The organism is Vibrio sp. 397 (genome assembly GCF_033339395.1).
GTDB classification, from domain to species: Bacteria; Pseudomonadota; Gammaproteobacteria; order Enterobacterales; family Vibrionaceae; genus Vibrio; species Vibrio alginolyticus.
Genome location: NZ_JAWOUN010000014.1, coordinates 1 through 57,671 on the forward strand (window position 1 = coordinate 1; position 57,671 = coordinate 57,671).

The window sequence follows — 57,671 nt, forward strand, 5'->3', positions numbered from 1 at the left end:
CAGGGGTGTGGAAAGAGTCAACTGCGGTCCAAAGCTGTTGGACTTGGGTGAAAAGGGCGTTTATTCTTCCTATACGTTGTCGGCAGCGGGCCAAAAAGGAATACGTCCATGCCCATCGAGGTGAAACCGGCTGTGAGCGCGGGTTCAAGCATATAGCCCGACAGGCGCGTATCCTTGCCGATCACGACACGATGGCGGTGGTCACCGCGACGAAAGACACGGCCAGCCGCCATGCCGACGCGCAAGGCGGTTTCCGCCGTCATCGCGCCTTCGTTGGCTTTGCCACGAATACCGTCTGTGCCGAAATATTTGCGCACCATAAGGTCGATTATCCTGTCGTCGGGTCGCCCTCAAAGGGGACATGCCTGCTGAACCGCGAATATAGAGAAATATCCCGAATGTGCAGTTAACGAATTCTTGCGGTTTCTTTCAGCGCCGCCAATACCGCCAGCCCGTCGCGCAAGGGGCGCGGCTCGTGTGTGCGGATGAAGTCAGCTCCACCTGCGGCGGCGGCAAGCTCTGCAGCGAGTGTCGCGGCCCCGACATCCCCCGGACCACGGCCTGTGAGCGCGCGCAGAAAGGATTTGCGCGAAACAGACAGAAGCACCGGCAAATCGAAGCGCAGCCGCAATTCATCGAACCGCGCCAGCACCGAGAGCGAGGTTTCGGGAGCAGCCCCCAGAAAAAACCCCATGCCGGGATCAAGGACAAGGCGGTTGCGTTTGATACCGGCACCCGTCAGCGCCGCGATGCGCGCGTCAAAGAACGCCGCAATGTGATCCATGATGTCGCCAGCGGGTGCCTCGCGCCGATCTGCCTGCCCGTCTTGCACCGAATGCATAACGACGAGTTTGGCAGATGATTTCGCCAATTGCGGATAGAACGCAGCGTCTGGAAAACCGCGAATATCATTGAGATAGGCCACACCACGCGACAAGGCATAGGCTTGCGTCGCGGGTTGATAACTGTCGAGCGAGACGGGAATGCCATCTGCCTTGAGCGCGTCCAGCACCGGCGCGATACGCGCGATTTCTGTGTCGGACGAAACAGGCGCGGCGTCGGGATTGCTGGATGCCGGACCGAGGTCGATCACATCTGCCCCCTCGGCCATCAGCTTACGCGCCTGCGCAATGGCTGCGTCTGGCGCCAGATACCGGCCTCCATCGGAGAAACTGTCCGAGGTTATGTTGACGATGCCGAAAATGATGAGCGATTTATTCATGGGGGCTTCTATAATAATAATAATCGAGCATGAGTCTCATACGGATGCTCGGGTCGAAAGGGAATCCCCAGGCGAGTAACCTGTTTGCGGTGATCCATTAGCTGCAGGAGCAGAATAGCATACATCTGGAAGCAAAGCCAGGAAAGCGGCCTATGGAGCTGTGCGGCAGCGCTCAGTAGGCAATTTTTCAAAATATTGTTAAGCCTTTTCTGAGCATGGTATTTTTCATGGTATTACCAATTAGCAGGAAAATAAGCCATTGAATATAAAAGATAAAAATGTCTTGTTTACAATAGAGTGGGAATAATTTTCCTCTAGACAGTTGAGTTTATAAGAACCAGCCTTCGGGCTGGTTTTTTTGTACTTCAAGTTTGTGAAGAGGTGGCTCAATTTTTTCGTGAGAGATATATACATGCGGTTAAATTAAATATATATTCACTTTAATTGTTTGATTATCATAAATGGTATTGCTATGGAACAGGCTGACGTTACCTCTCTCATTCCCATCCTTATTACTCTTTTCCTCGCGCTGACCACAAGAAATGTCGTTGTTGGTTTATTCGCGGGTGTGGTGAGTGGTGTCGCTATGCTCGAAGGGACATTTGTCGAAAAAGGGCCACTAGACTCGTTTAGTGCATTGATGAAAAGCTATCTACTGCCGCAATTAACTGACAGCTACAATGCGGGCGTCATTTTGCTCTTGGTCTTTATTGGTGGCTTTGTTGCCTTGATGGAGAAATCTGGCGGTGGTGTGGCGTTTGCTAAAAAGGTCACTCAATGGGTGGCGAGTAAGTGCCAAGCTCAACTGTCCGCATGGTTCGGTGGTGTGGTTATTTTCTTCTCTGACCTTGGTACACCGTTGATTGTTGGTCCTGTTTTTCGCCCTTTATTTGATAAGTTAAAAGTATCACGCCAAAAATTAGCTTTTATTATCGACTCTACTTCCTCTCCCGTCGCAATCTTGATCCCTTTTATCGGATGGGGCGTTTACATCATGGGATTGATTCAAAAAGAGTTTACTGCCCTGAATGTCAGTATGAGTGATTGGGATGCTTTCATTGGCGCGATCCCGTATCAGTTTTACGCCTTTCTTGCGATCGCGATTGTGCCGATTGTCTCTTTCTTCAAATTAGATTTCGGACCGATGGCGAAGGCTGAGCAGTTAGCAGAACAGGGCTCCGACTTTGGGAAAGTACAGGAGTCTATGAATGTGTTTATGCATAAAAATGCAAAATCCAGTTTTGTATGGGCGCCTTTGCTCGTTATGCTGGTGGTTCTATGTACCATCCTCGTGCCACACGGTTTTCCATTTCAAAAAGTGGCAGGATCAACGTTTAGGGCTGCACTTTCTTCTGCATATTTCTTCGCGGCCTTCACTTTAATTGCGCTGATGGCGTTTTATGGCGTAAGAAAGCTTTCGGATGGTATTCAGGTTTATCTGAAAGGGATGTCAAACATGATGTCAGTGGCGGTGATTCTGGTATTGGCTTGGACGCTTAGCTCGGTTGGGAAAGAATTAGGTGCAGCTGCATACATCGCTGAACAAGCTCAAGCCGGTTTCCCTTACTGGTTATTGCCAGCAGTCGCCTTTTTGCTTGCTGGTGTTATCTCATTCGCTACGGGATCATCTTGGGGGACGTTTGCCATCATGATGCCATTAGTGATCCCAACTGCCGTCGCGATTGATGCGCCACTGTTGGTTTGTATTGGTGCGGTATTATCTGGTGGCTTGTTTGGTGATCACTGTTCTCCCATCTCTGAAACTACGATTTTGTCGTCGACAGGAGCGGGGTGTGAACAGTATGAGCACTTCCGTACACAATTGCCTTACGCATTACTCAATGGAATGATCGCATTGGGGTGTTTTCTTTTAGCTGGAATCAACGCCTCACCAGTGATTGTGCTTGCCGCAATTATTTCTCAGTGTGTGGTTTATTTTGTGCTGTCTAAACAAAAGTCAACCGCGAAGCTAGAGGTGGTTTCGGCAGAACAATAAAGAGAGAAACATCACAAAGCGGAGGCTCACAGGGTCTCCGCTTTTCTTTTGAGTCAAGGTAACATTTTTCTTGTGACAAAATGTGTGTGAGGACCTATTTATTCATTTTGTCTCGCAGAATCAACGTACTTGGCTCGGTGTTTCGTATATATGATCCACTATATGTCTAGTTATTCCTCGTATATTGTATTGTTGAAATCCGGAGACTAGACATGTTTGCACTCAAACATCTTCCTCTTGCATTGAGTTGTGTCTTAGCAGCACAAGTGAATGCGAGTATGAATATTCAGCCCGATCCGCAAAATCCGAATGGTTATGTTATTGCTCGTGGTGACGTTCAAGCCGTAGAGCAAAGCAAAACTTCTGATCCTATGTATGCCATTTGGTCACAAGCATTAGAGACACGCCCGAACTCAGTGGTTGAAGCGATTGTTCCAGGGGCGACAACCAACCCAGAAAACGTGAAGCGTGTAGAGCGTGTATTCCCCGAAAGTGAGTGGGACTTCCTGACTCAAATGGCGGCACCTGAATACACTTACACGCGTTTCCTACGTGCAATTGGTAAGTTCCCTGCATTCTGTGGAGAGTACACAGACGGTCGTGATTCGGATGCAATTTGTAAAAAATCGATCGTGACAGCGTTTGCTCACTTTGCACAAGAAACCGGTGGCCATATTTCGATTGATAACGTATCGGATAATCCGCTAGGGTTGGAAGAGTGGCAGCAAGCTTTGGTTCATGTGCGAGAAATGGGATGGTCTGAAGGGCAAGAAGGTTACACAACAGGTTGTGGTCAAAATGACTGGCAAAACAAACGCTGGCCATGTGAGTCTGGACAAGGTTACTTTGGACGTGGTGCAAAGCAGCTTTCTTACCATTTTAACTATGGCGCGTTCTCTGAAGTGATGTTTGATGGCGATGCATCTGTATTGCTGAAAAATCCAGGCTTGGTTGCGGATTCGTGGCTGAACTTAGCATCGGCTATCTGGTTCTTCCTAACCCCACAAGCACCGAAACCTGCAATGCTACATGTGATTGACCGTACTTGGGTGCCTTCACAGCGTGAGCTTGATGCTGGCATTGGTTACGGCTTTGGTACCACCATCAACGTGATCAATGGTGGTATTGAGTGTGGAGAGCAAAACAAAGATAAAGGTCAACCTGTTAACCGTATTCGCTATTGGGAAGGACTTGCCGCTCATTATCAAATTCCAATTGAAGCCGATGAGACCAATACCTGTTGGCAGCAGACGCCTTACGGCAGCTTAAATCTGAATGGTGCGACAGACGTGTTGTACACCAACTGGGATGGGAACTGGAAATACTACTCAGATCGTCCGGGAGGCCACTCTTTTGAATGTGAACTTGTTGGTTTCCAAACGGCTTACTCTGCGCTAGTTGCGGGTGACTATGAGAAATGTGTAACTAACTTCTACCAATCTCATGCGGGTTGGCCAGAAGTTCGTGTAGTTGACAAGTTAGACCCAGTGGATCCGGTCGATCCGCCTGTAGGTGGTGTGGCAGCTTGGGATTCTGGCAAAGTATATAACACGGGTGATCAAGTTTCTTACCAAGGTGCTGTTTACGAAGCGAAATGGTGGTCACAAGGTAATGAGCCAACGAAAGGAGACCCGTGGAAGCTGGTTTCAGGCACTCCTACGGAGCCGCCTACAACGGAACCTGAACCACCGGTGACTGAGCCAGAGCCGCCCGTCACAGAACCTGAGCCGCCAGTAACCGAGCCAGAACCACCAGTGACAGGCAATTTTATTCAGTGGGAGCCGGGTGTAACGCAAGTCGCTAACGGCGATAAAGTGACGTACCAAAACAAATGTTTTGTTGCGAAAAATGGCCCAGGAGTGTGGGAAAGCCCAACGCAAAGCAACTGGTTCTGGGACGAGATTTCTTGTCAGTGATCGAGTAAAAAACAACCTAACCATCTATAAAGACTCTGCTTTTTTGCAGGGTCTTTTTTTATATATGTAGTGGTTTATTTATGGAATCTAAGTTTTCAATAACAGCTTTTCTCTTTTGTTCTGGAGCCCATTAAAATTCGCGCGCATTTTTTATCAACATTTTTGAAAAAAGGTATTTGTACATGTCGACAAAACTGGCTAACCCAGCACCGCTAGGTCTAATGGGTTTCGGTATGACCACTATTCTGCTCAATATTCATAATGCAGGATTTTTCCCAATTGACTCTATGATTCTAGCGATGGGCATCTTTTACGGTGGCCTTAGCCAAGTAATCGTTGGCATCATGTGTTTTAAACGCGGTGATACGTTCGGCACAACTGCGTTTACTTCTTACGGTCTATTTTGGCTAACATTGGTTGGTCTAATCGTAATGCCTCACATGGGGCTTCCTGCAAGCCCTGCAAGCTTTATGGGTTGGTACCTAGCGCTTTGGGGCATCTTCACTGGTTTCATGTTCATTGGTTCTCTATGTTACCCAACAGCGAAGCAAGTGGTATTTGGTTCTCTAACTATCCTGTTCTTCTTGCTTGCTGCTCGTGATTTCACTGGTAGCGAAGTGATCGGTGCTATCGCTGGCTTCGAGGGTATCTTCTGTGGCGCAAGTGCAATTTACTTCGCAATGGCACAAGTACTGAACAACGAATTTGGTCGTGAAGTGTTACCTGTAGGTAAAGCAAAAATCGCTCGTAAAGTTGAAGCGGTTATCGCCTAAGCTGCTACTCATAATGAAGAAAGGGGATTAACCATTGGTTAATCCCCCTTTTTTATGTCCTCAATCGGACCACTGCTTTTTCTTATTTATGTGATAACGCTATGTTGATGGTTGCTCAACAGTTTCTGCGCTATTGCTGTCTGCCGTTGGTGCTTTACCCGTTTTACGTCGGTACTTATCTTCCCAGTAATCTGCGCCTTTAATGCCCAGTGCAACAGGGTTAAATGTAAAATCGGTCACACCACGTTTTTGTTGCTCTTCGTAGTCGTTCAGTGCTTTGAGTGCAGGCTTCGACATAAAGAAGATGATCAAAATACCGATGATGTTTAGCCACGCCATCAGTCCTACGCCTACATCACCCATCGCCCATGCTAAGTTGGCGGTTTTCACGGTTCCGTAGAACACGGATGAAATAATGATGACTTTCAGAATAAACATCAGTCCATTTACTTTGAACGTACGACGAATGTAAGCAATGTTCGTTTCTGCAATGTAGTAGTAAGCCAGAATGGTCGTAAACGCGAAGAAGAATAGAGCGATTGCGATGAATGGTTTACCCACGCCAGGTAGTGCGCTTTCGATCGCCATCTGTGTAAACACAGGACCATTTGCACCAATATCCGCTGGTAGGTTTTGAACCAGGAATGTACCTTCAATCGCACCATTTACGTTGTACGCGCCAGTGATAAGAATCATGAACGCGGTTGCTGAACACACAAGTAGTGTATCGATGTAAATAGAGAAAGATTGAACAAGACCTTGCTGAGCTGGGTGATCAACACTCGCTGCTGCTGCTGCGTGAGGACCAGTACCTTGACCTGCTTCGTTGGAGTAGACACCACGTTTTACACCCCAGCCGATTGCCGCACCAACGCCTGCCATTGGTGTGAACGCGTCACCAATGATCATGCCGAAAATGCGTGGAACCTCACCAATGTTTAGAAGGATGATGACAAACGCAGTAATGATGTAAGCTAACGCCATAAATGGCACAACGACTTGGGTAAAGTTCGCGATACGCTTTACGCCACCAAAAATGATGAAAGCCAAAATGACACAAACAACCGTACCAGTGAAAATTTTAGCAAAACTGAAGGTACCAATAGCGGTTTCAATCATGTCACCTGAGCCAAATGCGGCTTCTACTGCGTTACCGATACTGTTCGATTGAACGCCAGGAAGTAGAACACCACAAGCAAAGATGGTCGCGATAGCAAAGATCCAAGCGTACCATTTTTGTCCCATTGCTTTCTCAATATAGTAAGCAGGGCCACCACGGAACTCGCCTTCGTCTTCTTCTTTATAAATTTGTGCAAGTGTTGATTCTGCGTATGCGGTTGCAGCGCCAAAGAAGGCTACGACCCACATCCAGAATACGGCGCCTGGGCCACCGAAACCGATAGCAGCAGCAACACCAGCAATGTTACCTGTACCTACACGGCCAGACAGTGAAACGGCAAGTGCCTGAAATGATGATATCCCTTTTGTTGAACTCTTCCCTGAAAGTAATAAGCGCCACATCTCAAAGAAGTGACGAATTTGTACAAAACGCGTCATGATTGAATAGAACAAACCTGCGCCAAGGCACAAATAGATCAGTACCGGGCTCCAAATAATTCCATTCAGAAAATCAACTAATGACTGCATGAGTATTTTCCCTGTTAGTTGTGTTTGTGGTTGTTTTTCACACAATACATTACCCTTTATGTAATGCAATTGTTAACTTTTTTAGCTACAAATCCTTTGTAGCGTGATGATGAACACAGAATGGAGAGTAGTTGTTAAAATTTGGTTCTTGTTGCTTATTTGCTCCTTTTAGGTAGAAGATTTGCCTGATGATTAATTATGCAGCACATTGTCATTTAAATGTGCTGCGATTTTGATGAGTTAAAAATGCCAGTGGTTATGCATTTTGTGGAGTAAGTGTCTGCCTGTTTTTTGTTCAGTCATGTCCTCAGGCGTAACGACAAAGGTTAAGCTCCGCATTATCCATCACTTTTGTTTTTTCACCTTTCATTACGCTTGCTAGCAATTGACCTGAACCACAAGCCATCGTCCAACCCAGAGTTCCGTGTCCGGTGTTAGTAAAAAGGTTATCGTATTTAGTCGCGCCGATAATTGGTGTGCCATCAGGCGTCATTGGCCTAAAGCCGCTCCAAAACTCAGCTTGGCTGAAGTCACCACAACGAGGAAAAAGATCACGGATAACCATTTCGATAGTGTTTTTGCGCTTTTGTGGAAGGGAAGTATCAAACCCTGCTAATTCTGCGGTGCCAGCTACGCGAATTCTGTCATCAAATCGAGTCATAGCGACTTTATAGGTTTCATCCATCACAGTAGATCGAGGAGAGAAGTGTTCATCTTCCATCGGGATGGTGAGTGAATAGCCTTTGACAGGGTAGACCGGAATATCAATATCGAGTTGCTTGAGTAGCGCTGTAGAGTAGCTGCCAGAGGCCACTACATATTGGTCTGCTTTAAATTGTCCTCGGTTCGTTTGGACACCTATGATCTTTTTGCCTACTGTAACCCAATTGCTTACTTCAGTATCGAACTCAAATCGGACACCGTGTGCCTTAGCAAGCTCCGTTAGTTGTTGGCAAAATTGATGGCAATCGCCCGTTTCGTCATCAGGTAGATGCAAGCCACCAACCAGTTTGTCTTTCACAAGTGCAAGCCCTGGCTCTTGTTCAATACATTGTTCGACGTCCATTAGCTTAAATCGGGTTCCGCTTTGTTCAAGGAGCTGCATGTCCTTTTCAATAGCTTGCAGCTGTTGATGTGTTCGGAATACTTGCAAGGTCCCAAACTGACGTCCTTGATACTCAATGGCGTGTTCTTGGCGTAACTGTTCTAAGCAAATACGGCTGTGGTTAGCGATCGAAAGCATGCGAGCCTTGTTAACTTGATAGCGAGGTAGGGTGCAGTTCGCGACCATTTTACTCGCCCAGCGGATCATGTCGGCATTCAGAGTGGGTTTGATTTTAAGTGGAGCATGCTCTTCCATTAACCACTTAATGGCTTTAACAGGAACACCAGGCGCAGCCCAAGGCGAAGAATAGCCATACGAGATCTGCCCGGCATTGGCGAAGCTCGTTTCCATGGCACTGCTTGGTTGGCGGTCAATGACGGTAACTTGATAGCCTGCTTGAGATAAATACCAAGCAGAGGTTAAGCCGATAACGCCGCTGCCTAATACGATGACTTCCATTGATGCACTCCACACATTTATCAGAGTGCTCAGTTTCTTTTCTTTACCTTTTATTAACAATCGATATAAATTACACACAGTGTTTAGAAAAACTATAGGCTCAAGGATGAAAAGTAATCTGATAAGTGGTTTGTGCCTATTTAGCCAAGTCGCGGAGTACAGTAGCTTTACTGGTGCCGCAAGACATTTACACCTCACCACTGGTGCCATAAGCCAACAAATTATTCATTTGGAAGCGTTATTAGGTTTTACTTTATTTGAACGCCACTCTCGCGGTATTCGTTTAACCGTAAAAGGCACTCAGTTACACCAAGCGACGCAGTTTCACTTTTCGGAACTGAGCAAATTGCTTGATGAGCTCAAAGTAGAAAAGCAAACCAATGAAATTCGTTTGAAGTTGACGCCTTCTTTTGCTTTCAAATGGTTAGTCCCAAAGCTCGAAAGCTTCCATCATGATAATCCGGATATCCAAGTACAAATCTTTGCGGAAGGTGCGCTGGTAAATAGTGAGATAAAAGACTATGACGTCGCAATTGACTATGGTCTTCATCCTTATAGAAATGCTAACGCGGAGCTGATTTTGGATGAGCATCTGCTACCGGTGATGAGTCCAAAATACCTTGAGGATCATGGCTGGCTAAAAACGTTGTTTGGTGAGCAAAAAAACTCAATGCCAGTGAAGCAATGGCAAGAGGCGACGCTACTACACGATGCGATGCCATGGGAAAAAGCGACGCGTGACTATGAGTGGCTATATTGGGCGTCAGCGATGGGGTTGGATTTTAAAACCGATGTCGGACACTTTTTTAATCGAACGGATATGGCGATGTCTGCAGCCGAAGCTGGCGTTGGGATTGCGATGGCTCGAATGGCATTGATTGAGGATGAATTGACGACAGAGCGTTTGGTTTCTCCATTCAAACCGATTCCTGCCAATGCAGGGTATTACTTGATCATGAACACACGTACGAATGCGACAGAAACGTTTCGTCACTGGTTACTTGGACAGTTGAATTAGCGTTTTATCTCTGTGATTCATCCCTACGTTATTTGTTGAAAAATTGGGCAATATAAGTTTTAAGCAAGGTAAGTGCTTTGCTTGCCGCTATTTGAGTGATGAAAGACAGGGAAGAACATGAAAGACGAAACGCTATCCATCCATTTTGGTTACGAAACTGACCCGACCACCAAATCTGTCGCGACACCGATTTATCAAACGGTCGCGTACGAGTTTGATAACGCGCAGCATGGTGCTGATCTGTTTAACTTGGAAGTGCCGGGGAATATCTACACTCGCATCATGAATCCGACTAATGACGTGCTGGAAAAACGCATGGCAGCGTTAGAAGGCGGCATTGCCGGGTTGGTCGTGAGTGCGGGGAGTGCAGCGATTAACTATGCGATTCTGACGTTAGCGCAAGCGGGCGATAACATCGTTTCTACGCCGCAACTTTATGGCGGTACTTACACCTTGTTTGCGCACATGCTGCCAAATCAAGGTATTCAAGTGAAGTTTGCCAAAGATGACAAGCCAGAAAGTTTGGCCGAGTTAATTGATGAAAATACCAAAGCGGTGTACTGCGAGAGCATTGGGAACCCTGCGGGTAATATCATCGATTTAGAACGTGTGGCGGAGCTTGCTCATGCACAAGGCGTACCTGTGATTGTGGATAACACTGTTGCGACGCCAGTGCTTTGCAAACCCATCGAATTTGGTGCGGATATCGTAGTTCACTCTCTCACTAAATACGTTGGTGGGCATGGCACCACATTGGGTGGCGTGATTGTGGATTCCGGTAAATTCCCTTGGGCACAGCACAAAGACCGCTTTCCTGTTTTCAACCAACCAGAACCTTCTTACCACGGCGTGGTGTATACCGAAGCGTTTGGTGAGGCGGCATTTATCGGGCGTGCGCGTACCGTACCACTGCGTAATACCGGAGCAGCATTATCACCGATGAATGCATTTATGCTTATGCAAGGGTTAGAAACGTTACCGCTGCGTATGGAGCGCCATACCGAGAACACACTCAAAGTGGCTGAATTCTTGGAACAGAATGACAAAGTCAGTTGGGTAAGTTATGCCGGATTGCCAAGTTCTGAACACTTCCATCTCGCCGAAAAATACATGAAAGGTAAGCCTTCTGCGATTTTGTCGTTTGGTTTAAAAGATGGTTATGACGCTGGTGTGCGTTTTTATGATGCTTTGAAAATCTTTAAGCGTTTGGTGAACATTGGCGATGCAAAATCATTGGCTTGCCATCCTGCATCGACGACTCATCGTCAATTGAGCGAAGCAGAACAAAAACAAGCTGGTGTGTCTCCAGAGATGATTCGTTTATCGGTGGGTATTGAACATATTGACGATATTCTAGCCGATTTAGAACAGGCACTAAACTCGTAAAACGATTCTGTTTTTAGCTTTGGGTTACCCATAGGCCAGCCTTTAAAAAAGCTGGCCTATTTTTATTTTATTGTTTAAATATCAAGGGTTTTGGTGTTTTTGGTTTGTGGCATTCCAAAAGCTCATAGAGGGTGAGATTTATTCTCTTGTCACGTTTGGGTTTGTTCCTGATGATGTGTGCAAGTATTACACATTGGAAGGGACTCAAATGTCTTACGTATTTCACCGTCATTGCCATGCCACGCTACCAATCATCGATAGAGGTGAAGGTGTTTATCTATTCGATAAGCATGGAAAGCAGTATCTCGATGCTTGTGGTGGTGCTGCGGTATCAAACCTTGGCCACAGTCATCACGCCGTTAAAAAAGCCATGTTGGAACAGATCGAGCGAGTGCCATTTGCTCATACTGGATTTTTTACTAGTGACAACAGTGAGCGCCTAGCAGAATTGATTTGTCAGTACATGCCTGAACAGTTCAACCATGTGTATTTAGTCAGTGGAGGATCAGAAGCGGTGGAGTCGGCACTAAAAATGGCGCGGCAGTATTTCGTGGAATCAGGTAAGCCAGAGAAAAAGCAATTCATCGCGCGTCAGCAAAGTTATCACGGTAATACCTTGGGGGCTTTGGCTGTCGGAGGTAATGAATGGCGACGTGAACCGTTCAAACCCATCTTACACCCGAGCCATCATATCGCCCCTTGCTATGCTTATCGTTATCAGCAGAGTCATGAGTCGGAATTGGATTACTCATTGCGAGCGGCGAATGAGCTAGAGGCAAAAATTCTTGAGTTGGGGGCTGATAATGTCATGGCTTTTGTCGCCGAGCCCATTGTGGGAGCCACCGCTGGAGCTGTGCCTGCCACACAAGGTTATTTCAAGCGTATTCGCGAAATATGCGACCAATACGATGTGTTATTGATCTTGGATGAAGTCATGTGTGGCGTTGGACGCAGTGGTAGTTTTTTTGCGTTTGAGCAAGAAGAGGCAGACCCCGATCTGGTGTGTATGGCTAAAGGGCTTGGTGCGGGTTATCAACCTATTGGCGCGGTGGTTGCGAATGATCGAGTCTACCAAGCTATTGCCGGTGGAAGCGGTTTTTTCCAACATGGCCATACCTTTATGGCGCACCCTGTGGCGTGCGCTGCTGCCGTGGCAACCATTCAAACCATCTTCCAAGATGATTTATTAACGGCGGTGAATCAGCAAAGTGCTTTGCTGCGTAATGAGCTTACTTCTGAATTGGCCCATTTACCGTACATTGGCGACATTCGTGGTAAAGGCTTATTTTTTGGCATTGAGCTGGTGGCGGATAAAGAAAGCAAGGCGCCTCTGAGTAAAGCCACATTGGCAGACAAACGCATCAAACAGCAAGCAATGGAAAATGGCTTAATGTGCTACCCAATGGGAGGAACGATTGATGGCGTTAATGGGCACCATATCTTGCTTGCACCGCCATTCATTATTCAGCCTCACCATATTGATGAGCTAGTTGGCAAACTCTCATTAACGCTAAAAGAGGTAGCGAAGGAATGGAATTAGAAAATCGATGTATACGAGAGCCTATCGCTATTATCGTGGCCCCAAACGGTGCAAGAAAAACTAAGCACGATCACGCCAGCTTACCCATGACAAAAGACGAACTGGTTGCAGAGGCTATCGCTTGTCAAACGGCAGGGGCTGCCATGATCCATTTACATGCTAGAGACGCCAACGGACGTCATTCATTAGACATCGACGACAACATGGCAATTTACTATGCCGTGAAAGAAGCGGTGGGACAAAACATGATGGTACAGCTCACCACAGAGGCGGTGGGCTTGTATTCTCCGCCACAACAGATGGCGTTAGTTAAAGCTGTGAAACCAGAAGCGGCTTCTTTCGCATTGAGGGAGTTCATCCCTGATCGAGCAAGTGAGAAAGAAGGGCATGCCTTTTTCCATTGGGTGGCAGAAAACAACATCGTGAGCCAAATTATTCTCTACGATGCAACCGACATTGAACGTTATTTCCAACTGCGTGATGCGGGCGTGTTACCTAAAACGTATCAGCATGCATTAGTGGTGTTAGGGCGTTATCACCAAGCTCAACAGTCTTCGCCATGGGATTTACGAGGTTTGAATTTGGCGCATTTTGTCGAGGAAGAAATTCGATGTGCCATTTGTGCTTTTGGCGCGCGAGAGCAAGACTGTTTAGCGAGTGCGATGTTACTTGGATTCGATGTGAGAGTGGGGTTTGAGAATAACCACGTCGATGTGGCAGGCGAATTAGCAATCAGTAACGCGGCTCAGGTGGAAGCTCTACGCGATGTGGCGCATCGCTTTGCGATTCCTTTACACAGTGCGCAAAGTTTGCGTTCAGCTTTGAAGTAAATCTGCTCGCGGAAAAGAAAAAAAGAAGAAAGGAAAGTAAAAAGGCTCCATCGGAGCCTTTTCGGTATTTGTCGTTAGTTCTCAGTTTGCGCTACAGGTTGACGAGCGGGATGTTTGATAAACACCGCGACAACAGCCGCTATCGCTAATGCAAAACAGTAGTAAGAATTGGCAACTACTTCAAGTGGCGATAGGTTGAATACGGAACCTAGCAGCAGTACTTGAGCACCGTAAGGCAACACGCCTTGCACCACGCATGAGAAAATGTCTAACAAGCTTGCTGAGCGGCGAGGAGAGACATTATTCTCTTCCGCCAGTTGGCGAGCAACGCTGCCCGATACAATGATGGCTACGGTGTTGTTTGCCGTACAGCCATTGACCATTGATACCAAACCTGCAATACCTAGCTCGCTTGCACGACTGTTCGCATGTTTAGAGTGACTAGAGCCAAACGCGTGGATAAGGCTACTAACGAAATTTGTTAGAAAAGCAAGACCACCTTGGCGACGCATCAGTTCACTCAAACCACCAATCAGCATGGATAACAAGAAGATCTCTTGCATGTTACCAAAGCCTTTGTATACGTCTTGGGCTAGATTAGTTAGTCCGTAATTGTCAATCGATGCCAAGCTCACGCCGCCAGCCAAAAGAATGCCAATCGACAGAACCACAAACACATTCACACCAGATACCGCTAGGATCAAAATAGTGATGTACGGCAAGACTTTTAGCCACTCAATATCGCCAGTTTCAGGCACTTGAGTCGCGGTACTGTTGAAAGCGAACACTGCAATCGCGATCAACGCCGCAGGTAAAGCAATACGAATGTTCTCTTTAAACTTGTCTTTCATCTCACAACCTTGAGAGCGTGTCGCCGCGATGGTGGTGTCAGAGATGATAGAAAGGTTATCACCAAACATAGCGCCGCTCAGCACAACGCCTGCGGTTAACGGTAAGCTCATTCCTGCTGATTCAGCAATCCCCAACGCTACGGGGGCAACGGCTGCGATGGTACCCATCGAAGTCCCCATTGCTGTTGCGATAAAAGCAGAAATCAGAAAAATGCCCGGTAAAATCATGCTGGTTGGAATAGCGGATAAACCAAGGTTCACTGTTGCATCAACACCACCAGAGGCTTTTGCTACCGCAGCAAAGGCACCTGCAAGCAGATAGATCATACACATTGCGATGATGTCTGGGTGGCCAACACCACGCATGAAGTGTTCGATTGAGCGGTTAAGTTTCTCTTTACTTAAAAGAAACGCAATGATGATGGCTGGTAATACCGCGATGGGTGCAGGCAGCTGGTAGAAGGCAAATTCCACGCCTTGCAAAGATAAGTAAGTGCCTACGCCAATAAATAGCGCAAGGAATACAATTAATGGGATCAGTGCGACCGCAGACGGTGCAACTGTTTTAGTAGTTTGTTGGGAACCGGACATGTAAACGACAATGTTAATGATAAGAGAGAAGAGCAGACTAATATCACATTTCTACATTGTCAACGTCTAGACGTCTAAATGGCTGTTTAAATTTTACACGTAAAGAAAAAGATAAAAGCTCGTGTTGCGTATCTCACTGATACCACGAGCTTTAGTTATGCGCTAATGAAGAGACTGTCGTTATTGCATTGATTTGGCTTTTTTGCGTTTAACAATACCTAAAACCATCCACGTAAATAAGACAGCAGCAAATGCCCATACCAGATATTTGTATTCGGTGTACAGGTTGCTCAACACGCTTAAATGTTCAAATGCAAAGTGAGTTAACAAGCTGAATACCAATACCCAAACCGTCGCCGCGAGGGCGTTACCGAGCAAAAACTCTCTACGTGGCATTTTCGCGATACCGCATGCAAGAGGCATAAATTGCTTCATTCCTTCAATAAAGCGGCTGACGACCAAGCACGTAGGGCCGTATTTCTGGATAGTCAATTGAAGCGTTTGCATCTTCGGGCCGGAAATGTAGCCTTTTTTATCCAACCAGCCTTCAAAGTAATAGCCGATTAGGTAACCACAGGTATTACCCAAAAAGCAGCTCAGCCACGATACCATCATTACCATACTTAGGTTCATGACTTGTTCTGACGAGAGCAAAGATGCCGCGATCATCAGTGATTGACCAGGCATCGGGATACCTATCCCTTCTAGAAATATACTGACAATCAGCGCAACGTAGCCGTATTGCTCAAGCAAAGGCTTCATTGACACGAGAAGTTCGTTAATATGTTCCAAAAGCTTTCCCCTAATAAAAGCGGAACGAAGTTGGAGTGATACTCCGAATGTCCTATTGGGTCAATTCTTGTTTCTCACCGTTGAGAAAAACTGACATGCCTCTGATAATTGCGCAGAATCAACCTGCAGCTGGCTTTACTCGCCGCCACGCTCTTTGGTAGCGGCGAATTAGGGAGATCCTTATGACTCTTTGGCTTTGGTGAATGCGCCATACAAATCAAGGCGGCGATGACGTAAGTTGGTGACAGAGCCTTCGGTATTAAGCTGTTTCAACTTAGTCAAATCAACATCAGCGAAGATTATCATTTCGGTGTTGGCGCTTGCTTCTGTCAAGGTCGCATCGTGTGGGAAATAGATATCCGACGGTGAGAATACGGCAGATTGTGCGTACTGGATATCGACATTATCAACACGAGGTAAGTTGCCGACACTGCCCCCAATTGCAACGTAGCATTCGTTTTCGATGGCTCGTGATTGGGAACAGATTCGTACTCGTTGGTAGCCATTTTTTGTGTCTGTCCAGAAAGGAACGAACACAATTTGTGCGCCTTGCTCGGCGAGCATTCTTCCCAACTCTGGGAACTCGCTGTCATAACAAATCAGTATGCCGACTTTGCCTGCATCGGTTTCGAACACCTGAACATTGTCACCACCGTCGATCACCCAGTCTTTTTGCTCATGGGGCGTGATGTGAATCTTATATTGAGCGTTTATTTCACCATCTCGTTGCAGTAAGTAGGCCACATTATACAACTTGCCATCTTCGATGACGGGCATACTGCCAGCAATAATGTTGATGTTGTAGGTGACTGCCATTTGCGAGAAGCGGTTTTTGATCTCTTCTGTAAAGCTAGCCAAAAAGCGAATTGCTTCGACGGAATTTTGGTCGTTTTGCAATCCCATCAGCGGCGCGTTAAAGAATTCAGGGAATAGGGCGAAATCGGCTTTGTAGTTCGCAAGAGAAGAAATGAAGAACTCAGCCTGATCGAGCAAGTCCTCTAAGTCATTCATGGCGCGCATTTGCCACTGCACAACACCAATACGAATCAGCGTTTTTTCTACATCATGGACGGATTGAATATCCTCTTCGTAGAAAAAGTTATCCCACTCCAGTAGAGTTGCGTAGCCTTTAGAAGCACTATCCTCTGGCAAGTAACCACGCATAATACGCTTTACATCGAAGTCATTTGCAAGCTGAAAAGACAAAATAGGATCGTGAAGCTCACGGCGTTTTATCTTGTCGATGTATTCAGCCACGCTCAATTCGTCAGCATATTTGTGGTAATTCGGGATGCGGCCACCGGCTAAAATTGCTTTGAAGTTCTTACTCCGGCAAAGCTCTTTACGCGCATCATACAAACGTCGACCTAAACGTAGCCCTCGATAGTCCGGGTGGACAAATACATCGAGACCATACATTGCATCACCGGTTACTTGATTCTGTATGACGTTGTTTTCGGTAATGATGTCGGTATATAGATGAGGAAGAGAAAAGCGGTTGTAGTCCACTTTAATGGTCAATGCTGCACCGACTATTTTGCCGTTATCTTCAATACAGATTTGGCCATCAGGAAACTGATGAATGAGATCCATAATAGTCAGCCGTGGCCATGAGCCGCCAACATCAGGAAACACTAAGTCCATTAGTTCTGCAAGCTCAGGGTAATCCGTTGGCTCAATGGTACGTAATGAGAGTTTGGGCGAATTGCTGTCCATATCTTTCAATCCATTTATCCTTTTGAAACAGTGTTAATGAGAATGCCACAATTTGGAGCAGACAGATACTGAAGTCTTTGAGTTGTTTTGGTTTACCAAAAGCATTTCAAGAAAACAATATTAGCTTAGTTTGCTCTTCAACCATTCGTAAAACGCCGCCACTTTCTTAGCCGATAGGCGATAATTCGGGATCATCACGTAATAACCATAACCACTCTGTAAAGTTAGGTTGAGAATATGTTGGATATCCCCTCTTAAAATAGAATTCTGCGCCATAAAATCAGGAAGTAAGGCGAGTCCTTTTCCCATTTTGACGGCTTCGTAAGCTAGGTAAAAATGTTCAAAGCCTACAGAGTGATAGGTAACGGTTGATTCTACTGCATGTGCCGCCTTAAATTGCTCCCACAACTGAGGACGAGTGATTTGAGGTATCAGCGGATAGTCGCTAACAGCGTGCACATTCTTGAGTGCAGGAGCGTTAGTACAACCGACCAATAGTAGTATTTCTTCGCATAGTAAGTGGCTGTATTCATAATGCGTGGATAATGGAAGGCAGCGAATATGTAAGTCACTTTCGTTGCTCGAATCTTTGACGTTCCCATCCCCAGTACAGACTCTTACTCGGATGTTAGGATGTTGCTGGTGGAAGTCATCAATATTAGGTATCAACCAAAGACTGGCAAAAGAAGGGGTTACGTCCACGGTGAGTAATTCTTGCTTTGAATCTGACTGGATTAAGTTGGCAGTTGCATGCTGAATAAGCTCCAAAGCTTCTGTGACTTGCGGCAGATAACGCTTGCCTTCTTCGGTTAACTCAATACCACTCGCCCCTCTTTGTATTAAAGGTAAACCCACCAATTGCTCCAGCGATGCGATTTGTTTGCTTACTGCGCTTTGCGTAATACATAGGGCATCCGCTGCTTTAGAGAAACTGAGGTAATTAGAGACCGCGACAAACGTCCTTAATGCTCGAATAGAAGGGTATTCACTGCCTTTTAACATACTTCAGTTCCATTAAACTCTGCTTAGGCAAAGAGTAGAATATTCACGGCTTGAAGCAAAGTAAGATGCAACGTATGTGTGATTAGCTTCCTTTCTTATAAAAACTAGCTAAGCATTTTTTTTGACTGATTAATCTACAAGAGTATTTTAGATGTTTATTTAATTTCTTTGAAAAATCTACAAATTAACAAGAATCTTTTTCACATCAGCGATTAACCTCAATTTAGTATTGTTTATATAAAGTAAACAGACAGCTCTTTTTTTCTATTTTTGTTCGGCGATCTTTAGAGTATTGTCAGTATTCTATAAAATTAAATATATTTTTCATTAATTTAAAGTTGGCATTGCATTTGCTCTTTACTATTCGAACCTTCAATGGAACTTATATTAGGAGAACGAAATGAAAAGCAATGTTGTTACTTTGATTAGCCTTTTTTCTTTAGCAACGTTTAGTACTTTATCACATGCTGCGGACTCCAACGATCATGGTGTATATGTTGGCGCCAACTACGGTTACTTAAAAGTTGATGGACAAGATGACTTTGATGATGACAGCGATGTTATTCAAGGTTTAGTTGGTTACCGTTTTAATCCTTACTTAGCGTTGGAAGGTGGTTACATTGATTTCGGTAGCTATGGTAATAACCTAGCAAATGCCGAAACGGACGGCTATACAGCGGCTCTAAAAGTTACCGCTCCCATTGCTGATCGTGTCGACCTTTACGCAAAAGGCGGTCAAATGTGGTACTCGACGGATTACAACGTTGCGGGCTTCCAAGGCAACAAAGATGATGAAGGTGTATTCGCTGGTGCCGGTGTTGGTTTTAAAGTTACTGATAACTTCTTAGTTAACGCAGAATATATGTGGTACGACGTAGAACTCAATGCGGAGAATGTCGCGAACGGTGCAAACACGGAAACAGACTTTAACCAAGCATCACTAGGTGTGGAATATAGATTTTAATATTGTTAACAACTCTAAGCCCTAATAAAAAGCGAAGCCTAAATAGCTTCGCTTTTTCTGAACTCAATCTAGTTGAGGATAATAGAGCGGTTTTTAGAATAATTGTTAGTGTCTTTTACTGTCACGCTACTATATTTAGAGCATTTCTAACATGACTGTCTAACCTTCTTACTAGTCTCGAAAAACAAAGTTTTATCACTCTATAAGTAATACTCGATAGGTCGATCGCTGCGCTACCTGACATTACATTCATGTGACCTAAAATACCGCGGACGTGTTCTGTATACTCGTTTTTTAGTTTTGAAATGTACGCCATAGCTTTAGCTAGTTGATCCCAAGCAGTAAGGCCTACGGTCGCATCTGTTGTATTATATGACCCAGACCTGAAATTCTTAGTAAAGTCAAAGTTGAAGAGACTATTTTACTTACCCAACCATCAGTCATCCGAGCATTATATCTATTGTTGAAGTCAAGAAATACGTTGCGTTCTAGGTAAGCTTGAGATTTGGGTTGTAGTGCCGACCACTCATTACTTGTAGCGGTATTGACATAACCCGGAACAGATTTTTTTCCTAGTCCATGAGCGCAGAAGTAGATGCCAGAACTTCCATCTAGCCGATACTCAATACCACCGTGAGTAAATGGCCAAAGAGGAGACATAGGAACTGGAGTTGCATCATGAGTGCATTATTTAATTTCCATACAAGTCAGAGTCTATATAACCAAATAAGTTACATTGACTGTTCACGTAGTAGTCATCGTTTTCTTCATCATCAATTGAAAAAGCAAAGTACTTAAGAGGGTTCTCAGTGTCACAAGAAAGGTTAGCCATGTTATTTTTTACGTAATCCTCTATTTTATAACCATCAAAGCTTCCTTCCCAAATAATAGTACTTTCATCATTACTGAGTTCTGCGACTAAAACAATAGTTACATAGTGCTCAATAAGAGGAGTGCTTATGATGTTTTTATTTTCATAGACTGGAGAAAATTCAAAGCGACCAGTACTGTCTGTGAATGTTGATAAGTCTATTGATTTCCCTGAGGTGCTTAAACCAATACTAAGGCTAACCTTCAGGCTACTAAGTGGTTTTCCTTTCTTTGTTAACACACCATTGATTTTCGGTGTGTATTGATTAACGTGTTCGTCATTCAATTTACTTTCTTCAAAATTCATTACAATGCTCACTAATATGACGGTAATAATTCCAGCAACTTAATTTTTCACAACAATACTTTCATTTTGAAATTTAAAAATCTATATATGTTGTGTTTCTATTCAATATCTAAGGTTAATTTTGTAATTAGAGTTACATTATTTTTTGTAACTACTATTTGTAGTCATTACATCGATAGAGTTGTAATGAAACAAGCGAGTAGGGACTAACAATGAATGCATCAATCAATTCATCGAGGGAGATGAGTATAGGCTTTAGACTTAGATCTAGTTATCTCTTAGAAAGGATAGGTAAGCAGAAAACTTTTAAGTTGCAGGGCTTTTAGTACCATGCTCTCTGCCTTTTTGATTAGTACTTATGAACTTCTTGTTTACTGATTAATACTCAACGAGTTTGTAAACCTACATGGGCCAAAGGTATGCGGTAATCTATGTAGTAAGATTTCAGAAAGCATGAATGTTTGAAAAAAGAGACTATTTTAGTTGATACAAAAAAGGCCACCCGAAGGTGGCCTTTTCCAAACGTTTGGTGGAGCTGGCGGGAGTTGAACCCGCGTCCGAAAACCGTTCATCATTGGTACTACATGCTTAGTCGATCTTTAATTTCGCCACCCACCTGCGAACCGACACGCTAATGAATGACTAGCCTGAATTAAAATTCGCCGTTCATCTCTCAGGCGGGAGAATCCGGGCTAGCGCGTTTGGGTTTGATCCCTCGTTGATCCCCGTCTTACGTGCGGAAGCTAGGGCGAGAGAGCTCTTAGCAGGTTATTAAGCTGCTAGTGCGTAGTTTTCGTCGTTTGCGACTATTTTTTTGCGGTTTGTTAACGAGGCCTACCGCACCTCGGCATGCACCTCAGACTTCTGAATTCCCGTCGAATCCTAAATCAGCCCCAGGTAATATTCGCATAGTAACAGAAAAGCATTGGCTGTCCAGTACTATGCGTTTAAGTGGTCAAGATTAACGCAGCGCGCTCTTCATTACGCGTGCTTTTTCTCTTGCCCAGTCTTTTTCTTTTAGATCCGTACGTTTATCGTGCAGCTTTTTACCTTTTGCTACGCCAATTTTTAGTTTCACCCAAGAGCGAGACCAGTACAGTGAGAGGGCCGTTAATGTCATACCTTCACGGTTTACACGTCCGAATAGATTATCCAGCTCACGACGACTCATTAGTAGTTTACGCACACGTGTAGGATTCGCCACAACGTGTGTCGATGCCTGATTTAAAGGAGTGATTGTCATGCCACTCACAAAGGCTTCACCGTCACGCATAAATACGTAACTTTCAGAAATATTGGCTTTACCTTGGCGAAGGGCTTTCACTTCCCAACCTTGGAGCTCCAAGCCAGCTTCGATTTCATCATCGATGAAATACTCGTGGCGAGCTTTTTTATTCAGCGCGATAGTATTGCTACCCGCTTTTTGTTTCGTTTTTTTCTTTGCCATAATAGCGTCATTATACGGGTTGGATATCGGATAGGAAATCCTTTTATTTGCGCAATCGTGGAATAAAAGTAAAATTGGCGAGTAGCTTTAAATCTGTACATGTATCGATAGGAGTATGTATGAAGCAAGTCAGCCGTTCTGCGCTTGTGTCTTTTAGCGCCGAACAGATGTTCAATCTGGTTAATGATGTTGCTAAATACCCTGAATTTCTGCCTGGTTGCTCGGGCTCTAGAATCATTGAGTCTTCGGGGAATGGTATGGTGGCTTCTGTCGATGTGGCGAAGGCTGGAATCAGCAAAACGTTTACGACTTCAAATGAGTTGATCCCCGGTCAGGCAATTATGATGAACTTGGTGGATGGCCCGTTTAAGACGTTGCGTGGTGGTTGGATTTTTACCGCGCTAGATGAGCAAGCTTGCAAGGTTGAACTAAAGCTTGAGTTTGAATTCTCAAGTAAAATGATTGAGATGGCCTTCGGTAAGATTTTTAACGAGCTTACTAGTAATATGGTAAATGCATTTACTAAACGCGCAAAACAGGTCTACGAGTGTTATGAGTATTGAGTCAGATATGATTCACGTTGAGGTTGTCTATGCTCTTCCTCATGAACAGCGTGTATTTAACTTAGTGGTAAATAATCACGCAACGGTAGAAGAGATCATTCGACAATCCGGTGTATTGGAGTTGTACCCTGAAATTGATTTGTCCAAGAACAAAGTGGGTGTGTTTAGTCGTAACGTGAAGTTGGATGCGACCGTTCGAGATCGAGACCGAATAGAGATTTATCGTCCGTTACTCGCCGATCCGAAAGAGATTCGCCGTAAAAGGGCGGAGCAGGCTAAAGCCGAGGGAAGTGCAGACCCAGTCACCGGTGGCAAGCCTAGTACTGTACGTAAAAATAAGCAGGATTAATATAAACCCAATAGCTCATGTGAGTTACTCAAAGTTTGACTAACGTGATTTCTATATAATAAAAAACCTCCCAAACGGGAGGTTTTTTTGCAAAAGTCAGTTTACTGAATTTGCTCGTAAAATGCGTCACTTTTTGGAAAGTCACCACTGATGTCTGCGAGTGTGCCTTGGTCATTAAAGTTTACAATCAGATCTTTCTGTACTGGTTCGCCATGGCCAGGAGTATGATGATAGATGTAATACCAAGTGTTTGGATAGCCGTTTTCAATAAGCATTGGCGACCCTAATACGAAGCGAACCTGTGCTTTAGTCATCCCAAACTTTAATTTATCAACCGCACTTTGTTCTACATAGTTGCCTTGGTTGATATCAATACGATAAACCAGTCTTTCCAATACCGAACATCCTGTCAGCAATGTCATTGCTAATGGTACGGCAACTAACCACTTCTTTAATTGCATAATAATTTCTTAGTAACCTTTAAAATACTGCGCTGATAATAAACAAGCTCGACGCAGATGTAAAAAGCTATGCGTCGTATGGTAGACAATCTGACAACGAATTTTGAGTTGAGTTGCATTTATTCACCGATATTAGGCGGTAAATGTCACCACATGACGTATTAGTTAGGTGATGAAGAGCAAATTTCAATCGGAAGTAGGGTGATGGACGCTTTCAGCGGTGAGCAAAGCCTAGTGACTCGTTAGTCGGTTTTGGCGAATTCGCGTAATGCATCACCTGAAAAACGATAATACTCTTTTTCATGAATTAGTGTTGCACCAATTGAGCGGTAAAACTGACCTGCGGTAGGGTTACTACTTTCAGCTGTCCAGTCCAACCTTTGGCATCTACACTTGATCGCCAAAGATGCCAGATACTTCATTAACTTGAGACCAACCCCTTTTCCTCGAACCTTCGAAGATACGAACAGATCTTTTAAGTACATCTGCCCTGAGAGTTTTGGGGCAGGGAACATGATGGTATAAGATGCAAAGCCTACGACGTCATCATTATCGTAAACCGCAATGATATGAACGCCAGAATGTTCAGAGAAAACTTGGTTCTTTAGATAATGGACCAGATCGTGTTTTGATGAAGCTTTTTCTTTGAAGTAGTAATGTTCTAACTCAATAAAAATAGGGATGAGATCTAAGCAGTTGGTTTTGTGTATTGCTCTGATATCCATTTCTCATCCCTTGTCGATTTATTAAGCGGCGATAAGCAGTTCTTTTGCGTTTGCCAACGTTGAGTCGGTTATTTGACTACCCCCAAGTAAGCGAGCTAATTCTGCCACACGTTGTTGTTCATCTAATGCGTGCATTTGGGTTTCGGTTTGGCCTGCTTTGGTTTGCTTAGCTACAAACATTTGTTGATGGCCGCATCCGGCAACTTGAGGGAGGTGAGTGACACACAATACCTGAGTAGATTCGCCAAGCTTGCGTAGCATTTTGCCCACTACGGCAGCTGTTGGGCCACTAATACCTACGTCCACTTCATCGAAGATTAAACTTGGTGTATCTACTTTCTGAGCGGTGATCACTTGGATCGCTAGAGAGATGCGTGATAGCTCACCGCCTGACGCAACTTTTGCTATAGGTTGTAATGGTTGTCCCGGGTTGGTCGATACTAAGAAGCACACGCTGTCCATGCCAAGCGGCGATGGGTGCGTGTTGTCATTGCTAACTTCGATACTGAATACTGCTTTCTCCATGCTCAATTCGTGCATGCTTTGTGTGATCAGTTTGTTCAGTTCTTTTGCGTAACGGCTGCGTGATTTGTGCAGTTTTTCTGCTTGTGTTAGAAAGCTTTGGTACTTGTGTTCTACTTCTTGAGCAAGCTCATCTAAACGTTCATCGGAGCAATCTAACGCTTCTACTTGGGCCAGAAGATCTTGATGATGCTGGTAGAGTTCTTCTGGCATTACGTGGTGTTTACGAGCTACAGACATCACTTTAGAAAAACGTTCTTCTACATAAGCCATACGAGCTGGATCAACATCGATGCCGTCTAAGTAGCTGCGTAATTCATTCTTCGTTTCTTCAAGTTGAATCATCGCTTCTGACAGCATGTTAGGTAGCTCAGATAGCTTTTCATCTAATTCGGCTAATTGAATTAGGGAGTGATTGGCCGATTGCAAAATACCAAGCGCATTGACTTCTTCACCTTCGTAAATAAGTTCGATGGCTTGCTGACAGGTAGTGGCGAGTTCACCACTGTTGGATAGTCGTTTGTGCTCTTGCTCGAGCTCTGCAAATTCTTCTTCACCTAGCGATAACTCATTTAGTTCTTTGATTTGGTATTCAAGCAATTGTTTTTGCGCCTGGTTTTGCTGGCTATTTTCTTTTAGTTGCTTGAGGTTATTGTCTGCCTGACGCCAATGCTGGTAAGCACTTCGTGTGCTTTTTAGTAGGTTTAAATGCCCAGCATATTGGTCGAGCATGGCCATTTGGTGCTCACTTTTCATCAATTGATGATGAGCGTGCTGCCCATGGATATTGATAAGTAGCTGCCCTAGAGATTTGAGTTGTGATAGTGGAACAGGGCTGCCATTAATGAAGGCTCTTGAGCGGCCTTCTTTTGTGATAATACGACGCAAAATACACTCACTGCCATCTAGCAGATCGTTATCTTCTAACCAACGTGTTGCATGTAAGTTGTTGTCCAATAAAAAAGCGGCGCTAACTTCGGTTTTCTCTTCACCTTGTCGCACCATGCCGGCATCGGCTCGTCCGCCTAAGCAGAGCCCTAAAGCATCGATAGCAATGGATTTACCCGCGCCTGTTTCACCTGTAATGGTGGTCATGCCCTTAGAAAGCTCGAGTTGTAAAGACTTAACAATCGCAAAATTATTAACACTTAGATGAGCCAGCATTTTATTTACCTGTATAACCGAACAATACTGTATAAGAGAACAGTATATACTGTTTCTTTATACAGTAAAGTCAGGTGAGGAAAATTTTCTTTGTAGGCTGTTTTTTTGTGATGAAGTGGGAAAAATGAGCCGATGTGATTACAACGACTCATTAAAATTGAACAGGTTACGGACGAGTTGGGTTAATCGTTAGTGGTTCTAGTGTGACGACTGCATTCACACCTGCACCTGGGTGATCTACGTATGAAGTATCTTGCATTAGAGTGTAGTAAACGTCGACGAAGTCATCATCATTCGTGAGTACACCATCGGGGATAGTGTCGATGATCTTGTTCGTGATTTGCGGAATAATCGCGTAAGCCTGAACTTCTGGATCTGGAATCGCTTTCAATACTTCTTCGGCAACTTGAACAAGGAGTTTTGCCAATTGTTTATAGTCTGTGCCGTCATCTTGCTCCATGAGCACAATGTCTGCCGCACCCCAGCGGTAACGAGACCAGTGAATAATGATCTGATTTGGATAGTAATCTTGGTTATCGTAGTCTAAGTATGGAAGCTCCACCAAATCGAGAGTAGGTTCATCACGACTTGGATTGACGCCCGTTACGATAGCGTAGATTTCTGCCTTGCCAGAGATCCAAGGTTCTTTGTCATCGGCTAGACGGATCTTTTTCAACTGCGTGGTTTGAATTGGAGCCGCTTCGCCCACTGCGCTACTTGACAATAACGGTGTATTTTGGCGTTGTTCATCAGCAATATATGGTTGAACTAAAGCTGGTTGACCGAGTTTTTTCATCTCAGCTTGCATAGCTTGCAAGCCTGCTTTTAGCTCTGCAGAGCTATTGTTATCAACGACAAGTACAGGTGCCTCAGGGAGCTGGTAAACATCGAGTTGATGGATGTTGCCATAAACATCAAATGCTTCGATGTATTGCCAATTCTCATCATCACCACTTGGTTCAAACGCAAATAATGGCTCGACCTCGCCACTTTGCCATGCTGTTATCATGGCTTCATTTGCCAAGCGAACTTCTAACAACTGATCTGAGTATTCAGAAATACCTTTCCAGCTACGAATTTGAGTGTCAGCTTGTACAAGCTGGCGGCTGAACTCTGAGTTAGGGTTTTGCTTAACAAATGCTGATACAGACACGTTAGTCTGTTGCGGAGTAATATCTCTTCTCAACATGGGTTCAATGGCAGCATAGTTCTCACTCAATTGTTGAGCTAGGGCACGCTTCGTCTTAGTGATATCTTCCGCTTTTGCGTTGGATACACTGTTGACTTGCGTTTCCTCTGATTGGCAGCCAATAAGTGCTAATGTACTGAGAACAGACAGAATGATGGTTTTCTTCATAATATGTCCTTTATTGATTGTATGAAATAGAGTTAATACTCTATTCATGGTGAGAATATCACCGGACATAGATCATTGAATTTGCTTTTCTATCTTTTGTGTAAAGTTTGCCCACAGGATCAAAATTTATAAGCTTCTCTTTAATGATGACAAATATCGTGTCGCCTCACTACTTTGTGTCTATTTCTTGTCTAAGAAAGCCAAAAGCCAGTAGCAATTGAGCTGCTGGCTTTTTTATTGAAGTTATTACCCTGAGTAACAAGTGTTAGAACAATTTACTAGACCAGCCAAGCTTATTCCGTAAGACGTGATAGTAGCTGTAGTCTTTTGGATGGATGAGCTTTAGTACATTTGGACTTTGATAGATGTGAATTTCGTCGCCAGGGGTAACTGGAAGTGAGACTTGTCCATCACAGCTAACTTCTTGTGTTCCACGGTTTTCTGGTGATACCACCAATTTAATTCGACGTTTTCCATCAACCACCAAAGGTCGACTCGACAATGTATGAGGGAACATTGGCACGAGTGAAATGGCATTCAAGCTAGGAGAAAGAATTGGGCCGCCGCCAGAAAGTGAATATGCCGTCGAGCCAGTCGGAGTGGAGACAATCAAACCGTCGGCCCGTAAAGAGAAGGCGAAGCTTTCATCAATATACACTTCAAATTCAATCATATGAGCAATTTGCCCTGGGTGAAGTACGGCTTCGTTTAGCGCAGCGTTATGGCTCTTTATTTGTCCGTGGCGGTGTACTTCCGCCTCTAAAAGAAAGCGCTCCTCTTCAATGTACTCACCGTCGAGTACCGCTTGCAGAGACGCTTGGAAGTCGTCGGGGTTCAAGTCAGTTAAGAAGCCCAAATTTCCGCGGTTCACGCCTATAACTGGTACATCAAATCGGGATAAAATTCTTGCTGCACCTAGCATGTTGCCATCGCCACCAACCACAATGGCTAGATCGGCATTTTTTCCTAGTTCAACTAAGCTAGCAAACTGACTCTGTGGGATATCATCCAGTATTGCGGCAAGGCGATCGTCAATGAATACTTTATAGCCCTCAGAGGTCAACCATTGGTACAACTCTTTATGAGTTTGAATTGCTTGTTGATCTCTTGGTTTTCCGATAATCGCGATCACGTTACATGGATTTTTCATAGCATTTCCGCATTAAAGAGGCTTGAATCAGGAATCTTCATCCCCATAATAATGGCAAGTCACCTAAATATGCGAATTTTTATGTGGTTAAAGCCCGCAAAAACGCGCATGGCTTTAAGGGCATTATGTTGAATTCTGGAGATATCATGAGCAACGAAGAAAACAAAGTTACAGAAGAAGAGCTTGATCAAATCATCGAAGAGGCTGAAAAAGTAGAAGCTGAAGCACAAGAAGTTGAAGCTGAGCTTGAAGAGCTTGGTGATGAGACAGACGCTAAGATTGCTCAACTAGAAGCGGCACTATTGTCTAGCGAGGCAAAAGTAAAAGAGCAACAAGATGCGGTGTTGCGTTCTAAAGCTGAAGTAGAAAACATGCGTCGTCGCACTGAGCAAGAGATCGATAAAGCACGTAAGTTTGCGTTGAACAAGTTTGCAGAAGAGCTGCTTCCTGTTATTGATAACCTAGAGCGTGCAATTCAAGCGGCAGATACAGAGAATGAAACTGTGAAGCCGTTCCTAGAAGGCGTTGAACTAACCCATAAAACGTTTGTAGACGTTGTCGCGAAATTTGGCTTGAAAGCAATCAACCCTGAAGGTGAAGCATTCAATCCAGAGTTCCATCAAGCGATGTCGATTCAGGAGAGCCCTGATCATGAATCAAACACTGTTATGTTTGTTATGCAAAAAGGTTACGAACTAAACGGTCGTGTGATTCGTCCGGCAATGGTAATGGTTGCTAAGTAACTTTAACTCCCTGTTTTTTAAATATAAAAGCGCCCATCATTTTTGATGGGCGCTTTTTTGTTTTAAACATAAATGACTGCATCGAACTTCGTTGTATATCGATAAATGAAAATTTGATCCCCTTCATATTTTTTCCTATTGGTTAATTATTTTCCTATAGGAGATTTTCTCTCATCTCGCTGCGTGTTTATTAACGGAAAGGGCTATAAGTGATTGTAATCATTCGCTGTGTGAATATTTGTTCTGCATAGGAATGTAAATATAGTCATTTTTTCTAAAAAAATGTCGTTAACAAAAATGTAAATTATCACTTTATTTTGTAACTTCGGTGTGTATGATTTGCGACTAATGCTTTAAAAGTAAGCATATATAACTACAAAAATGTAAATAGTAAACACAACATATCGGAGATTTATAATGGATAAATCGCTTTCTAGTAAGATTTTTATAGGCTTGTTTGCCGGCCTTGTGCTGGGGACAGCAATTCAGTACTTATTTAGCGGCATTGCGATTTTTGATACATACCTACTTGGAGCAGCAGAAGGTGTTGGCGGCATGTTCGTCTCACTGATCAAATTGCTTGTTGTTCCTTTAGTTTACGTTTCAATCGTATGCGGCATTGTTGACTTGAAAGACATCAGTGCATTTGGTCGTCTTGGTGGAAAAACTTTTACCCTTTACATTCTTAACACCATCATTGCGATTACGGCGGCTTTGACTGTCGGCTTGATCTTCCAGCCAGGAGCGGGCGCCAATCTAGCAGGAACGGTATCTGAGGCTGTACAGCTGACAACGACAGAGACGCCGGACATTTTCTCTTTAGTTGTTAACATTGTTCCTAGCAACCCTGTACAAGCGTTTGCTAGCGGCGACATGCTGCAAATCATCTTTATGGCAATTTTGACGGGGCTTGCAATTCAAGCTTTGGATTCTCGTGGTGGCCCAGCTATTCGCACATTCAAAATGGCAAATGAAATCATGATGAAATTGGTTGGATTAGTGATGAGTCTTGCACCATATGGTGTGTTCGCACTAATGATTCAACTAGGTGCAACGCTAAACGCCAATACATTAATGTCCGTTGCCGGTTACGTGGCTTTGGTGGTTGCGATGTTGGTGTTCTGGATCTTCTTCTTCTACCCAATGGCAGTGAGTATTGCGACAGGAACCTCTCCAAAGACTTTCCTACGTGCAACTCGTGAGCAGATTCTTTTCTCTCTATCTACCGCGAGCTCAAATGCGACTATTCCAGTAACAATGCGCACACTGACAGAAAAGCTTCAGGTCTCTAAATCGGTTGCTGGCTTCGGTGTACCACTGGGCGCAACGATGAATATGTCTGGTGTGTCTATCTATATTGCTCTCGCAACGATGTTTGTTGCGAACGCTTTTGGCCAGCCAATTAACACCGCAGACATCTTTACACTTGGCTTAACTATTCTTCTGTTATCTATTGGTGCTGGCGGCGTTCCTGGGGGCGGCGTGGTAATGGTAGGCGTTTTGCTTCACCAGCTAGGTTTACCACCTGAAGGTTTAGCAATCATTGCAGCGGTCGACCGTATCAATGATATGTTCTGTACATCATCTAACGTTGTCGGCGATACGGCAGTGAACACCATTGTTGCAAAAACAGAAGGTGAGATAGGTAAAGAAGAAGGTGTTGATGCTGAGCCTGCTCAAGCGAACGCCTAATACCTTGAATAGTTTATTTTAACCCTAATATTGAAGCGAGCTCTTATGAGCTCGTTTTTTATTTAGGAAGAGTCGGACATTAATAAATTTATCTGGGAAATGACGTTTTGTTGCGCTACAGCAGTGTGACGAGTTCCCAACTAATCAGAAAGAAACACATAAATTTCGAAAAAAGACGCTTTTTTTTAATTCTGCCCTTGAAAAGCATTTTGCCGCCCTTATCTATGTGGCATAGAGAAGCAAACATTGATTATTTTTGTTTGTGAGCAAGGGTTGAAACCCGATTCTCCTCCCCCCACATTGGGGTTATAACCAAACGAAAATAGAATTTATTCGGAGATAGCCAGATGGGTAAAATCATTGGTATTGACTTAGGTACTACTAACTCATGTGTTGCTGTATTAGACGGCGACAAACCACGTGTAATTGAAAACGCAGAGGGCGAACGTACTACTGCATCGGTTATTGCTTACACTGACGGTGAGACGCTAGTAGGTCAACCAGCGAAACGTCAAGCAGTAACTAACCCAGAAAACACGCTATTTGCAATTAAGCGTCTAATCGGTCGTCGTTTTGAAGACGAAGAAGTTCAGCGTGACATCGAAATCATGCCTTACAAAATCGTTAAGGCTGACAACGGTGATGCTTGGGTAGAAGCGAAAGGCCAAAAAATGGCAGCTCCTCAGGTTTCTGCTGAAGTTCTTAAGAAAATGAAGAAAACTGCTGAAGACTTCCTTGGTGAGGAAGTAACTGGCGCAGTTATCACAGTACCTGCTTACTTTAACGATGCTCAGCGTCAAGCGACAAAAGATGCTGGCCGTATCGCAGGTCTAGAAGTTAAACGTATCATCAACGAACCAACGGCAGCTGCACTAGCTTACGGTCTAGATAAGAAAGGCGGCGATCGCACTATCGCGGTATACGACCTTGGTGGTGGTACATTCGATATTTCAATCATCGAAATTGATGAAGTTGAAGGCGAGAAAACATTCGAAGTTCTAGCAACTAACGGTGATACTCACCTAGGTGGTGAAGACTTTGATAACCGTCTAATCAACTACTTGGTTGATGAGTTCAACAAAGAGCAAGGCATCAACCTTAAGAACGACCCACTAGCAATGCAGCGTGTTAAAGAAGCAGCAGAGAAAGCGAAAATCGAGCTTTCTTCTACTTCTCAAACAGACGTAAACCTACCTTACGTTACTGCAGATGCAACTGGTCCTAAGCACATGAACATTAAAGTGACTCGTGCAAAACTAGAATCTCTAGTTGAAGACCTAGTACAACGCTCTCTTGAGCCATTAAAAGTAGCTCTAGCTGACGCTGACCTATCAGTAAACGACATCACTGACGTAATCCTAGTTGGTGGTCAGACTCGTATGCCGATGGTTCAAGCGAAAGTTGCTGAGTTCTTTGGTAAAGAAGCGCGCCGTGACGTAAACCCTGACGAAGCAGTAGCAATGGGTGCTGCAGTTCAAGGTGGTGTACTTGCTGGTGACGTTAAAGACGTACTACTACTAGACGTAACTCCACTGTCTCTAGGTATCGAGACAATGGGTGGCGTGATGACTAAGTTAGTTGAGAAGAACACAACTATCCCAACTAAAGCGAACCAAGTTTTCTCTACAGCGGAAGACAACCAGAGCGCGGTAACTATCCACGTTCTACAAGGTGAGCGTAAGCAAGCGATGTACAACAAGTCTCTAGGCCAATTTAACCTAGAAGGCATCCAGCCTGCACCACGTGGTATGCCACAAATCGAGGTTACTTTTGACCTTGATGCGGATGGTATCCTACACGTATCTGCGAAAGACAAGCAGACTGGTAAAGAGCAGAAGATCACTATCCAAGCTTCTGGCGGTCTAAGCGATGAAGACATCGAGAAAATGGTTCAAGAAGCAGAAGCTAACAAAGAAGCGGACAAGAAGTTCGAAGAGCTAGCAACTGCACGTAACCAAGCTGACCAAATGATTCACGGTACTCGTAAGCAAGTAGAAGAAGCTGGTGAAGCGCTACCTGCAGAAGAGAAAGAGAAGATTGAAGCAGCAATTTCTGAGCTAGAAACAGCACGTAAAGGCGAAGACAAAGAAGCTATCGATGCTAAAGTTCAAGCACTAATGACTGCTTCTCAAAAGCTGATGGAAATCGCTCAACAACAAGCTCAAGCGCAGCAAGCACAAGGTGCTGACGCAGGTGCACAGTCTAAAGAAGACGACGTTGTAGATGCTGAGTTCGAAGAAGTTAAAGACGACAAGAAATAATATTTCTTAACCAGATGGCTACTTAGCCATCTGGGGTCGATAAGACTTCGTGTGCGGGCGTTTGGGGCAACTCTTACGCCCGTCTGTTTGTAAACGCTGTCTTTCTAGTTAAGTATGTTGCAGACAAGTGCACTTACCTAGAACGATACAAACACCAAGCGGTGAATCGATGCCGTTTGTAGTAATTAACTGGTGACGAAGAACATGTCAAAACGTGATTTTTACGAAGTATTAGGCGTAAGCCGTGATGCCTCAGAGCGCGATATCAAAAAGGCGTATAAGCGTCTAGCGATGAAATTCCACCCAGACCGAAACCAGGGTGATGATTCTGCGGCGGACAAGTTTAAAGAAGTAAAAGAAGCGTACGAAGTTCTGACCGACCCTCAAAAGAAAGCGGCGTACGACCAATACGGTCATGCAGCTTTTGAACAAGGCGGCGGTGGTTTCGGTGGCGGCGGCTTTGGCGGCGGCGGTGCTGATTTCGGCGACATCTTTGGCGATGTATTCGGTGACATCTTTGGTGGTGGTCGTCGTGGCGGTGGTGGCCACCGTGCCCAGCGAGGTGCTGACCTACGTTACAACATGGAATTGACGCTAGAAGAAGCGGTTCGTGGTGTAACGAAAGAGATCGAAGTACCGACACTAGTACACTGTGATACCTGTGATGGTAGTGGCGCGAAGAAAGGTTCATCTGCTGAAACATGTGGTACCTGTCATGGTCATGGTCAAGTACAGATGCGCCAGGGCTTCTTCGCAGTGCAACAAACCTGTCCTACCTGTCACGGCAAAGGTAAAATCATTAAAGACCCTTGTAATGAGTGTCATGGTCAAGGTCGTAAGCAGAAAACAAAAACACTTAACGTTAAGATCCCAGCAGGTGTTGATACTGGCGACCGTATTCGTCTATCTGGCGAAGGTGAAGCGGGAGAAATGGGAGCACCATCGGGTGACTTGTATGTACAAGTGCACGTGAAAGAGCACCATATCTTCGAGCGTGATGGCAACAACCTATACTGTGAAGTGCCAGTAAGCTTTGCGATGGCAGCTCTAGGTGGTGAAGTTGAAGTACCAACCCTAGATGGTCGCGTAAGCCTAAAAGTGCCTTCAGAAACGCAAACAGGTCGTATGTTCCGTATGCGTGGTAAAGGTGTGAAAGGCGTTCGCGGTGGCGGTGTTGGTGATCTTATTGTTAAGTTGGTTGTTGAAACACCAGTAAACCTAAGCTCACGCCAAAAAGAACTGCTCAAAGAGTTTGAAGAGTCTTGTGGTGGTGAAGCGGCAACTAAGCACAAGCCTAAATCAGAAGGCTTTTTCAACGGTGTGAAAAAGTTCTTTGATGATTTAACCAGCTAAGACGTTAGTGAAAAGCACAAATACAAAGGCCTGCTAAAATGCAGGCCTTTTTGCATCTCGGTGTTCTTCCTAATTCCAGCAATCACTTGGTTCTTCGACATTTGTTGACGTTAAAGTAATCGTTTTAGAACCAGTCAAGCACTCGTCGTCGTCTTGTCCCAGAGCCGATTTTGCTGTTGCTGTAATGGTATAGGCCGTACTTGCAGAGCTCGCAATATCGAAAGAAAATCTATTTGTGTCTGAATCGCATAGAGCGCATTTGCCTCCAGAGAGAATATGACTCCAGTCGTACCCACCATCATAAGATGTCTCTAGCTCTAGCTGAATTCGACTAAGATCGCTCAAGGCAACCGTCCTATGAGACTTGATTACATGATTAGTGTAAGAAGGGTAGGCGATCGCAGCAATGATCCCGACAATCACGACAGCTATCAGTAATTCGATCAATGTCATCCCTCTCAATCCTTTTTTGTAGCCGTTACAACGAGAAATTCGAATCATCACGAGTAGTTTCCTTTTCACTTTTCCGCCTATTTTTGGCAGGTGATAGCATCTGTGCAAGATGAATTACGGCCCTTTTGCCGTTTACATAGGAATTTGGGAAATGCCTCGCGGGTTTACGTTGTTGGAGCTTCTTATTACTGTTGCTGTCTTGTCAGTACTACTACTTTTTGTCGCCCCAAGTTTTTCAAAAGTTAGCCAACACATGAAAATAGTGAATTTAGCCAACGAATTACAGGGTTTTTTGATCCAAGCGAAATCGGAATCGGTGATGAGAAATCAAGATTTTTGGGTTCATATTCAAGGCTTGCCTTCATCCACCGGAAGCTGGAAGCTCACACTCTCGAGTGTATCGAATGTCACTGACATTACTTCAATGAATACTGTTGCTGAGCTGCAAGGTCATCTATATCGGGGTCTGGTGGTGTCGAGTAATATAACTAGCGTCAAGTTTGATCGTGTTATGGGGAATCCCAAAAATGCGGGAAGTATTCACCTGAAGAAATCTCAAGCGGATACCAGTCCGATAAAAGTAACTGTTCATAACGGAGCAGGGCGAGTAAAAGTGTGCGCTATGAATAAGGCAAAATATGGCTTTGAACAATGCTAAACAGCAGGGTAGTACACTTGTTGAGTTTATGATTGCTGCGTTGTTAGGACTTGTCGCTTTGGGCATTGTTGGCGCAGTGTTTCTTTCTAACCAAAAAACAGCTGTGCAGCGAAGCAAGGAAATAATGCTACTTCAGCAGATGAGTAGTGTAATTCAACAAGTGAAAGAGGATATTCAGCGAGCAGGGTTTGATGGTATTACGACAAAATCAATGATGCTTTCCGGTTCTCCTAGCGTTCTATATCAACAATCCGAAAAAATCGGTTATGTTTATCGAAACACAGCAAGCTCTGTGAGTAATACGATATATCGGTTAAAGGATAATATGTTGGAATATTGCCAGGATGATTCACCATCACCTTTAAGTGTCGTGTCTGCTGCTAGTGGATGTTTTGATCTTTTTGATCCTAAGCAAATTAAAGTAACTCAATTTGGTGTTAGTCGAACATTACTATCAGGTTCGTCAATAGAGAGTGCGTTTATTTCTATTTCAATGGCCGCTGAATTAAAAAATGATCCGGCAATTTCTCACGCCATTTTATTACAAGTTCAGCAAAGGAATTGGCAATGATACGTAAGCATCAACAAGGAGTGGCCACGTTACTTATTACTTCCATACTGCTCTCTGTCGCTTTGGTTGTGACGTTAGGCTCATATAAGAATCTATTTTATCAAATTAAGCGTGCGCAGAATGAAGTTAGTTCTCGGCAACAGCACTGGGAAGCGGAAGGAGGGCTTGAGTGTCTATTTGCTTATGTCACAGATGATGTATCCATAGTGAACGAGCTCATCCCAATTAATCACAATAATTTAAATACCTTATGTAAGAGGGAATTAAACCTTAGCCAGCTGAACGTTACTGATATAGGGGCAGGAGTCTATCGTATTAATTCTATATCTCACAATGGTTGGGCCCAGCTCAATAAAACTTTCAGTACACTAAGTAATCGTGGAAAAGGAGCGATACAAACCACATCCAAGTTAACTACTTATGGTGATTTAAAGGTTCATCCAGATGCGAAAGGTGATCTTAATTCTGACAATCTGTATGAATGCATATCACTGACTTATCGGTATAGTTATACCATGGAAGGCGGAAGCACAGGATCAAAATATAACACTGCATCAATAAGAGCGAATAGCTTATATGATGGTTCTCCTGCTGGAGGGTGTACCGCTGCAACGACAACCAATGTTACAGTAAAAGCTGGGAATGCAATTACGAAAACTAATAAACCTGAAACTTCTGATCCGCAGCTAAAAGGCGATTTTGTTTATGACTCTGAAGTCGATCCATTCCAAACCTTTTTTGATTACAAAAAAACACCGGAAAATATTGATAAAGTCAAAGCTTCATTTCCGAAAGCTGGGAAAATCAATTTGTCAAATGCGACACAGTGTAAATCAGCTATCGAAAATGCTTTTAAGGAAGTAGATAAGGTTTGGATTACTGGTGACTGCGCCATTCACGGGAATTTAGCACTTCAAGGCAACCATGAGAAATATACGTTAGTTATTCAAGATGGTATTTTTATCAATACTGGTTCAACAACATTTCAGGGTTCGCTTTTTCATTTAGTCGATAAAACTAAACCACAGTTTGCTCCTGATGAGTTAAAAAGCTATTGGGAAAGTTTGTTCTCGAATGCTGATGGCTCACCGACTAATTTTACCATTGGTAAACAATATACTGATCTTACACAAACTGTTTATGTTGATGCAGGGGCATTTCACGCAACGGGTGGTTATGGTTTTGATACTGATGGGTTAAAAACCTCAATTGCGGGCTCAATGGAGTTACTATTTGATTCCAGCAAAAGACCTACAACAAGGAGAAATGATGTTCGTTGGCAAGAGGGAAGTTGGAATGCCAAGTAAACAACATGGTTTTAGTTTAATTGAAATAATGATTTCTTTTATTTTAATTGGTGTCGGTGCTCTTGGATTGGTTAAGTTGCAAGCTTACATTGAGCTGCGGGCAGATTACGCGATGCATAGCATTGAAGCGCTAAATCTTGCTGAGCAGAAATTAGAGTGGTTTCGTACGCGTGGGGCTATTTCTGCAGTCCCCTCGATGCCCGCCGCTAATTTTGATACAAATATTGTCTCTGGGGAAGATACTACGCACCCCTTGTATACTTTATCTTGGTCTGTGCCAACGGCAACTTTGTCGGGCGCACTTAAAACGATACATATGGAAGCTCTATGGCAAGATCGCCACGGTAAAATACAATCGGTAGAGCTGAAAACCATGATCTCTAAACATAGCGAATTTGATTAAATAGTCTAGGTTCCTGTTTTACGCCGATTCAATCAAAACCGATTGGAGTTCTGGATAAGGTGTTCACTGTCCGCGTTGCCCTTTTTATATTGAAGAGAATTATTTCTTGCTTCTCATCACGTATAGTTTCTTTTCTTAAAACTATCTATTCATCGCTCTATGCAACCTCTGTTTTTGCCAGCTCGTTTACTAAATGTATATGTTGATTTTTCCATAATGTTTCAGGCTTGTATCTTTGGTTTTGTTTTTTTGCAAAATATGTCTCCAATTATGAAAAAAAATCTAGAACCTTGTGCTTTCCCCATTAGTGTTTACTAGAATACTCGTTGGATAGTAGGTCGTTATAATTATTCAAATAGGCCTTGGCACCAACATCATTCACTATGGAGTTACCATGAGTAACCAAGCTGTAAATAAGGCACCATCATCGAAGCCGAGCGGGATGGAGCGCTTTTTAAACTTTATCGAGAGGACAGGTAACAAAATTCCTGATCCTGCGATTTTGTTCTTCTGGGCATTGATCATTACTTGGGCGGCGTCAGCACTTTTGTCGAATGTATCATTCGATCTTCCAAACCCTCGAACGGGCGAAGCTCTTACTATCACCAACTTACTTACGGGCGAAGCGCTAGCAAGTTTCCTTGCTAACATGGTGACGACGTTTACTGGCTTTGCGCCACTGGGTATCGTACTTGTCGCAATGCTAGGTGTGGGTGTTGCAGATTCTTCGGGCTTTATTACGACGGGTCTTAAGAAGATGCTGAACTTCACGCCAGCTAAGCTTCTTACTCCAATGCTTATTTTGGTTGCCATTGTATCGCATACTGCGGCAGATGCAGGCTATGTTCTGGTTATTCCTCTTGGCGGTATTATCTTCCATGCGGCAGGTCGTCACCCTTTAGCAGGTATTGCGGCAGCATTTGCAGGTGTATCTGGTGGCTTCTCTGCAAACTTTATCCCTTCAGGTATAGATCCACTACTAGCAGGCTTTACGCAAACTGCGGCGCAGGTTCTTGATCCTGAATACGTGGTTAACCCATTAGCGAACATCTTCTTCACTGGCCTATCCTCTATCATTATTGTGGGGATTGGTTGGTACGTGACAGAGAAAATTATCGAGCCTCGTTTATCAAAAATGCCAATTGATGATGATGCGGAAACCGCGCCAAACCTAGGTTCATTTACTGAACTGGAATCAAAAGCATTCCGTTATGCAGGTTGGGCAATGATGGCGGGTATTGCTTTACTTGTTGCAGCGTTAATTCCAGAAACATCAGCACTTCGCTCGCCTGAAGGTGAAATTACTGCCTTCTCAGCACCGATAATGAAGTCTATCGTGCCGTTGATCTTTATTCTGTTTATCATTCCTGGTTACGTTTACGGTAAAGTGTCTGGAACGTTCAAGACCAGCAACGACATTATCAAAGCGATGGCTGATACTATGTCAACCATGGGCGCATACATTGTTATGTCGTTCTTCTGTGCTCAGTTCCTATCTGCATTTGCTCAGTCAAACATCGGTACGATGCTAGCGTTGTATGGCGCAGAAGGCTTAAAAGCGATGAACCTACCAGGTGAAGTGACCATCATCGGTATGATCCTTCTAACCGCGTCTGTAAACCTACTTATTGGTTCGGCATCGGCAAAATGGGCTTTAATTGGTCCAATCCTAGTGCCAATGCTAATGGCGGTTGGTATCTCGCCTGAGCTGTCTCAGGCGGCTTACCGTGTGGGTGACTCTGTATCGAACATCATTTCGCCTCTAATGGTATTTTTCCCTCTTGTAGTGGTTTACTGTCAGCGTTATGTGAAGTCGGCTGGTATCGGTACGCTTGCGTCACTAATGATGCCATTCTCGATCGCAATGCTGATCGGTTGGTCTATCTTCCTAGTTGCTTATTGGATGGTAGGTATCCCACTAGGCATTCAAGCTCCTTACACTTACACCATGTAAAAACGTGTAGGGTGTGAAAGCCACTAATTGGCAGCCGAAAAGCGCAGGTCTTCGATCTGCGCTTTTTTGTTCTCGTAAAACGAACATCGATAGGTCTTGTAACTAGTTTTTTGGAGTTGCAGACTTTGTCCCGTGATGTGTTGCTGTAGTGAAACCGAAGTTGGTGATAAAATTCCTGACTTCAATCGTTTTTTGTTTCTTTGGAGCCTCCTTTGTCTAACCATCCGTTTTCCCCTCAAGATGAATTGTTTATGCGCAGAGCGATGGAGCTTGCTGAGCAAGCAGAAGCTGAGGGGGAAGTACCTGTCGGCGCAGTGCTTGTCAAAGATGGTGAAATTATCGCTGAGGGCTGGAACCGCTCTATTGGCACCCATGACGCTACCGCACATGCTGAGATCCAAACACTGCGTAAAGCAGGCCAAAAGCTAGAAAATTACCGCCTTCTGGATACGACGTTATATGTAACACTTGAGCCATGCCCAATGTGTGCCGGAGCCTTATTGCATAGCCGCGTTAAGCGGGTTGTTTTTGGAGCGCCAGATTTAAAAGCTGGAGCAGCAGGAACAGTGCTTAATTTGTTTGAAAGCCAAGCCGCTTACCATTACGCCTTAGTTGAAAAGGGGCTGCTAGAAGATGAGTGCCGTACTCAGCTACAAGCGTTTTTTAAGCGCCGCCGAAAGGAAATTAAAGCGAAGAAGCAAGCACACAAAGCATTAGAAAATGGAGAGAGCGAACAAGGTAGTAGGAGTAGTGAGGGCTAGCAAACACCTACAACGTGGTAGATGTTTGCTTGGACGCACTAGTGATTGACTAAATGTACAAAAACACGATTACGTGAACTTACTTTCTTTTTCATACATGTCAGTTTACGTTTACGTCGGATAGCAGCTACTGTGTTATTTAAACGCTTTGACTGCACTCTACGTCTTCTCATATTCAAAACCTCCTGCAGACAAGACTTTTACCAGTAAAGTGCGGCTCATCGATGCTTGGCAATAGGCTCGATAATCGCACTAAACATTGTATGGTTTAAACGTTCTTCATTTGACTTCTGCATTGCACAGAGCCAGCAAACAATTTCAATACGATGCTTAATAATAGGAGTGACGTTATTTCGGCAGAGTGTAGCCGAAAGCGCCGCTTCATCAAGTGAGCTAAACCATGTGGTTGTAAAGTAATCTGTTACAAAGCAATCAGTTTTACTAACGATGAAGAAAAGGCGACCAACCAAAGAAATGGTTGAGTGTGGTTGGTGTCACTCAGAATATTGGAGTCTAGATAAGTTTTCGTTAGGACTCAACAAAAATGACGAGCTTCATAGGCTCGTCATTTTTTAGTTTACCGCGGGTTTATTCTTCAATGCTTTCTTGTTCGGTGTCTTCTTCAACCGTGACGTCAGAAGCGCCAGAGACTTGTTCTACGACGGTCTCTACTGCGCCCGATATCAAAATGTCGGGGTTGAGCGGCGGAATCACTTGCAAGTCATCGCTATTCTCATCAATCGCTGGCTGTTGGCTGACATGACCAATGATGGATTGGTAGTAACGTCGAATATTTTCTACGTAATTACGCGCTTCATCGCCTCTGGCGTACCCATAGCGAGTTTGGCTGTAATAGCGCTTCTGACGCAGTAAAGGCAGCCTATCTTTTACATCGGCCCAAGCGTTCGGATCGCCACCTTGTGCTTTGGTGAGTCGTCGTGCGTCCATCATGTGGCCGTAACCAATATTGTATGAAGCTAACGCAAACCATATTTTTTCATGCTCGTTGATGCTATCAGGCACGCGACCTACAATGCGACGTAAGTACTCGACACCACCACGAACAGATTGCTCAGGGTCTAAACGGTTTGTTACCCCGACGCTTTTCGCTGTTGGCAGAGTAAGCATCATCATCCCCCTAACACCCGTTGGCGATTTTGCTGTTGGTTTCCAATGTGACTCTTGATAAGCCAATGCTGCAATTAATCGCCAGTCGAACTCTTCGCTGTATTTTTGGAATAAAGGTGCCCATTTAGGCAATTTGTCATCCAGAGCTCGAATGAATGCGCGAGTATCAACGTAGTCAAATGCTTCAATATGACCAATGTACTTTTCTTCGAGGGTGGACAGTTCTCCTGATTGTTTGATGTTACCGAAAAACTCTATCAGCATTGCATACAAGCTTTCGTCTTCAGAACGTCGAGTAAACCAAGACACAGGTTGATCTTCTGTAAGTTCGAACGCGAGCGCAAGATCGGGGTAAAGGCGTTGAGCTAGGGAAAGTTCCACCGAATCAGTCACAGTAAAACGTAACTCACCCTTCGATACGTATTTGAGTAAGTCTCTCGTGTCAGCATCACCAACAATTTCAAACTGAAGTTCTGGATACTGCTTCTTTAACGCTGTTAGGGTCGGAACATATTGCGATTGTTCAACGATCTTTAATGTTTGAGCGCCTGCATTTGTATCTTCGTCGGACTCGTCGTCTTTCGAGGCTTGGTATTCAATGAGTTGTTCGATATCACGTGGTCGAAGTTGCCCTTTTTTATATACCACTTGTTGGCTTACATAATAATAGGCAGGGCCTGGTCTAAATCGTTTGACTGCTTGTGACGTTTGATTTAAACCCGTAGCGATGATATCGATATCTCCTTTCTTAAGAGCAGGAAAAAGCTCAGCTTGGCGAAAGGCTGGTTTAATCTCGAGTTTGACGCCGAGCTGCTCCGCAAACTGACGCGCCAATTCGTAATCCAACCCTGCGGGACCATCGGGACCTATGTAGTAGGAAAGCTGATTGTTTAGCGTGCCAACACGAAGCACACCACGTTCTTGAATTTTTTCAAATTCACTTTTGGGCTCCGACTCAATCTGGCAAGCAGAGAGTAAAAGAACAGAAACTAAAATTAGAGCACTGCGCTTGAGCCGGTTGAAGTGACTTATTTGCATTAATAGGTACATCTTGGAAAATTTCTATTTGCCTTTATATCAAAGCGAGCTCATGGGGCAAAGTGAATCACACACTTATAACGTGACATTGTGTGTTTTATCGACATTTTAGTTGTAATTCAAATTTGACAAAAAAAATGACGCAAACGGTTGCCTTTGGTGTTACATCACAAAAACAATTACTATATAATGCGCTCGCAATGACGAGGTGGAATCGGCATAGGTTCGACAGGGATTATTTTAAGTGTCTGAATTTATTCCAATATCACCTTAATCAATTGCATAAGAGACCTAAGCACATGAGAATTTTGCGTGGCTCCCCAGCTCTTTCTGAGTTTCGTGTTAATAAACTACTGGAACTTTGTCGTGAACAAGATCTGCCTGTAACTGGCATTTATGCCGAGTTTATGCACTTTGCCGATCTAAAGTCAGACCTTGATGACCAAGAGTTAGAAAAACTTGAAAAGTTACTAACTTACGGCCCAACCATCGAAGAGCATGAGCCTGAAGGTCTTCTACTTCTTGTCACGCCTCGTCCTGGCACTATCTCGCCTTGGTCTTCTAAATCTACCGATATCGCTGTTAACTGTGGTCTGGATAAAGTGAAACGTCTAGAGCGTGGTACGGCTTATTATGTCGAGTCTTCAGTTGTTCTATCAGAAGCTCAAGCTGACGCTGTTAAAGCGTTAATTCACGACCGCATGATGGAAACAGTATTCACAGAATTTGAAGCCGCATCAGCATTATTTACTGTTGCAGAGCCTAAGCCTGTCGCACATGTTGATATCTTAGCTGGCGGTCGTCTTGCGCTTGAAGAGGCAAACGTTTCCCTTGGCTTGGCACTCGCAGAAGATGAAATTGATTACTTGGTCGAGAACTTTACCAAGCTTGGGCGTAACCCAAACGACATTGAATTGATGATGTTTGCTCAGGCGAACTCAGAGCATTGTCGCCACAAAATTTTTAACGCAGATTGGACTATCGACGGGGTAGATCAACCTAAGTCTTTGTTCAAAATGATCAAAAACACTTTTGAAACGACACCTGACTATGTGCTGTCTGCATACAAAGACAACGCAGCCGTTATGACAGGTTCTAAAGCGGGGCGTTTCTTCCCTGACCCTAAATCTCGTCAATACACGTACCACCATGAAGATACGCACATCTTGATGAAGGTAGAAACGCACAACCACCCAACGGCAATCTCTCCATGGCCGGGCGCATCGACTGGCTCAGGCGGTGAAATCCGTGACGAAGGCGCGACGGGTATCGGCGGTAAGCCAAAAGCGGGTCTGGTTGGTTTTACAACCTCTAACTTACGTATTCCTGGTTTTGAACAGCCATGGGAAACCGACTTCGGCAAGCCGGGTCGTATTGTGAATGCGTTAGACATCATGCTTGAAGGCCCTCTTGGCGGCGCGGCATTCAACAACGAATTTGGTCGTCCAAATCTATTGGGTTACTTCCGTACTTACGAAGAAAAAGTCACTTCTCATGCGGGTGAAGAAATTCGTGGTTACCACAAACCAATCATGATTGCTGGTGGTATGGGTAACATCCGCGATGAACACGTACAGAAGAAAGAGATCCCTGTAGGTGCGAGCCTAATCGTACTTGGTGGTCCGGCAATGAACATCGGTCTTGGTGGTGGCGCGGCGTCCTCAATGGCATCTGGTCAGTCAGCAGAAGATCTGGACTTTGCTTCAGTACAGCGTGAAAACCCAGAGATGGAACGTCGCTGTCAGGAAGTGATCGACCGTTGTTGGCAGTTAGGCGACGACAACCCAATCGCATTTATCCACGATGTGGGTGCAGGCGGTATCTCTAACGCATTGCCTGAACTTGTCGACGACGGTGAGCGTGGCGGTAAGTTCCAATTACGCGATGTACCAAACGATGAGCCAGGCATGAGCCCACTGGAAATCTGGTGTAACGAATCACAGGAACGTTACGTTCTAGCGGTAGCGCCAGAAAACATGGAAGCATTCGACGCAATCTGTAAGCGTGAACGCGCACCGTATGCAGTGGTGGGTGTAGCAACAGAAGAGCGTCATCTAACGCTAGAAGATTCTCACTTTGACAATACGCCGATCGATATGCCGATGGATATCCTGCTTGGTAAGCCACCGAAGATGCACCGTGACGCAACCACACTAAAAGTGGAAAGCCCTGCCATTGTTCGTGATGGTATTGAGCTTAATGAAGCGGTGGATCGCGTACTTCGTCTTCCTGCTGTTGCAGAAAAAACATTCCTAATTACTATCGGTGACCGAACAGTAACGGGTCTGGTTGCTCGTGATCAAATGGTTGGTCCTTGGCAGGTACCAGTAGCAAACTGCGCAGTAACAGCGGCAAGCTACGACACTTACCATGGCGAAGCAATGTCGATGGGTGAGCGCACGCCAGTGGCATTACTAGACTTTGGAGCATCGGCTCGCCTAGCCGTTGGTGAGTCACTAACGAACATTGCGGCAACAGACATCGGTGATATTAAACACATTAAACTGTCTGCGAACTGGATGTCTCCAGCGGGTCACCCAGGTGAAGATGCGGGTCTTTACGAAGCAGTGAAAGCGGTTGGTGAAGAATTGTGTCCTGCGTTAGGTTTGACTATCCCAGTTGGTAAAGACTCCATGTCGATGAAAACCAAGTGGGAAGAAAACGGCGAGAGCAAAGAAGTCACTTCTCCACTGTCGTTAGTTATCACGGCATTTGGTCGTGTGGAAGACGTACGTAAGACCGTGACTCCACAACTACGCACTGACAAAGGAAAGACTTCTCTAGTTCTTGTTGACTTGGGTAACGGCAAAAACCGCTTAGGTGCGACAGCATTGGCACAAGTATACAAACAGCTGGGTGACAAACCTGCTGACGTAGATAATGCAGAGCAGCTAAAAGGCTTCTTTGATGCAATGCAAGCGTTAGTACGTGATGACAAGCTAGTGGCTTACCACGATAAAGGCGACGGCGGTCTTTTTGTTACACTGGCTGAGATGGCGTTCGCGGGCCACTGTGGCGTAAAAGCGAACATCGCAAAGCTGGGTGATGATGCGCTAGCCGTTCTATTTAACGAAGAGCTAGGTGCGGTTGTTCAAGTTAAGAATGATGATCTAGATTCAGTTCTATCTACTCTGGCGGCAAACGGCTTAGAGGCATGCTCACATGTGATTGGTTCTGTTGAAGCTTCAGACGACTTTGTTATCACTTCTGGTGATGCAGTTGTGCTTGAACGTTCACGTACCGAACTACGCGTTATCTGGGCTGAAACAACGCATAAGATGCAAAGTCTACGTGATAACCCAGCGTGTGCAGACCAAGAGCACGAAGCTAAGAAAGACAACTCTGACCCTGGTCTAAACGTTAAGCTCAGCTTCGACGTAAATGAAGACGTTGCAGCACCGTACATTGCGAAAGGTGCTAAACCTAAGATGGCAATCCTACGTGAGCAGGGCGTTAACTCCCACGTCGAAATGGCAGCAGCGTTTGACCGCGCAGGTTTTGAAGCAACCGACATCCATATGAGCGATATCCTAACAGGCCAAGCGGTACTGGATGAATACCATGGCTTAGTAGCTTGTGGTGGCTTCTCTTACGGCGACGTACTAGGTGCGGGTGAAGGTTGGGCTAAGTCTATCCTGTTTAACGCACAAGCTCGTGAACAGTTCCAAGCCTTCTTCAACCGTGAAGAGACGTTCTCTTTAGGTGTATGTAACGGTTGTCAGATGCTATCAAACCTGAAAGAGCTGATCCCAGGTGCAGACTTGTGGCCACGTTTTGTGCGCAACGAATCTGAGCGTTTTGAAGCGCGCTTTAGTCTAGTTGAAGTTCAGAAATCTGATTCTGTATTCTTTGATGGCATGGCTGGTTCGCGTATGCCAATCGCGGTTTCCCACGGAGAAGGGCGTGTAGAAGTACGTGATGCAGAGCACCTAGCAGCGATCGAGGCATCAGGTACGGTTGCGGTTCGTTACGTGGATAACCTCGGTAACCCAACACAACAATACCCGAACAACCCGAATGGTTCGCCAAACGCGATTACCGGTTTAACAACAGCAGACGGTCGCGTAACTATCATGATGCCTCACCCAGAGCGCGTATTCCGCACAGTTGCAAATTCTTGGGCTCCGGAAGGTTGGGGTGAAAATGGCGCTTGGATGCGTATGTTCCAAAATGCCCGTAAGAATATCGGTTAATTAACCAAAGGTTAATCTAGCTTAAGTAAAGCGCTGGTTGAGAGACCAGCGCTTTCTTTTTTCTTATCACTCTTTTTTCTTCGTCGCTCTTTCTAGTGACTTGGCGAAACGTTGCTTTGTTCTGCCTCTTCTTTGTCATCTATTATCTAGCGTAAAAAACTTGCAGCGTTTAGATTACTTTTATGCTCTAATACCGCGCTTACCAAGGGATGGTGTTAAACAGCTCAGCTTAGATGGAGTTATCAAGTTGACCGAATCCCTGATTGATCCCTAAATCCCTTAGGAAATGAAAGAAATGTCTAAGAATCCAAAATTTGCTATCCGCGTCACTGAAAAACGTAACGGCTGGAGCGCAGAAATCACTCGCCAAGTGACATCTCGTAAGACTGTAGTATCAAAGCGTGAAACAGGCTTTGACAGCGAAGAGAAAGCACAAGCTTGGGCTGAACAAGAACTGGCTGGATTTATCCAAAACCAAGTGGTTCGTAACGAGCGTAAAGCAGCGCAACGTCAAGAGCGTGAAGCAGAACAACTAGCGGCAAAAGTTCGTAAAGAAGAAGCCCGCAAAGCACGTGAAACCGAAGTAGACACTGACGAAGAATAAGTTTAAATCGGTGAGATGGTGACGTTACCCATCAAACAAATAGTGAAAATGCCCTGAGTTTTGTCTCAGGGCATTTTTTATTTATATCGGCTAAAAACAATCCGACGATACGGACAAGCTAAACGTGCCGTCTTCAGGGGCTGCAAATTGTTTATTGCCAGGAAGAAGGTGAGGGTTATTAGCATAAGTGCGATGTGTCGATTTGACCTTTGCAGAATGTCTTTCCGGTAAATCAAAGTGTTGTAAGCCGTCAGATAGATCGTTTGCTTCACCGTAGTCGAAATGTGTTGCGACGTCTTTGGGCTGCTTGGCGTAACGACAGTGATCCGGCTTACCATCTTCGTGCCAAGTTAAAGAGTTAGTTTTTGCATCTAGATTCAGGTTATTTGCTGTTGGCTGTGCGTAAAAATCTTCTGAAACTTGGTGCTTGCTTTGTTCTTGTAAGTAGTCTGCAATGTTCTCAGAAGCTTGCGCTAGGCTACCTACAGGGAAGAAGCAAATCAGAAGAAGCCGTGTTTTTAGATTGTTCATAATGTGTATGTAAGCAAAAGGAAATGATAATACTGATAAATAAAACGGCGTGCAATTATGGCCATTGGATACGATATAACAGGGCAGTTAATGTCTGCCCTGCATCTTTTAGGTATGGTTAGTATTGATAAGTGAGGTGCAGTTTGACTTCGCGACCAGGCGAAGGCACGCCATTAGATAGGTATGCTTCGTAGTAACGATCGGTTAAGTTTTTCACAACCGCGCCAACGCTCAAGCCTTCGACTTGTTGTATTTCCCAAACCACGTAAGCGTTTTGTAGCGTGTATTGCTCACTTGGCGATTTCACTTTTAAATTATTACCGCTTGCCTTGGTTTTGGTTTGCGCATCATACCAGCGGACTTCCCAGCCCGTACGTAAACCAGGAATCCATTCGTAACCTAAACCCAGATTAATGTTTAATGGCGGTACATCAGGATGATCATCATCTGAACCTGTAGAGTCAGATAGGCTACCTTTGTTTTTGCCGCGAATGTAACTTGCTGAGAAATTACTGTAGAAATCTTCAATCCGGTATTGTGAAATTAGCTCAAAGCCATAGTTTTTAAAGCCATCTAGGTTTGTATTCCAGCTTTGTAACTCAGTAGTATTTTTGTCGAGGTTTTCGCCCGTTCGTATATCAACTGTGTCGCTAACATCGTTATAGAACATAGTTAACTCTGTTGCGAGGTTATCGCGAGAGTTCACCAGCCCTTCCGTTAAGTTGATAACGCTTGCTTGATAAGCATGGATACGAGACACGTCCAGATTCAAAGCAGTAGCCGTAGCGGTAGCTCGCGCATATTGCACTGAGTAGATGTTATCAACGGTTGGTGCTTTTAAAGCGTAGGCGTAGGAGGCGTTTAAACGCGTATTATTGCTCGCATCAAAGTCGATATCCAAACGTGGGCTAAAGCCTTTATGCGTCGTTTCACCATAGTCATGTCCGGCAGCTGGATCATTATAATCCGGCGCTGCGTTCCCTTTTCCTTCACTCTTGATGTATTCGTAACGCAGAGAAGGTGTGATTGTTAGGCGGTCTGTTGCTTGATAGTGATCAGCAATGTAAGCGGCATAAATTGACTGCGTGCCAGATGGTTCGTAGTAAGGGGTGTACCAACCGTAGTTTTTCGCTTCATTACTGTCGTATGATGCGTTGAATACTAACGAGTCTCTATCGGTTTTTTGATATTGAAGCCCAGTGACTAGAGTGTGGTCTCCGAATTGTGCTTGGTTAAACACATCAACGTAGTCACGCTCGTAACTCAGCCATGACTCATGACCGTAACTGCCAACAGAAACGAACATTTTCTCGAATGCTACGTCAGGGCGAACCCAATGACGATCGTTTTCGGAACGTGCCATTTTGATATTGAAATCAATATACGGGTTAGTCGGCATGTAGTGGTAAGAGATGGTTGTGGTGTTGTCCGTGTATTTGTTATCGACGGTGTAAGCGTATTGGGCTTTTTCTAATGAGCCGTATTTCTTGATATTGTATTCGGTGATGTTAGGCATTTTTCCGCGGCGGTTAGCCCAAGGTTTACGACCTTCATCTTTGTAGCGAGTGTGGCTAATTTCAAACTCGTGATCGTTGTTTTCATAACCGACCTTTACGAGCATGTTTTCTTGCTCATAACCTGAGTAATCCAACGTTTCACCACCTCCGACTTTAATGTCATCAGAATCTTTTACCGAGCCATTCGCTAGAAAATAAAAACCAGTATCGTTTTTACCATAGAGTGTTAGCGTGTAGGCGTTCTCATCGCCGTTGGTGTTGTATGCACTTGAGATGCGGGCACCAAAGTTTCTTTCGCCGTACAGGAGATCATCGACACTTTTGGTTTTAATGCGAATGGAGCCACCAAACTTCCCGTTGAGTGCTCGATAGTCGTGCGCGCCCTTGATAATTTCTGCTTCGCCAATTAAGAACGGATCAAAAAAGAAGGTACCGTAGCGGTATTGTTGAAAGCCAATTGGAGCGCCATCGACAAAGACGGCGATATCGCTTGGATCATCAAAACCACGAATGTTAATACGTTCGCCACCAGAACGACCGCCACCATCTATTGATGCACCGGGAACGGCATCGATCATTGAGGCAAAATTAGAGTACTGTTGCTCTTCAATCTCTGACCAATTAATGGTGGTTTGCGCAGGCTCAGCAATGGTAATAGGTTTGGCATAACGAACGCCTATGACTTCAAGCTCTTCATTTGGCGCTGTCTCGGCATATGAATAAAGAGGGAAGAGCAAAGCCAGTGAAATGAGATTTACTTTGAATGGATGACTTTTTAATCGTTTCATATTGATGATTTATAGTGTTTTTATGAAGCTGGGATTATAAGAACATTATTACGATTAATAAATGATAATGAGATTAATTATCAAATGTGTTTTTGCGACGGATTGTAAAGTTTTTTATCCATTCGTGGAAACTGCGATGAGTATCGTTAGCTTACATAAAACAAAAAGCCCAGCATCATGGACGCTGAGCTTATTGGCTTTAAACAAGATAGTGCGAGCACTGTTGCTCCTTTTGAGCTAATCAGGCGCCTACTTGATAGGAATTACTGAGTTTCTAACGGTATCTGTCCGGTTGTCAGCGGCTCGGCATCGAATTCAGTGAGGCCTTCAATATAGCTTTCGACTGCTTGCTCTAAAGCATTATCACCTTGGTTAAAATAGGCAAGGTGGAAAATTGCATCGCCTTCGTTCACCAATGGTAATGTTTGTTGACCGATAACCAAACCACGCTTCGGGGCTTTTAGTTCTATCTCATCATGACCAAGAGGAGAGCTAATATAAGCGAGCGTTTCACCTTGTTCTACTTTGTCTCCCAGATTAACGACAGTACGCAAAATGCCGTTACCTGACGCGCGAACCCAGCTGGTGGACTTCGCTATGATAGGCTCAGGCAGCTTTTTCCTGCTCGCACGCAACATACCAATGGCTTGCATTACGCGCCGAACCCCGAGTACACCAGCGCTTATCGAAAGTGGATCAAAACGCAATGCTTCGCCAGCCTCGTAGGTGAGCACTGGAATATCGCATTTTTCTGCTTCACTGCGTAAAGAGCCATCACGCAATGCTGAATCAACAATCACTGGCGTTGCAAATGCTTGAGCAATACGCAGAGTTTCTGGGTTGCTTAAGTTTGCGCGGATCTGTGGCAAGTTCGTGCGATGAATTGCCCCTGTGTGTAGATCCAAAATGTAGTCACAACGCTTGGCAATGTTGTTAAAGAACCCGTGTGCCATACGAGATGCAAGTGCGCCTTTTTCACTGCCAGGAAAGCAACGGTTGAGATCTCGTCGGTCGGGCAAGTAACGAGATTTATGGATGAAACCAAAAACGTTAACGATAGGTACTGCAATGACAGTGCCTTTCAGTTTTTGTGGATCCAGTTGGTTAATGATCTGACGAACGATTTCTACGCCATTAAGCTCATCACCATGGATAGCAGCATTCACCATTAACACTGGTCCTTCTTGTTTCCCATGGATGATTTCCACAGGAATAGATAAAGGCGAATGTGTATATAGCTTCGCTGCTTCAAATTCGATCTCTAATCGTTGCCCTGGTTGTATTTGATGTCCTAAGAGCTCAAACACTTTGCTTTTTTTACTTCTGGCCATAAACCATCTCTGTCAAATGCGTCATCAGCAATGTAACAATTGCTGCAAAATCGCACTAATCATTCTCATTAAGGACACGACAAATTACTTTAATCGTCATGCGTGAAATTTTGGTATGTGTGAAGTTTTTGTTTTCAATATGATCTTTTCTATCAGTTTAATACATAACAAGACATAGAGAAGAGAGCGCAATAATAGCCTTAAAAAATGTGACTGTACTAAAAATAATACTGTTCATGGAGGACAAAAAAACGGACTTTTAACCCTACTTTTTATCCGATAATATCCGCGCCGAATTTGAGGTTTCACACTTTCTAACTAGAGGTTTTGATGAAAAAGGCAATTGCTAAAATTGGTGCATTGACTGCGGTAGCAGTTTCACTTTCAGGTTGCGTAGGTAGTAATGCCGTGACAGGTTATGTCATGGGGTTTAACTTGAAAGCTGTTGACAACCGTTACGCTCGAGGTGGCCTAAATATGCTTTTAGCGCCTGTTTATGGTGTCGCGATCGCAGCGGATTATATCGTGTTTAACTCTCTAGAATTTTGGACGGGTAAGAACCCGTTAAATGGTAAGCCACATATCTTCGATACAAAGGTAGATACTTACATTGATGTCAATCACCAGTTAGATAAATCGTTAACGACGGCACCAATTGCACCATTAGCGTATAACCGTGTCATTGAGCAGGGGCGAATGCAGCAAATCGATGAGAACACTGTTCAAATGGATATTACTTACAGCAACGGTGAAAAGGCGACACTCATGGGTGTACGCGATGGTGAGTTTGTTACTTACTACATTGATGGTGAAGTTGCTGCACAAACCTCAATGGATGAGTTAGCCGCTTACGCGCAAAACCGTGTGTAGTTGGGTTCAACTAAACCAAAAAAAGGGTGCCGTATGGCACCCTTTGTCGTTTTTCGTGATTGAATTATGCTTTCTCTGGAATCGCTTCTAAAAGCGCGACCATCTGTTCCCAGTACAACTGAACAGTATCAATCTTCACTTTCTCATCTGGAGAGTGAGGGAATTTTATTGTTGGACCGAAAGAAACCATATCCATGTGTGGGTATGGTTCTTTAAATAGGCCACACTCAAGACCAGCATGGATGACCATGATGTTCGGCTTATGACCGTAAATGCCTTCATACATATCACGGAAAATTGCCATGATCTCGGAATCTGCATCTGGCTTCCAGCCAGGGTAAGCGCCTGAGAACTGAATTTGTGCGCCAGCTAGCTCAGTAATCGAGCGCAGCATGCTTTCCACTTGGCTACGGCCAGAGTCAATGAGAGAACGAATCAAGCAAAGCACGGTGACTTTATTTTCTTCTGTGCTGATCACACCAACGTTTAGAGAAGTTTCAACAACGCCTTCCACCTCATCACTCATACGGATTACACCGTTTGGACAAGCGTTAAGTGCCGCAATGAATCGTTGCTGATCGGCGATTGAAAATACTTGCGCGTCAGTCGTGATCACTTCATTAAAGGTTACGATACCTGTTTCGATTTTACCCAATTCAGTTTTAAGCAGCTCAGTGTAGTGGTTGAACAGCTCAGCAAGCTTGTCTTGGTTTTCGACAGGAAGCGCGACAGTAACAAACGCTTCGCGAGGGATTGCATTACGTAAGCTACCGCCACGGAATTCGACTAAACGTAAATCAAGCTCTTGAGCATGACCGGCAAGGAAACGACCAAGTAATTTGTTGGCATTACCGCGACCTGTGTGAATGTCACAACCTGAGTGACCACCTTTTAGGCCTTTCAGCGTCAGTTGGCGTGTTACAAAACCTGCAGGCGTTGATTCTCGAGAAATATCGAAAGTCATGGTGCCATCAACGCCACCTGCACAACCCATGTAGACTTCGCCTTCTTGCTCAGAGTCTGTATTTAGAAGAATCTCACCCTCTAACCAACCAGCTTCAAGGCCAAATGCGCCAGTCATGCCTGCTTCTTCATCAATCGTCAGCAGAACTTCGAGTGGACCGTGCTTAATATCTTTAGATGCCAATACAGCAAGGCAAGAAGCCATACCAATACCGTTATCTGCACCAAGCGTCGTGCCTTTCGCAGTTACCCATTCGCCATCGATGTAAGGTTGGATTGGATCTTTGGTGAAGTCGTGTTCAGTGTCTTCGTTTTTCTGCGGCACCATGTCGATGTGTGCTTGAAGTACAACAGCCTTCTTATTTTCCATTCCTGGTGTCGCGGGCTTTTTGATGAACACGTTACCGGTTGGATCACGGCGAACGTCAAAGCCTTGCTCTGTTGCCCAGTTGATAATGTACTGTGCTAATGCTTCTTCATGTTTCGATGGATGAGGGATAGAACAAATCTTATCGAAAAACTGCCAAAGTGGAGCAGGTGATAAGGTACTGATCTCAGAATGGAACTCAGACACGGAGGACTCCTTTTGATGTGCTTTGCCAAATATATACCGTAAAAATGTTGTCAAGGTAGCATTAAATGCTAGACGATTTGGCCTTCAAATTGCCGTTAGCATACCACCAGATATGGAGTACGAGTAGTCGCGATCACAAGGATTTCTCTCAGAACTGTCACAGTTTGTGAATACAATAACAAGCACTATGTGTTCTCTATCATACATTCTGAAAGTGGCTTTATTTTTTAATTCATAAAATTGTAATTTAATTACATATAAACTTTGATAAAGGTCAATTTATGTATTTTTTGTGATTCCAATCACTAAAATGCTTGTAATTAAATTTCTTGGTGGTATATTTGTAACCAGCTTCTGAGAGAAGAATGAAATGCTCAAAGGATGAGTCCGTTTTATCGCCTCCAAGGAACCGAGAAATCAACGAATGTTTAATTGATTTAAAAGGTGATAGTTATGAAAGGTTTACCAAGTACAATGTTCTGGAATAGCAAGTCTGTTTACACCGGTAACTTTGTATACCCAACAAGCTTTGGCTACTAAGTGAAGTCAACGCATGTGACTCGAACAGTTTGTTCACCCCTATAAATTGGAATTTTTTTTCAGTGATAGTGCTGACATGATTCACCGCCACCCAAATTGGGTGGCGTTTTTTTATCTCTATTTTCTCTTCCTGACTCACTTATTGCCATCAAAGCCTTCTTCTATTCCCCATTCTTCGGTTTTATCGACTTTTCCATCAAATCTGTTAGATACCATGTTAAAAATGGGCCTTTTTCATCTGAAAGTTTAGTACATTGCTCAGTTTTTATTCTCTTTTAGGGAACTGTGTTATCTAGGTTACCTATTGTTTTGTAAGAATATATTCCTTTGCCTACTTTGATAGGTTAGAGAATGTGTTTCATATCCAAAGAAAAAAAAACGCATTAGAGTGAAGATTCTATCTAGAATTTGCTATTTGATAACTTTATAATTCCCGCCAATCGATTACGCAACCGTTTACTTTTTTACCTTTACAGGATTCGATCATGCTCGAGAGGCTTTTTAAACTCAGTGAAAATGGCACAAATGTGCGTACTGAGATCATTGCAGGTGTTACGACCTTCCTAACTATGGCTTACATTATTTTTGTAAACCCAGCGATCCTGTCGGATACCGGTATGGACCGTGGTGCCATTTTTGTCGCGACTTGTCTTGCTGCCGCAATCGGCTGTTTTATTATGGGATTTGTTGCGAATTACCCAATCGCACAGGCACCAGGAATGGGCCTGAACGCATTTTTCACTTACTCTGTTGTATTGGGAATGGGTTATACGTGGCAAGTTGCGTTAGCGGCTGTATTTGTTTCTGGCCTTCTGTTCATTCTTTTAAGCGTATTTAAGATCCGTGAGTGGATTATTAACTCGATCCCGCATTCTCTACGAACAGGTATTTCAGCTGGTATTGGTCTTTTCTTAGCGTTTATCGCATTAAAAAATGCAGGTATCGTCGTTGATAACCCAGCGACATTAGTTTCTATGGGAGAGATCACATCATTGCCATCTGTATTGGCCGCGATTGGCTTCTTTCTTACGATTGCACTGGTTCACCGTGGTGTGAAAGGTGCGGTGATGATCGCCATTCTTGGCGTTACAGCGCTTGGTCTTCTATTTGGTGATGTGCAGTGGGGCGGTATTATGTCAACGCCACCAAGCATTGCGCCAACTTTCATGCAACTGGATTTCTCTGGTTTGTTTGAAGTAGGCATGATTTCCGTCGTATTTGCTTTCCTATTTGTCGATTTATTTGACACCGCAGGTACGCTCGTTGGCGTTTCTCAAAAAGCTGGTCTAACTGATGAGAATGGCAACATCCCTCGTTTAAACAAAGCGTTACTTGCAGACTCAACAGCAACGTCAGTAGGTGCATTACTTGGTACCTCCAACACGACATCTTATATTGAAAGCGTTTCTGGTGTAGCTGCGGGTGGGCGTACTGGTCTAACAGCCGTGGTTGTTGGTGTACTCTTCCTACTTGCTCTATTGTTCTCACCACTTGCGGGTATGATCCCTGCTTATGCAACGTCAGGTGCGCTATTCTATGTGGCGATCTTGATGCTGTCTGGGCTAGTAAGCATTGATTGGCGTGACCTAACTGAAGCGTCCCCAGTTGTTGTGACTTGTTTAGTTATGCCGCTAACATTCTCGATTGCAGAAGGTATCACGTTAGGCTTTATCGCATACGCGGCGATCAAGTTATTCAGCGGTAAGGGCCGTGAAGTGTCGATGAGTGTATGGGTGATGTCAGCCATCTTCATCGTTAAATACCTCGTCGGTTAATTTCTCGAGCAAAAAGCCAGTGTGGATTTATTCACGCTGGCTTTTTCTTTTTTACGTTGTTCACAGAAGACGGTTTTTCTGCGGAATAGGCAGAGAATTTTGATATCACCGTTGGTATTAGCGGTGTGTTTCGGTAGAATAATCGTTTGCGCAGCTTGAAATCCTCGTCTCCAAACATTTTGGAGAAGTTAGTGAGCATTCCGCTTTTGAGTGACTTCGCTAGATTTTGAGGATGCATATTTTCAAATTATTAGGTTATTACAATGAGTAAAAAATTCATTATCACTTGGGATGCAATGCAGACTTACTGCCGTGAACTGGCTGAAAAACAAATGCCAGCTGAGCAATGGAAAGGAATTTGGGCGGTAAGCCGCGGCGGTTTGGTTCCTGGCGCTATTTTGGCTCGTGAACTTGGTATTCGTTATGTTGATACAATCTGTATTTCAAGCTACGACCATGATCATCAGCGCGATATGACGGTACTAAAAGCACCTGAAGGTGATGGCGAAGGTTACCTAATCGTTGAAGACCTAGTAGACAGTGGTGATACAGCGCGCAAACTACGTGAGATGTATCCAAAAGCGAAAATGATCGCTGTGTGTGCGAAACCATCAGGCAAAGAGCTGCTGGATGATTACGTTGTAGATATTGCTCAAGACACTTGGATCGAGCAGCCTTGGGATATGTCAATCCAGTATGCTGAGCCAGTAAACCGCAAGCAAAAATAAGCGCGGTTAAAGAATATTGAGAAATGCCCCTTTATAGGGGCATTTTTTTTATTATGATATTAAATCATGCTAATAGCCTAGGGTTCTTCCTATGTCTGAAGACGTCAGTAAAAATCTTTCCGAAACTTTGTTCGTGAAACATAAGCAAGCAAAAGAAACCTCCGCGCTTACCCAGTACATGCCGACCAGTAAAAAAATACTTGATGAACGAG

Annotated in this window: 47 protein-coding genes and 1 other RNA gene (1 of these 48 running past the window's edge); 26 read left to right on the plus strand and 22 right to left on the minus strand. The window is 44.3% G+C overall.

The window, feature by feature from the left end:
• Positions 1-17: 17 nt before the first annotated feature.
• Together R7P36_RS19170 and sul2 are read right to left on the minus strand one after the other, a co-directional pair.
• Positions 18-320, minus strand: coding sequence for a phosphoglucosamine mutase (locus tag R7P36_RS19170; RefSeq protein WP_000251875.1), 303 nt, complete (start codon positions 318-320; stop codon positions 18-20).
• 86 nt (positions 321-406) lie between these two features.
• Positions 407-1,222, minus strand: coding sequence for a sulfonamide-resistant dihydropteroate synthase Sul2 (gene sul2, locus R7P36_RS19175; RefSeq protein WP_001043260.1), 816 nt, complete (start codon positions 1,220-1,222; stop codon positions 407-409).
• Positions 1,223-1,694: 472 nt separating this feature from the next.
• Here sul2 and R7P36_RS19180 point away from each other — a divergent pair, with 472 nt between their 5' ends.
• The 3 genes from R7P36_RS19180 (at position 1,695) to R7P36_RS19190 (ending at position 5,907) form a co-directional block, all read left to right on the plus strand.
• Complete coding sequence (locus R7P36_RS19180; protein ID WP_017635710.1) at positions 1,695-3,218, plus strand: Na+/H+ antiporter NhaC family protein; 1,524 nt, start codon at positions 1,695-1,697, stop codon at positions 3,216-3,218.
• Positions 3,219-3,430: 212 nt separating this feature from the next.
• Complete coding sequence (locus R7P36_RS19185; protein ID WP_042521182.1) at positions 3,431-5,134, plus strand: chitinase; 1,704 nt, start codon at positions 3,431-3,433, stop codon at positions 5,132-5,134.
• 182 nt (positions 5,135-5,316) lie between these two features.
• Entirely contained in the window at positions 5,317-5,907 is a 591-nt protein-coding gene (locus R7P36_RS19190; RefSeq protein ID WP_005381682.1) for an acetate uptake transporter, read from the plus strand.
• 99 nt (positions 5,908-6,006) lie between these two features.
• Here the strand turns inward: R7P36_RS19190 and R7P36_RS19195 are convergent, their stop codons facing one another.
• Both R7P36_RS19195 and R7P36_RS19200 read right to left on the minus strand, forming a co-directional pair.
• Positions 6,007-7,554, minus strand: a complete 1,548-nt coding sequence (locus R7P36_RS19195; protein WP_005381681.1) for an alanine/glycine:cation symporter family protein — start codon at positions 7,552-7,554, stop codon at positions 6,007-6,009.
• Positions 7,555-7,861: 307 nt separating this feature from the next.
• Positions 7,862-9,118: a D-amino acid dehydrogenase gene (locus tag R7P36_RS19200; RefSeq protein WP_042521183.1), complete on the minus strand. Its 1,257-nt coding sequence runs from the start codon at positions 9,116-9,118 to the stop codon at positions 7,862-7,864.
• A 106-nt stretch (positions 9,119-9,224) separates the two neighbouring features.
• On the opposite strand from R7P36_RS19200, the gene R7P36_RS19205 reads away from it, so the two are divergent.
• From R7P36_RS19205 to R7P36_RS19220, 4 genes are all read left to right on the plus strand, one after another.
• Complete coding sequence (locus tag R7P36_RS19205) at positions 9,225-10,136, plus strand: LysR substrate-binding domain-containing protein (RefSeq protein ID WP_042521185.1); 912 nt, start codon at positions 9,225-9,227, stop codon at positions 10,134-10,136.
• 117 nt (positions 10,137-10,253) lie between these two features.
• On the plus strand, positions 10,254-11,522 hold the full coding sequence (locus R7P36_RS19210) for an O-acetylhomoserine aminocarboxypropyltransferase/cysteine synthase family protein (RefSeq protein WP_205460833.1): 1,269 nt from the start codon (positions 10,254-10,256) through the stop codon (positions 11,520-11,522).
• Between the two features lie 208 nt (positions 11,523-11,730).
• Positions 11,731-13,062, plus strand: coding sequence for an aspartate aminotransferase family protein (locus tag R7P36_RS19215; protein ID WP_213899786.1), 1,332 nt, complete (start codon positions 11,731-11,733; stop codon positions 13,060-13,062).
• Positions 13,053-13,892, plus strand: a complete 840-nt coding sequence (locus R7P36_RS19220; RefSeq protein WP_151514548.1) for a 3-keto-5-aminohexanoate cleavage protein — start codon at positions 13,053-13,055, stop codon at positions 13,890-13,892. The genes R7P36_RS19215 and R7P36_RS19220 overlap by 10 nt, the downstream gene beginning before the upstream one ends.
• A gap of 74 nt (positions 13,893-13,966) precedes the next feature.
• Here R7P36_RS19220 and R7P36_RS19225 read toward each other — a convergent pair whose 3' ends face one another.
• The 4 genes from R7P36_RS19225 to R7P36_RS19240 all read right to left on the minus strand — a co-directional run bounded on the left by R7P36_RS19225 (position 13,967) and on the right by R7P36_RS19240 (position 18,844).
• Positions 13,967-15,334: a Na+/H+ antiporter NhaC family protein gene (locus R7P36_RS19225; RefSeq protein ID WP_017635705.1), complete on the minus strand. Its 1,368-nt coding sequence runs from the start codon at positions 15,332-15,334 to the stop codon at positions 13,967-13,969.
• A gap of 180 nt (positions 15,335-15,514) precedes the next feature.
• A complete protein-coding gene (locus R7P36_RS19230) occupies positions 15,515-16,102 on the minus strand; it encodes a DedA family protein (protein WP_005381671.1) in 588 nt (195 codons plus the stop codon).
• 204 nt (positions 16,103-16,306) lie between these two features.
• Positions 16,307-17,842: a bifunctional GNAT family N-acetyltransferase/carbon-nitrogen hydrolase family protein gene (locus R7P36_RS19235; protein WP_047102129.1), complete on the minus strand. Its 1,536-nt coding sequence runs from the start codon at positions 17,840-17,842 to the stop codon at positions 16,307-16,309.
• A gap of 120 nt (positions 17,843-17,962) precedes the next feature.
• A complete protein-coding gene (locus tag R7P36_RS19240) occupies positions 17,963-18,844 on the minus strand; it encodes a LysR family transcriptional regulator (protein WP_047102126.1) in 882 nt (293 codons plus the stop codon).
• A gap of 400 nt (positions 18,845-19,244) precedes the next feature.
• On the opposite strand from R7P36_RS19240, the gene R7P36_RS19245 reads away from it, so the two are divergent.
• Positions 19,245-19,808, plus strand: a complete 564-nt coding sequence (locus tag R7P36_RS19245; RefSeq protein ID WP_005381668.1) for a porin family protein — start codon at positions 19,245-19,247, stop codon at positions 19,806-19,808.
• A gap of 691 nt (positions 19,809-20,499) precedes the next feature.
• Here R7P36_RS19245 and R7P36_RS19250 read toward each other — a convergent pair.
• The 3 genes from R7P36_RS19250 to smpB form a co-directional block, all read right to left on the minus strand.
• A complete protein-coding gene (locus tag R7P36_RS19250; RefSeq protein WP_047102125.1) occupies positions 20,500-20,985 on the minus strand; it encodes a DUF6795 domain-containing protein in 486 nt (161 codons plus the stop codon).
• A 527-nt stretch (positions 20,986-21,512) separates the two neighbouring features.
• Positions 21,513-21,880: a transfer-messenger RNA gene (gene ssrA / locus R7P36_RS19255) on the minus strand.
• A gap of 66 nt (positions 21,881-21,946) precedes the next feature.
• Positions 21,947-22,432 (minus strand): SsrA-binding protein SmpB, encoded by a 486-nt coding sequence (gene smpB, locus R7P36_RS19260; RefSeq protein WP_005381642.1) that lies wholly within the window; start codon positions 22,430-22,432, stop codon positions 21,947-21,949.
• 119 nt (positions 22,433-22,551) lie between these two features.
• Here smpB and R7P36_RS19265 point away from each other — a divergent pair, with 119 nt between their 5' ends.
• On the plus strand, positions 22,552-22,995 hold the full coding sequence (locus tag R7P36_RS19265) for an SRPBCC family protein (protein WP_005381641.1): 444 nt from the start codon (positions 22,552-22,554) through the stop codon (positions 22,993-22,995).
• Entirely contained in the window at positions 22,985-23,344 is a 360-nt protein-coding gene (locus tag R7P36_RS19270) for an RnfH family protein (protein WP_064376794.1), read from the plus strand. Before R7P36_RS19265 ends, R7P36_RS19270 begins: the two co-directional genes overlap by 11 nt.
• 101 nt (positions 23,345-23,445) lie before the next feature.
• Here the strand turns inward: R7P36_RS19270 and bamE are convergent, their stop codons facing one another.
• The 5 genes from bamE to nadK form a co-directional block, all read right to left on the minus strand.
• Entirely contained in the window at positions 23,446-23,805 is a 360-nt protein-coding gene (gene bamE, locus R7P36_RS19275) for an outer membrane protein assembly factor BamE (protein WP_017820585.1), read from the minus strand.
• A gap of 242 nt (positions 23,806-24,047) precedes the next feature.
• Positions 24,048-24,530, minus strand: a complete 483-nt coding sequence (locus R7P36_RS19280) for a GNAT family N-acetyltransferase (protein ID WP_086046555.1) — start codon at positions 24,528-24,530, stop codon at positions 24,048-24,050.
• A gap of 21 nt (positions 24,531-24,551) precedes the next feature.
• Positions 24,552-26,216, minus strand: a complete 1,665-nt coding sequence (gene recN, locus R7P36_RS19285; RefSeq protein ID WP_005383750.1) for a DNA repair protein RecN — start codon at positions 26,214-26,216, stop codon at positions 24,552-24,554.
• 166 nt (positions 26,217-26,382) lie between these two features.
• A complete protein-coding gene (locus R7P36_RS19290) occupies positions 26,383-27,573 on the minus strand; it encodes a DUF3103 domain-containing protein (RefSeq protein WP_213899787.1) in 1,191 nt (396 codons plus the stop codon).
• A 265-nt stretch (positions 27,574-27,838) separates the two neighbouring features.
• Positions 27,839-28,723 carry an NAD(+) kinase gene (gene nadK, locus R7P36_RS19295; protein ID WP_005381631.1) on the minus strand — a complete coding sequence of 295 codons (885 nt, stop codon included), beginning with the start codon at positions 28,721-28,723 and terminating at the stop codon, positions 27,839-27,841.
• 146 nt (positions 28,724-28,869) lie between these two features.
• Between nadK and grpE the strand changes: the two genes are divergently transcribed.
• From grpE to dnaJ, 4 genes are all read left to right on the plus strand, one after another.
• The gene (grpE, locus tag R7P36_RS19300; protein ID WP_021034134.1) at positions 28,870-29,466 is read left to right on the plus strand and encodes a nucleotide exchange factor GrpE; all 597 of its coding nucleotides are present in this window, start codon (positions 28,870-28,872) and stop codon (positions 29,464-29,466) included.
• A 417-nt stretch (positions 29,467-29,883) separates the two neighbouring features.
• Positions 29,884-31,158 carry a dicarboxylate/amino acid:cation symporter gene (locus R7P36_RS19305; protein ID WP_005381625.1) on the plus strand — a complete coding sequence of 425 codons (1,275 nt, stop codon included), beginning with the start codon at positions 29,884-29,886 and terminating at the stop codon, positions 31,156-31,158.
• A gap of 347 nt (positions 31,159-31,505) precedes the next feature.
• Positions 31,506-33,419 carry a molecular chaperone DnaK gene (gene dnaK / locus R7P36_RS19310; protein WP_005381623.1) on the plus strand — a complete coding sequence of 638 codons (1,914 nt, stop codon included), beginning with the start codon at positions 31,506-31,508 and terminating at the stop codon, positions 33,417-33,419.
• A 204-nt stretch (positions 33,420-33,623) separates the two neighbouring features.
• Entirely contained in the window at positions 33,624-34,772 is a 1,149-nt protein-coding gene (gene dnaJ / locus R7P36_RS19315; RefSeq protein ID WP_213899788.1) for a molecular chaperone DnaJ, read from the plus strand.
• Between the two features lie 69 nt (positions 34,773-34,841).
• Here the strand turns inward: dnaJ and R7P36_RS19320 are convergent, their stop codons facing one another.
• A complete protein-coding gene (locus tag R7P36_RS19320) occupies positions 34,842-35,273 on the minus strand; it encodes a type IV pilin protein (protein ID WP_213899809.1) in 432 nt (143 codons plus the stop codon).
• A gap of 103 nt (positions 35,274-35,376) precedes the next feature.
• Here R7P36_RS19320 and R7P36_RS19325 point away from each other — a divergent pair, with 103 nt between their 5' ends.
• From R7P36_RS19325 to tadA, 6 genes are all read left to right on the plus strand, one after another.
• Entirely contained in the window at positions 35,377-35,883 is a 507-nt protein-coding gene (locus R7P36_RS19325) for a GspH/FimT family pseudopilin (RefSeq protein ID WP_017635698.1), read from the plus strand.
• Positions 35,864-36,454 carry a PilW family protein gene (locus tag R7P36_RS19330; protein ID WP_017635697.1) on the plus strand — a complete coding sequence of 197 codons (591 nt, stop codon included), beginning with the start codon at positions 35,864-35,866 and terminating at the stop codon, positions 36,452-36,454. The genes R7P36_RS19325 and R7P36_RS19330 overlap by 20 nt, the downstream gene beginning before the upstream one ends.
• Positions 36,451-37,761 (plus strand): hypothetical protein, encoded by a 1,311-nt coding sequence (locus tag R7P36_RS19335; RefSeq protein ID WP_006741845.1) that lies wholly within the window; start codon positions 36,451-36,453, stop codon positions 37,759-37,761. The genes R7P36_RS19330 and R7P36_RS19335 overlap by 4 nt, the downstream gene beginning before the upstream one ends.
• The gene (locus R7P36_RS19340; protein WP_017635696.1) at positions 37,751-38,164 is read left to right on the plus strand and encodes a prepilin-type N-terminal cleavage/methylation domain-containing protein; all 414 of its coding nucleotides are present in this window, start codon (positions 37,751-37,753) and stop codon (positions 38,162-38,164) included. The genes R7P36_RS19335 and R7P36_RS19340 overlap by 11 nt, the downstream gene beginning before the upstream one ends.
• 394 nt (positions 38,165-38,558) lie before the next feature.
• Positions 38,559-40,118 (plus strand): AbgT family transporter, encoded by a 1,560-nt coding sequence (locus R7P36_RS19345; RefSeq protein WP_017635695.1) that lies wholly within the window; start codon positions 38,559-38,561, stop codon positions 40,116-40,118.
• Between the two features lie 212 nt (positions 40,119-40,330).
• Complete coding sequence (tadA, locus tag R7P36_RS19350; protein WP_213899789.1) at positions 40,331-40,879, plus strand: tRNA adenosine(34) deaminase TadA; 549 nt, start codon at positions 40,331-40,333, stop codon at positions 40,877-40,879.
• Between the two features lie 588 nt (positions 40,880-41,467).
• Here tadA and mltF read toward each other — a convergent pair.
• On the minus strand, positions 41,468-43,045 hold the full coding sequence (mltF, locus tag R7P36_RS19355) for a membrane-bound lytic murein transglycosylase MltF (RefSeq protein WP_025998701.1): 1,578 nt from the start codon (positions 43,043-43,045) through the stop codon (positions 41,468-41,470).
• Positions 43,046-43,344: 299 nt separating this feature from the next.
• Here mltF and purL point away from each other — a divergent pair, with 299 nt between their 5' ends.
• Together purL and R7P36_RS19365 are read left to right on the plus strand one after the other, a co-directional pair.
• Entirely contained in the window at positions 43,345-47,238 is a 3,894-nt protein-coding gene (gene purL, locus R7P36_RS19360) for a phosphoribosylformylglycinamidine synthase (protein WP_213899810.1), read from the plus strand.
• A gap of 295 nt (positions 47,239-47,533) precedes the next feature.
• Positions 47,534-47,842, plus strand: a complete 309-nt coding sequence (locus tag R7P36_RS19365; protein WP_025998700.1) for a DUF3622 domain-containing protein — start codon at positions 47,534-47,536, stop codon at positions 47,840-47,842.
• A gap of 90 nt (positions 47,843-47,932) precedes the next feature.
• On the opposite strand, the gene R7P36_RS19370 is transcribed toward R7P36_RS19365, so the two are convergent.
• The 3 genes from R7P36_RS19370 to R7P36_RS19380 all read right to left on the minus strand — a co-directional run bounded on the left by R7P36_RS19370 (position 47,933) and on the right by R7P36_RS19380 (position 52,009).
• Complete coding sequence (locus R7P36_RS19370; RefSeq protein ID WP_005381599.1) at positions 47,933-48,373, minus strand: hypothetical protein; 441 nt, start codon at positions 48,371-48,373, stop codon at positions 47,933-47,935.
• 118 nt (positions 48,374-48,491) lie between these two features.
• The gene (locus tag R7P36_RS19375; RefSeq protein WP_104975924.1) at positions 48,492-50,678 is read right to left on the minus strand and encodes a TonB-dependent receptor domain-containing protein; all 2,187 of its coding nucleotides are present in this window, start codon (positions 50,676-50,678) and stop codon (positions 48,492-48,494) included.
• Positions 50,679-50,941: 263 nt separating this feature from the next.
• Positions 50,942-52,009 carry a succinylglutamate desuccinylase/aspartoacylase family protein gene (locus R7P36_RS19380; RefSeq protein ID WP_017820600.1) on the minus strand — a complete coding sequence of 356 codons (1,068 nt, stop codon included), beginning with the start codon at positions 52,007-52,009 and terminating at the stop codon, positions 50,942-50,944.
• A 330-nt stretch (positions 52,010-52,339) separates the two neighbouring features.
• Between R7P36_RS19380 and R7P36_RS19385 the strand changes: the two genes are divergently transcribed.
• On the plus strand, positions 52,340-52,879 hold the full coding sequence (locus R7P36_RS19385) for a DUF3332 domain-containing protein (RefSeq protein WP_054576938.1): 540 nt from the start codon (positions 52,340-52,342) through the stop codon (positions 52,877-52,879).
• 64 nt (positions 52,880-52,943) lie between these two features.
• Here R7P36_RS19385 and R7P36_RS19390 read toward each other — a convergent pair whose 3' ends face one another.
• Positions 52,944-54,416 carry an aminoacyl-histidine dipeptidase gene (locus R7P36_RS19390; protein WP_053350265.1) on the minus strand — a complete coding sequence of 491 codons (1,473 nt, stop codon included), beginning with the start codon at positions 54,414-54,416 and terminating at the stop codon, positions 52,944-52,946.
• A 1,025-nt stretch (positions 54,417-55,441) separates the two neighbouring features.
• On the opposite strand from R7P36_RS19390, the gene R7P36_RS19395 reads away from it, so the two are divergent.
• The 3 genes from R7P36_RS19395 to frsA all read left to right on the plus strand — a co-directional run.
• The gene (locus R7P36_RS19395; RefSeq protein ID WP_005381592.1) at positions 55,442-56,731 is read left to right on the plus strand and encodes an NCS2 family permease; all 1,290 of its coding nucleotides are present in this window, start codon (positions 55,442-55,444) and stop codon (positions 56,729-56,731) included.
• A gap of 263 nt (positions 56,732-56,994) precedes the next feature.
• A complete protein-coding gene (tet(34), locus tag R7P36_RS19400) occupies positions 56,995-57,459 on the plus strand; it encodes an oxytetracycline resistance phosphoribosyltransferase domain-containing protein Tet(34) (RefSeq protein WP_005381590.1) in 465 nt (154 codons plus the stop codon).
• Between the two features lie 91 nt (positions 57,460-57,550).
• Positions 57,551-57,671, plus strand: partial view of an esterase FrsA gene (frsA, locus tag R7P36_RS19405; protein ID WP_005381586.1) — the beginning only. It continues 1,127 nt past the right edge of the window; only the first 121 of its 1,248 coding nucleotides appear in the window; it begins with the start codon at positions 57,551-57,553; its stop codon lies off the right edge, out of view.

Coding starts and splice junctions, on each gene's coding strand:
- R7P36_RS19170 (WP_000251875.1), bottom strand. CDS start 320: ATGGTGCGCAAATATTTCGGCACAGACGGTATTCGTGGCAAAGCCAAC.
- sul2 (WP_001043260.1), bottom strand. CDS start 1,222: ATGAATAAATCGCTCATCATTTTCGGCATCGTCAACATAACCTCGGAC.
- R7P36_RS19180 (WP_017635710.1), top strand. CDS start 1,695: ATGGAACAGGCTGACGTTACCTCTCTCATTCCCATCCTTATTACTCTT.
- R7P36_RS19185 (WP_042521182.1), top strand. CDS start 3,431: ATGTTTGCACTCAAACATCTTCCTCTTGCATTGAGTTGTGTCTTAGCA.
- R7P36_RS19190 (WP_005381682.1), top strand. CDS start 5,317: ATGTCGACAAAACTGGCTAACCCAGCACCGCTAGGTCTAATGGGTTTC.
- R7P36_RS19195 (WP_005381681.1), bottom strand. CDS start 7,554: ATGCAGTCATTAGTTGATTTTCTGAATGGAATTATTTGGAGCCCGGTA.
- R7P36_RS19200 (WP_042521183.1), bottom strand. CDS start 9,118: ATGGAAGTCATCGTATTAGGCAGCGGCGTTATCGGCTTAACCTCTGCT.
- R7P36_RS19205 (WP_042521185.1), top strand. CDS start 9,225: ATGAAAAGTAATCTGATAAGTGGTTTGTGCCTATTTAGCCAAGTCGCG.
- R7P36_RS19210 (WP_205460833.1), top strand. CDS start 10,254: ATGAAAGACGAAACGCTATCCATCCATTTTGGTTACGAAACTGACCCG.
- R7P36_RS19215 (WP_213899786.1), top strand. CDS start 11,731: ATGTCTTACGTATTTCACCGTCATTGCCATGCCACGCTACCAATCATC.
- R7P36_RS19220 (WP_151514548.1), top strand. CDS start 13,053: ATGGAATTAGAAAATCGATGTATACGAGAGCCTATCGCTATTATCGTG.
- R7P36_RS19225 (WP_017635705.1), bottom strand. CDS start 15,334: ATGTCCGGTTCCCAACAAACTACTAAAACAGTTGCACCGTCTGCGGTC.
- R7P36_RS19235 (WP_047102129.1), bottom strand. CDS start 17,842: ATGGACAGCAATTCGCCCAAACTCTCATTACGTACCATTGAGCCAACG.
- R7P36_RS19240 (WP_047102126.1), bottom strand. CDS start 18,844: ATGTTAAAAGGCAGTGAATACCCTTCTATTCGAGCATTAAGGACGTTT.
- R7P36_RS19245 (WP_005381668.1), top strand. CDS start 19,245: ATGAAAAGCAATGTTGTTACTTTGATTAGCCTTTTTTCTTTAGCAACG.
- R7P36_RS19250 (WP_047102125.1), bottom strand. CDS start 20,985: ATGAATTTTGAAGAAAGTAAATTGAATGACGAACACGTTAATCAATAC.
- smpB (WP_005381642.1), bottom strand. CDS start 22,432: ATGGCAAAGAAAAAAACGAAACAAAAAGCGGGTAGCAATACTATCGCG.
- R7P36_RS19265 (WP_005381641.1), top strand. CDS start 22,552: ATGAAGCAAGTCAGCCGTTCTGCGCTTGTGTCTTTTAGCGCCGAACAG.
- R7P36_RS19270 (WP_064376794.1), top strand. CDS start 22,985: ATGAGTATTGAGTCAGATATGATTCACGTTGAGGTTGTCTATGCTCTT.
- bamE (WP_017820585.1), bottom strand. CDS start 23,805: ATGCAATTAAAGAAGTGGTTAGTTGCCGTACCATTAGCAATGACATTG.
- R7P36_RS19280 (WP_086046555.1), bottom strand. CDS start 24,530: ATGGATATCAGAGCAATACACAAAACCAACTGCTTAGATCTCATCCCT.
- recN (WP_005383750.1), bottom strand. CDS start 26,216: ATGCTGGCTCATCTAAGTGTTAATAATTTTGCGATTGTTAAGTCTTTA.
- R7P36_RS19290 (WP_213899787.1), bottom strand. CDS start 27,573: ATGAAGAAAACCATCATTCTGTCTGTTCTCAGTACATTAGCACTTATT.
- nadK (WP_005381631.1), bottom strand. CDS start 28,723: ATGAAAAATCCATGTAACGTGATCGCGATTATCGGAAAACCAAGAGAT.
- grpE (WP_021034134.1), top strand. CDS start 28,870: ATGAGCAACGAAGAAAACAAAGTTACAGAAGAAGAGCTTGATCAAATC.
- R7P36_RS19305 (WP_005381625.1), top strand. CDS start 29,884: ATGGATAAATCGCTTTCTAGTAAGATTTTTATAGGCTTGTTTGCCGGC.
- dnaK (WP_005381623.1), top strand. CDS start 31,506: ATGGGTAAAATCATTGGTATTGACTTAGGTACTACTAACTCATGTGTT.
- dnaJ (WP_213899788.1), top strand. CDS start 33,624: ATGTCAAAACGTGATTTTTACGAAGTATTAGGCGTAAGCCGTGATGCC.
- R7P36_RS19320 (WP_213899809.1), bottom strand. CDS start 35,273: ATGATTCGAATTTCTCGTTGTAACGGCTACAAAAAAGGATTGAGAGGG.
- R7P36_RS19325 (WP_017635698.1), top strand. CDS start 35,377: ATGCCTCGCGGGTTTACGTTGTTGGAGCTTCTTATTACTGTTGCTGTC.
- R7P36_RS19330 (WP_017635697.1), top strand. CDS start 35,864: ATGGCTTTGAACAATGCTAAACAGCAGGGTAGTACACTTGTTGAGTTT.
- R7P36_RS19335 (WP_006741845.1), top strand. CDS start 36,451: ATGATACGTAAGCATCAACAAGGAGTGGCCACGTTACTTATTACTTCC.
- R7P36_RS19340 (WP_017635696.1), top strand. CDS start 37,751: ATGCCAAGTAAACAACATGGTTTTAGTTTAATTGAAATAATGATTTCT.
- R7P36_RS19345 (WP_017635695.1), top strand. CDS start 38,559: ATGAGTAACCAAGCTGTAAATAAGGCACCATCATCGAAGCCGAGCGGG.
- mltF (WP_025998701.1), bottom strand. CDS start 43,045: ATGCAAATAAGTCACTTCAACCGGCTCAAGCGCAGTGCTCTAATTTTA.
- purL (WP_213899810.1), top strand. CDS start 43,345: ATGAGAATTTTGCGTGGCTCCCCAGCTCTTTCTGAGTTTCGTGTTAAT.
- R7P36_RS19365 (WP_025998700.1), top strand. CDS start 47,534: ATGTCTAAGAATCCAAAATTTGCTATCCGCGTCACTGAAAAACGTAAC.
- R7P36_RS19370 (WP_005381599.1), bottom strand. CDS start 48,373: ATGAACAATCTAAAAACACGGCTTCTTCTGATTTGCTTCTTCCCTGTA.
- R7P36_RS19375 (WP_104975924.1), bottom strand. CDS start 50,678: ATGAAACGATTAAAAAGTCATCCATTCAAAGTAAATCTCATTTCACTG.
- R7P36_RS19380 (WP_017820600.1), bottom strand. CDS start 52,009: ATGGCCAGAAGTAAAAAAAGCAAAGTGTTTGAGCTCTTAGGACATCAA.
- R7P36_RS19385 (WP_054576938.1), top strand. CDS start 52,340: ATGAAAAAGGCAATTGCTAAAATTGGTGCATTGACTGCGGTAGCAGTT.
- R7P36_RS19395 (WP_005381592.1), top strand. CDS start 55,442: ATGCTCGAGAGGCTTTTTAAACTCAGTGAAAATGGCACAAATGTGCGT.